Source organism: Antrihabitans cavernicola (assembly GCF_008297975.1).
GTDB lineage: Bacteria > Actinomycetota > Actinomycetes > Mycobacteriales > Mycobacteriaceae > Antrihabitans > Antrihabitans cavernicola.
Genome location: NZ_VLNY01000023.1, coordinates 1 through 50,031 on the forward strand (window position 1 = coordinate 1; position 50,031 = coordinate 50,031).

46 protein-coding genes, 1 pseudogene and 1 riboswitch are annotated in these 50,031 nt (G+C 65.0%); of the genes and pseudogenes, 32 read left to right on the forward strand and 15 right to left on the reverse strand.

Annotation, left to right across the window (positions count from 1 at the left end; translation table 11 throughout):
- On the forward strand, positions 1–227 hold a 227-nt coding region (locus tag FOY51_RS27340), incomplete at its 5' end, for a hypothetical protein (RefSeq protein ID WP_187776469.1).
- Positions 228–242: 15 nt separating this feature from the next.
- On the opposite strand, the gene FOY51_RS25290 is transcribed toward FOY51_RS27340, so the two are convergent.
- Positions 243–1,247: an Rv0361 family membrane protein gene (locus tag FOY51_RS25290; RefSeq protein ID WP_149433043.1), complete on the reverse strand. Its 1,005-nt coding sequence runs from the start codon at positions 1,245–1,247 to the stop codon at positions 243–245.
- 83 nt (positions 1,248–1,330) lie between these two features.
- Between FOY51_RS25290 and FOY51_RS25295 the strand changes: the two genes are divergently transcribed.
- Entirely contained in the window at positions 1,331–1,747 is a 417-nt protein-coding gene (locus FOY51_RS25295; RefSeq protein WP_149433044.1) for a DUF3151 domain-containing protein, read from the forward strand.
- The gene (locus FOY51_RS25300; RefSeq protein WP_371830488.1) at positions 1,734–2,879 is read left to right on the forward strand and encodes an FUSC family protein; all 1,146 of its coding nucleotides are present in this window, start codon (positions 1,734–1,736) and stop codon (positions 2,877–2,879) included. Before FOY51_RS25295 ends, FOY51_RS25300 begins: the two co-directional genes overlap by 14 nt.
- Here FOY51_RS25300 and FOY51_RS25305 read toward each other — a convergent pair.
- Positions 2,876–4,192, reverse strand: a complete 1,317-nt coding sequence (locus FOY51_RS25305) for a lipase family protein (protein WP_149433045.1) — start codon at positions 4,190–4,192, stop codon at positions 2,876–2,878. The two genes, FOY51_RS25300 and FOY51_RS25305, sit on opposite strands and share 4 nt — an antisense overlap.
- A gap of 93 nt (positions 4,193–4,285) precedes the next feature.
- Here FOY51_RS25305 and FOY51_RS25310 point away from each other — a divergent pair, with 93 nt between their 5' ends.
- The 7 genes from FOY51_RS25310 (at position 4,286) to FOY51_RS25340 (ending at position 12,205) form a co-directional block, all read left to right on the forward strand.
- A complete protein-coding gene (locus FOY51_RS25310) occupies positions 4,286–5,272 on the forward strand; it encodes a helix-turn-helix transcriptional regulator (protein ID WP_149433046.1) in 987 nt (328 codons plus the stop codon).
- A gap of 137 nt (positions 5,273–5,409) precedes the next feature.
- Positions 5,410–5,934 (forward strand): hypothetical protein, encoded by a 525-nt coding sequence (locus FOY51_RS25315; protein WP_149433047.1) that lies wholly within the window; start codon positions 5,410–5,412, stop codon positions 5,932–5,934.
- 44 nt (positions 5,935–5,978) lie between these two features.
- A complete protein-coding gene (locus FOY51_RS25320) occupies positions 5,979–8,582 on the forward strand; it encodes an ATP-binding protein (protein WP_149433048.1) in 2,604 nt (867 codons plus the stop codon).
- A 47-nt stretch (positions 8,583–8,629) separates the two neighbouring features.
- Entirely contained in the window at positions 8,630–9,703 is a 1,074-nt protein-coding gene (locus FOY51_RS25325; RefSeq protein WP_149433049.1) for an alpha/beta hydrolase family protein, read from the forward strand.
- 4 nt (positions 9,704–9,707) lie between these two features.
- The gene (locus FOY51_RS25330) at positions 9,708–10,271 is read left to right on the forward strand and encodes a hypothetical protein (protein ID WP_149433050.1); all 564 of its coding nucleotides are present in this window, start codon (positions 9,708–9,710) and stop codon (positions 10,269–10,271) included.
- A complete protein-coding gene (locus FOY51_RS25335) occupies positions 10,268–11,872 on the forward strand; it encodes an FAD-dependent oxidoreductase (protein WP_149433051.1) in 1,605 nt (534 codons plus the stop codon). Before FOY51_RS25330 ends, FOY51_RS25335 begins: the two co-directional genes overlap by 4 nt.
- Before the next feature lie 45 nt (positions 11,873–11,917).
- Positions 11,918–12,205, forward strand: coding sequence for a chorismate mutase (locus FOY51_RS25340; RefSeq protein WP_149433052.1), 288 nt, complete (start codon positions 11,918–11,920; stop codon positions 12,203–12,205).
- On the opposite strand, the gene FOY51_RS25345 is transcribed toward FOY51_RS25340, so the two are convergent.
- The gene (locus FOY51_RS25345; RefSeq protein WP_149433053.1) at positions 12,186–12,950 is read right to left on the reverse strand and encodes a site-2 protease family protein; all 765 of its coding nucleotides are present in this window, start codon (positions 12,948–12,950) and stop codon (positions 12,186–12,188) included. The genes FOY51_RS25340 and FOY51_RS25345 overlap by 20 nt on opposite strands.
- Entirely contained in the window at positions 12,932–13,600 is a 669-nt protein-coding gene (locus FOY51_RS25350) for a hypothetical protein (RefSeq protein WP_235916751.1), read from the reverse strand. Before FOY51_RS25350 ends, FOY51_RS25345 begins: the two co-directional genes overlap by 19 nt.
- 164 nt (positions 13,601–13,764) lie before the next feature.
- Here FOY51_RS25350 and FOY51_RS25355 point away from each other — a divergent pair, with 164 nt between their 5' ends.
- The 4 genes from FOY51_RS25355 (at position 13,765) to FOY51_RS25370 (ending at position 21,403) form a co-directional block, all read left to right on the forward strand.
- Complete coding sequence (locus FOY51_RS25355; RefSeq protein ID WP_149433054.1) at positions 13,765–15,054, forward strand: adenylosuccinate synthase; 1,290 nt, start codon at positions 13,765–13,767, stop codon at positions 15,052–15,054.
- Between the two features lie 118 nt (positions 15,055–15,172).
- Positions 15,173–16,039, forward strand: a complete 867-nt coding sequence (locus FOY51_RS25360) for an endonuclease domain-containing protein (protein ID WP_149433055.1) — start codon at positions 15,173–15,175, stop codon at positions 16,037–16,039.
- A gap of 41 nt (positions 16,040–16,080) precedes the next feature.
- Positions 16,081–18,675: a helix-turn-helix transcriptional regulator gene (locus FOY51_RS25365; RefSeq protein WP_187776470.1), complete on the forward strand. Its 2,595-nt coding sequence runs from the start codon at positions 16,081–16,083 to the stop codon at positions 18,673–18,675.
- A 127-nt stretch (positions 18,676–18,802) separates the two neighbouring features.
- Complete coding sequence (locus FOY51_RS25370) at positions 18,803–21,403, forward strand: helix-turn-helix transcriptional regulator (RefSeq protein WP_149433057.1); 2,601 nt, start codon at positions 18,803–18,805, stop codon at positions 21,401–21,403.
- Here the strand turns inward: FOY51_RS25370 and FOY51_RS25375 are convergent.
- Positions 21,400–21,930 (reverse strand): methylated-DNA--[protein]-cysteine S-methyltransferase, encoded by a 531-nt coding sequence (locus FOY51_RS25375; protein ID WP_235916753.1) that lies wholly within the window; start codon positions 21,928–21,930, stop codon positions 21,400–21,402. The genes FOY51_RS25370 and FOY51_RS25375 overlap by 4 nt on opposite strands.
- 69 nt (positions 21,931–21,999) lie before the next feature.
- Entirely contained in the window at positions 22,000–22,263 is a 264-nt protein-coding gene (locus tag FOY51_RS25380) for a hypothetical protein (RefSeq protein ID WP_149433058.1), read from the reverse strand.
- A gap of 61 nt (positions 22,264–22,324) precedes the next feature.
- Between FOY51_RS25380 and yczR the strand changes: the two genes are divergently transcribed.
- Positions 22,325–23,806: a MocR-like transcription factor YczR gene (yczR, locus tag FOY51_RS25385; RefSeq protein WP_149433059.1), complete on the forward strand. Its 1,482-nt coding sequence runs from the start codon at positions 22,325–22,327 to the stop codon at positions 23,804–23,806.
- 1 nt (position 23,807) lies between these two features.
- On the opposite strand, the gene FOY51_RS25390 is transcribed toward yczR, so the two are convergent.
- Positions 23,808–25,589 (reverse strand): putative bifunctional diguanylate cyclase/phosphodiesterase, encoded by a 1,782-nt coding sequence (locus tag FOY51_RS25390; RefSeq protein WP_235916755.1) that lies wholly within the window; start codon positions 25,587–25,589, stop codon positions 23,808–23,810.
- Between the two features lie 143 nt (positions 25,590–25,732).
- Between FOY51_RS25390 and FOY51_RS27345 the strand changes: the two genes are divergently transcribed.
- Complete coding sequence (locus tag FOY51_RS27345; RefSeq protein ID WP_187776471.1) at positions 25,733–26,776, forward strand: hypothetical protein; 1,044 nt, start codon at positions 25,733–25,735, stop codon at positions 26,774–26,776.
- Positions 26,773–28,575, forward strand: a complete 1,803-nt coding sequence (locus FOY51_RS25395) for a hydroxysqualene dehydroxylase (protein WP_187776472.1) — start codon at positions 26,773–26,775, stop codon at positions 28,573–28,575. Before FOY51_RS27345 ends, FOY51_RS25395 begins: the two co-directional genes overlap by 4 nt.
- A gap of 21 nt (positions 28,576–28,596) precedes the next feature.
- Here FOY51_RS25395 and FOY51_RS25400 read toward each other — a convergent pair whose 3' ends face one another.
- Positions 28,597–29,694, reverse strand: a complete 1,098-nt coding sequence (locus FOY51_RS25400) for a CaiB/BaiF CoA transferase family protein (RefSeq protein WP_149433061.1) — start codon at positions 29,692–29,694, stop codon at positions 28,597–28,599.
- 53 nt (positions 29,695–29,747) lie between these two features.
- On the opposite strand from FOY51_RS25400, the gene FOY51_RS25405 reads away from it, so the two are divergent.
- Positions 29,748–30,230: a DUF456 domain-containing protein gene (locus FOY51_RS25405; protein WP_149433062.1), complete on the forward strand. Its 483-nt coding sequence runs from the start codon at positions 29,748–29,750 to the stop codon at positions 30,228–30,230.
- A gap of 50 nt (positions 30,231–30,280) precedes the next feature.
- Here the strand turns inward: FOY51_RS25405 and FOY51_RS25410 are convergent, their stop codons facing one another.
- The 5 genes from FOY51_RS25410 to FOY51_RS25430 all read right to left on the reverse strand — a co-directional run bounded on the left by FOY51_RS25410 (position 30,281) and on the right by FOY51_RS25430 (position 34,892).
- Positions 30,281–30,961: a hypothetical protein gene (locus FOY51_RS25410; protein WP_149433063.1), complete on the reverse strand. Its 681-nt coding sequence runs from the start codon at positions 30,959–30,961 to the stop codon at positions 30,281–30,283.
- Between the two features lie 83 nt (positions 30,962–31,044).
- Entirely contained in the window at positions 31,045–31,815 is a 771-nt protein-coding gene (locus FOY51_RS25415; RefSeq protein WP_149433064.1) for an anti-sigma factor, read from the reverse strand.
- Positions 31,808–32,440: an ECF RNA polymerase sigma factor SigK gene (gene sigK / locus FOY51_RS25420; RefSeq protein ID WP_149433065.1), complete on the reverse strand. Its 633-nt coding sequence runs from the start codon at positions 32,438–32,440 to the stop codon at positions 31,808–31,810. The genes FOY51_RS25415 and sigK overlap by 8 nt, the downstream gene beginning before the upstream one ends.
- A gap of 99 nt (positions 32,441–32,539) precedes the next feature.
- On the reverse strand, positions 32,540–33,379 hold the full coding sequence (locus tag FOY51_RS25425) for an amidohydrolase family protein (protein WP_149433084.1): 840 nt from the start codon (positions 33,377–33,379) through the stop codon (positions 32,540–32,542).
- Between the two features lie 94 nt (positions 33,380–33,473).
- Positions 33,474–34,892 (reverse strand): FAD-dependent oxidoreductase, encoded by a 1,419-nt coding sequence (locus FOY51_RS25430; RefSeq protein ID WP_149433066.1) that lies wholly within the window; start codon positions 34,890–34,892, stop codon positions 33,474–33,476.
- Between the two features lie 139 nt (positions 34,893–35,031).
- On the opposite strand from FOY51_RS25430, the gene FOY51_RS25435 reads away from it, so the two are divergent.
- The 5 genes from FOY51_RS25435 to FOY51_RS25455 all read left to right on the forward strand — a co-directional run bounded on the left by FOY51_RS25435 (position 35,032) and on the right by FOY51_RS25455 (position 38,374).
- The gene (locus FOY51_RS25435) at positions 35,032–35,445 is read left to right on the forward strand and encodes an Rv0361 family membrane protein (protein WP_149433067.1); all 414 of its coding nucleotides are present in this window, start codon (positions 35,032–35,034) and stop codon (positions 35,443–35,445) included.
- A 77-nt stretch (positions 35,446–35,522) separates the two neighbouring features.
- Positions 35,523–35,638: riboswitch (SAM riboswitch) on the forward strand.
- Positions 35,639–35,652: 14 nt separating this feature from the next.
- Positions 35,653–36,060: a rhodanese-like domain-containing protein gene (locus tag FOY51_RS25440; RefSeq protein WP_149433068.1), complete on the forward strand. Its 408-nt coding sequence runs from the start codon at positions 35,653–35,655 to the stop codon at positions 36,058–36,060.
- The gene (locus tag FOY51_RS25445; RefSeq protein ID WP_149433069.1) at positions 36,057–37,277 is read left to right on the forward strand and encodes an O-succinylhomoserine sulfhydrylase; all 1,221 of its coding nucleotides are present in this window, start codon (positions 36,057–36,059) and stop codon (positions 37,275–37,277) included. Before FOY51_RS25440 ends, FOY51_RS25445 begins: the two co-directional genes overlap by 4 nt.
- A 45-nt stretch (positions 37,278–37,322) precedes the next feature.
- The gene (locus tag FOY51_RS25450) at positions 37,323–37,940 is read left to right on the forward strand and encodes a type 1 glutamine amidotransferase family protein (RefSeq protein ID WP_149433070.1); all 618 of its coding nucleotides are present in this window, start codon (positions 37,323–37,325) and stop codon (positions 37,938–37,940) included.
- Positions 37,937–38,374 (forward strand): MarR family winged helix-turn-helix transcriptional regulator, encoded by a 438-nt coding sequence (locus FOY51_RS25455; RefSeq protein ID WP_149433071.1) that lies wholly within the window; start codon positions 37,937–37,939, stop codon positions 38,372–38,374. The genes FOY51_RS25450 and FOY51_RS25455 overlap by 4 nt, the downstream gene beginning before the upstream one ends.
- Before the next feature lie 96 nt (positions 38,375–38,470).
- Here FOY51_RS25455 and FOY51_RS25460 read toward each other — a convergent pair whose 3' ends face one another.
- Positions 38,471–39,232, reverse strand: coding sequence for an HAD-IIA family hydrolase (locus FOY51_RS25460; protein ID WP_149433085.1), 762 nt, complete (start codon positions 39,230–39,232; stop codon positions 38,471–38,473).
- Between the two features lie 132 nt (positions 39,233–39,364).
- Here FOY51_RS25460 and FOY51_RS25465 point away from each other — a divergent pair, with 132 nt between their 5' ends.
- The 9 genes from FOY51_RS25465 to FOY51_RS25505 all read left to right on the forward strand — a co-directional run bounded on the left by FOY51_RS25465 (position 39,365) and on the right by FOY51_RS25505 (position 49,914).
- Positions 39,365–40,417: an LLM class flavin-dependent oxidoreductase gene (locus FOY51_RS25465; protein WP_149433072.1), complete on the forward strand. Its 1,053-nt coding sequence runs from the start codon at positions 39,365–39,367 to the stop codon at positions 40,415–40,417.
- Between the two features lie 76 nt (positions 40,418–40,493).
- Complete coding sequence (locus FOY51_RS25470; RefSeq protein ID WP_149433086.1) at positions 40,494–42,053, forward strand: ABC transporter substrate-binding protein; 1,560 nt, start codon at positions 40,494–40,496, stop codon at positions 42,051–42,053.
- On the forward strand, positions 42,053–43,024 hold the full coding sequence (locus FOY51_RS25475) for an ABC transporter permease (protein WP_149433073.1): 972 nt from the start codon (positions 42,053–42,055) through the stop codon (positions 43,022–43,024). The genes FOY51_RS25470 and FOY51_RS25475 overlap by 1 nt, the downstream gene beginning before the upstream one ends.
- Positions 43,017–43,895, forward strand: a complete 879-nt coding sequence (locus FOY51_RS25480; protein WP_149433074.1) for an ABC transporter permease — start codon at positions 43,017–43,019, stop codon at positions 43,893–43,895. Before FOY51_RS25475 ends, FOY51_RS25480 begins: the two co-directional genes overlap by 8 nt.
- On the forward strand, positions 43,895–45,517 hold the full coding sequence (locus tag FOY51_RS25485) for a dipeptide ABC transporter ATP-binding protein (protein WP_149433075.1): 1,623 nt from the start codon (positions 43,895–43,897) through the stop codon (positions 45,515–45,517). The genes FOY51_RS25480 and FOY51_RS25485 overlap by 1 nt, the downstream gene beginning before the upstream one ends.
- Positions 45,514–46,635, forward strand: coding sequence for an LLM class flavin-dependent oxidoreductase (locus FOY51_RS25490; protein ID WP_149433076.1), 1,122 nt, complete (start codon positions 45,514–45,516; stop codon positions 46,633–46,635). The genes FOY51_RS25485 and FOY51_RS25490 overlap by 4 nt, the downstream gene beginning before the upstream one ends.
- Before the next feature lie 11 nt (positions 46,636–46,646).
- The gene (locus tag FOY51_RS25495; protein ID WP_149433077.1) at positions 46,647–48,011 is read left to right on the forward strand and encodes an NtaA/DmoA family FMN-dependent monooxygenase; all 1,365 of its coding nucleotides are present in this window, start codon (positions 46,647–46,649) and stop codon (positions 48,009–48,011) included.
- Positions 48,008–48,781: a DUF1684 domain-containing protein gene (locus FOY51_RS25500; RefSeq protein WP_149433078.1), complete on the forward strand. Its 774-nt coding sequence runs from the start codon at positions 48,008–48,010 to the stop codon at positions 48,779–48,781. The genes FOY51_RS25495 and FOY51_RS25500 overlap by 4 nt, the downstream gene beginning before the upstream one ends.
- On the forward strand, positions 48,778–49,914 hold the full coding sequence (locus FOY51_RS25505; protein ID WP_149433079.1) for an LLM class flavin-dependent oxidoreductase: 1,137 nt from the start codon (positions 48,778–48,780) through the stop codon (positions 49,912–49,914). The genes FOY51_RS25500 and FOY51_RS25505 overlap by 4 nt, the downstream gene beginning before the upstream one ends.
- Here the strand turns inward: FOY51_RS25505 and FOY51_RS25510 are convergent.
- A pseudogene (locus FOY51_RS25510) lies at positions 49,911–50,031 on the reverse strand (IS5 family transposase); the annotation flags it as partial. The gene FOY51_RS25505 and the pseudogene FOY51_RS25510 sit on opposite strands and share 4 nt — an antisense overlap.

Below are 50,031 nucleotides of genomic sequence, written 5' to 3' on the forward strand. Positions count from 1 at the left end.
ATGCACCGATTCCGGTACCGACACCCGAGGTGTCCGGCGGTCTGATCTGCTGCGACGACCCGGAGTTCGCCGAGAAATTCTGGAGCGGACAACTCGACCTCACGTTGGCCGAGCAACAACAACACTTCTACGACGAAGTATTCGCAACACCGACACCGCCACGCCGACACAAACAACTAATTGCCGATGAGCCCGTCATCGATCTGGACGAACTCGCACCCTTCTGATCATGGTCGCCAGGATTACGCGGGCGGGTCGCAGACCTTCCAGCCCTGATCGCTGTTCTCCAGGTTCAGGGTTCGCGCGGTCTTCTTAGACGGATCGGCCTCGGTGTAGGCGGTGACCTGGGCGATGGCTTTGTTACCCGTGATCTGCACGGCATCGATGCTGTCGACCACCGGGACGTTGCGCTGCTGCTTGGAAACTTGGTAGACCTCGGCGAACTGGTCGTCGGGGATGGTGCGGTAGTAGTCGGCCAGCGGTCCGCAGGTGTGGGTGCGCAGTGTCTGGATGTCGCCATCGGCAAGAGCGTTGACGAATGTCCCGATCGACTGCTTGATCTGGCCTTCCGGCGACGTCGTGTCCTGTTTGTTCATCAAGTAGTAGGTCAGATACGCAACAGCTGCGACCGCGACCAGCGCCACTGCCACAGCCGCGAACCAACGGCCGTGCTTCTTTTTCGGGGCAGGTGCAGGTGCTGGTTCTACGCGCTGCGGTTCAACACGCCTGGGTTCGACGCGCTGGGGCTTCTGGATAGGCAGAGCCTGGGTTGGGCCGTCCGCTGGTGACGGTGCTTTTCCTACTACCGGTGTTTGCTTCTTCGCTGGTGCCGGCGCTGGCGCTGGCTTCGGTGCCGGCTTGGCGATTACTTCCGTCGGTGCCTCGGCTGCCTTCGGCGCCGAAGGTTCGGGCTTTGCCGGGGCTGCGGCCTTGGGTTCGGGTTTCTTGATGACCTCTGTGGTTGCTTCGGCCGGTTTCGGCGCTTCCTTCGCGATAACTTCGGTCGCCGCCTCGGCGGGCTTCGGGGCCTCGGCCGTCTTCGGCGCCGAGGGCTTTGCCGGCGCCGCTGCCTTGGGCTCCGGTTTGCGGATCACTTCCGTCGGCGCTTCGGCCACAGCCTGCCTCGCTACGTTGGCCTTCTTGTTCTTCTTCTTCGCCGAGCGTGGCTGACGCGGCGGTTTCGCGGGCGCCCGCTTCACCGGAATGGCCTCGGTCGGAGCCTCGGCGTCGTCCTTCGGATCGGCCACGCGTTCCCCCTGGCACAGTCGGCGAATCGAATCTGGTGTGGGCAGCCTATCGACCGTTCACCGAGGCGGGCACAATGTAGGCCATGACGTCCTTCGGTGATTTGCTCGGACCGCAACCGACTCTCTTGCCCGGAGACGATGACGCGGAGTCGGAACTGCTCAACCACGCTGACCCCGCGAAGGTGGCGGCCGACCACCCCACCGCATCGATCGCGTGGGCCTACCTGGCCGAAGCGGCGCTGAAGGACGGCGCCACCATCACTGCCTATGCGTACGCCCGCACCGGCTATCACCGCGGCCTCGACCAGCTCCGACGCAACGGATGGAAGGGCTTCGGCCCCGTCCCGTACAGCCACGAACCCAACCGCGGCTTCCTCCGCTGCGTCGCCGTGCTGGCTCGCGCAGCGCAGGCGATCGGTGAGACCGACGAGTACGCGCGTTGCCTCGACCTGCTCGAAGACTGCGACCCGCGGGCCGCCGAAGCACTTGGCGTCGATTAAGCGCTTCGTTCCTGCGGCGCTGCGAAGCTATCCGCGCGCCCGCGCCTCGTATCAGCGCCTTCGCGTTTCGGCGCTGCCCATCGTGCAGTGCGCTCTTGCCGCGGGATTCGCCTGGTGGGTCGCATCCGACCTGCTCGGTCACCCGCACCCGTTCTTCGCACCGATCGCGGCTGTGGTGTCCCTGGGCGTTTCGCTCGGTTCACGCCTGCGTCGTTCGGTGGAGTTGGTCGCAGGTGTCACCGTCGGAATCGGCGTCGGTGATCTGCTGATTTCCGCGATCGGCACCGGGCCGTGGCAAATCTGCTTGGTCGTCGCACTTGCCATGATCACCGCCGTCGTACTCGACGGCGGGCCGGTCATCGCGATGCAAGCCGCAAGCTCGGCGGTGTTGGTGGCAACGCTCATTCCGCCCGGAAACAGCGCCGGCTATCAGCGGATGATCGACGCGCTGGTCGGCGGATTGATGGGCGTTGCGGTCGTCGCGTTGGTGCCGACGCACCCGGTGCGGCGCGCCAGGCGTGAGGCCGCCGACATCCTCGGCGTGGTCAAAGACGTGCTGCGCAAGTGTGCCGACGGGCTGATCGAGCAGGATCCCGAACCCATCGTCGCCGCGCTGAAGACCGCGCGTCAGACGCAGGGCCAGATCGATGCGTTCCGCTCGAACCTCAAGGGCGGCAAAGAGATCAGCAAGATCTCTCCGCTGTACTGGAACTCGCAGAAACGGCTCGAGCGACTCTCCGCGACCGCCGACCCGCTCGACAACGCGGTCCGCAACATTCGAGTACTTGCGAGGCGCGCGCTGACGTTGGTGCGTGACGACGAGATCCTCGATCCTCGCCTCGTCGACGAGGTGGAGAAGCTCTCGCACGCCGTCGAGGTGCTACGAGCGATGATGCTCGCCGATCCCGGTGAACAACCGGACCAGGCCGAAGCCGCACGCGTCCTGCGATCGGTGGCCTCGGGTGCCCGGTTGGAGTTGGTCGACGGTGCCGGTCTGTCGGCGAACGTGATTCTGGCACAACTGCGTTCGACGATCGTAGACCTACTCCAGGTCGCCGGATTGCAACGCGTCTCCGCGTTGGCGATTCTGCCGGTGACAGTCGCGCATCCGGCCGTTCCCCCGGAAGACTAGAACGACCTACCCAGCGCCACTTTTGCTGCTACCCAACCCATTTCGAGCAAGCCGAGGACTGCTGACGGCGACAGCGTACTCGACAGGACCGTTGTGGTGGAATCCGCGGGCAGCGGTTTGCCTGCGAAGCGGTCGTCGAGCCATTTCAGGGTCACCGGGGTACTGATCGGGTGCATCGTGAGGTGCCCGCTGATGCGGTCGCGTATGTAGGTCACATGTGCGCCCGCTGCCTGATAGCGATTGACCTGGCCGTCGACGTCGTCGACGGAGATGATCTGGTCGTTGACCGACTGGACCACGAACAGCGGCGCCGCGGGTTTGATCAATCCGACCTGAATGTCGTCGATGACGTGCACTACTTCGGGCAGAGCGAGCAGGTCCGCGAACGGAATGTCGATGAAGTCGCCCATGTCGTATTTATCGAACTTACGAATGGCCTCGATGGTGGACATCGACTCGATCGCCTTCATCAGCGACTGCCCCGCCATGGAGCTGTGTTGGCGAATCACCCGATCGAGATCGGGATACACCCGGCGCAGGCCGGCGATGACGAGAGCAGGCAGACCGGCAAACGCGGTGCCGTTGAGCCGCAGGAACGTCGAGCCGGGGTCGCCGACCGGGGATCCGAGCGCCGCACCGACGATGTCGAGTTCAGGCGCATATTCGGGCGCCATTTCGGCCGCCCACGATGTCGCAAGCCCGCCGCCTGAGTAGCCCCAAATGCCGACCTTGGTATCGCGGGCGAGACCGAGCGGCTCGAAGTCGAGTGCGGCGCGAATGCCGTCGAGCACCCGATAGCCGGGCTCACGCGGTGCGCCCCAGTGGCCCTCGGTGCCTTCGTGATCGGGAATGGAGACGGCCCACCCGCGGGCCAGCGCCCCCGCGATCAACAGGAACTCGAGCTGCGGGGCCGCGCCGACGAACTTGGCACCTCGCTGCAACGAGTGCGACGGCATCGCACGGCTGGTCACGGCGTCGATGGCGCACTGGTAGGAGAGCAGGTGCAGGGGCTTTGCGGGATCGGCGCCCGCCGGAAGCATCACCGTGGTCACGGTGGCGTCCGGGGTGCCGTTGAGGTCGTTGGAGCGGTACAGCAGCTGCCACGCGGTGATCTTCTGCGGGACGAGGCCCATCGCGCCCAGCTTCACCTTGCGACTGCGCAACAGGGTGCCAGGGGCGGTGGCCGCGAAACCGGTAGGCGGCACGTAGAACGGATCGTTCTCGGGAAGGAGCGGGCGACCTGGACGATGGTGCTCGGTCCTGGTCGGCTCAGTCGCCCAACCGACGCCTTCGGCGGTTGCATCGAGGCTCATTGAAATCCGATCTAGTCATCTGACACACGGGCTAGTCAGATACCGTAACCCATGGCTGATTGAACAGTGAAACAGCTCACAAAGTCTGCAGAGATGCGGTCGAGTCGCTTGGTCGAAATCATGCTGCGATTGCAGGGCAGCAGGAGCGCCACAGCGGCCACGTTGGCCGATGAGCTGGGCGTATCGGTCCGAACGATATATCGGGACGTTTCCGCACTCTCTGCGGCGGGCGTGCCACTGTGGACCGACACCGGTCCCGGTGGTGGGATTCGACTGTTGGACGGATGGCAATCGAAGCTCAGCGGGCTGACCGGAACCGAGACGTCGGCGCTGATGCTGCTGGGGATTCCGTCGCTTGCCGAGGATCTTGGACTCGGCTCCGAGGCTGCGCGCGCCGAGTCGAAGCTGCTCGGCGCATTGCCGCTGCCGTTGCGTATCGGCGCGGAGGCATGGCGTCGGCGATTGCATGTGGATGCGCCGGGCTGGTTTGCGCGGCCCGTGGAAGTCGGTGAGCTGCCCACGATTGCCCAGGCGGTGCTCGGCGGGTGGCGGGTCCGTTTCGAGTATCGGCGTCGGCCGGATTCCGTCGAGCGCACCGTCGATCCGCTGGGGCTCGTCGCGAAAGCGTCCGTCTGGTACCTGGTCGCAAGGGTGGGCGGTCGAGTGCTGTCCTATCGCGTCGACCGGATCGAGTCGGCTGCGGTGCTCGACGAAACCTTCGATCGGCCAGACGATTTCGATCTAGCGGCCTGGTGGGAGCAATCGAATGCCGAGTTCGACAGATCGATTCGTCGATACGCCTGCACCGTGCGGCTGTCACCGTCCGCGCTGCGATTGTTGCCGCAGTACATCGGAGTCCAGGCCGCGCAGGTAGCGACTGGGGAGCCCGATTCGGCGGGATGGGTCACGGTCGACCTGATGCTCGAGGCCGAGGTGGTCGCTCTGGGGCAACTGTGCGCTCTGGCCGGGTTCTCGCGAACTGGTGAGGGTGCGGTCGGTGTCGAGGTGATGGCGCCGCCGGAGTTGCGAGAGGCGTTGCGGGCGTTGGGCGCTGGAATCGCTGGACGCAACGGAGCATAAGCCCAGGTAGATCGCGTGAGCGCAGACACAGGTAGTGAATTACTCGTGTCGGGTACTGGTCACCTGACCTAACGTCGCATCCGGGCTGCGGCTACGAGGGGTAGCCGCAGCCCAAGGACTTTCTGAGGGGTTGGCTGATGCATCTGCCGTCATGCACCGATATGTTCGACCGCCGCCGGTTGGAGTCGGCCTTCGTCGCGCTGACCGAACGCGCGAGACATGACGCGGATGCACTGGACACCGACGCATTGGACGCCGCGCAGCGCCTGCTCGATCTCGGCATCGGCCTCATGCCTGCCGCGCGCACGTCGGCAGGGCCGTTCCAGGTGCAACCGATGGCCTGTCGCGGCCACGACTTGCCAGCTCGCGCAACCCGATTGGCCGCCAGCCCCGATACGGTGCTCTTCAGTGTCGGCTATCCGCGAGAGTTGCCGACCGCGACCGAAACGCACGCACTCCACATCGTCTGGTTCAACCTCGACTCGCTCACCGGTGGCACCACGCTCATGACGAGCGGCGGCTGCGTACGCGGGCCGGGAGCAGCGATGCGCGTCGCGATGGTGATGGCCGGACGCGGTGGCGTGGTCGCGGCGATCAGCTACGGCTCACCGGGGGCCGCGCAGGTCCACGACGGTCGACCAGGATTCATCTATATGCATTGACGATCTGCCCGGATCGACCTGGTCGTCCCTAGTATCGTCCAGGCATGCCGACACAATGGCCGACCCTGGGGCGATCGGCACAACTCGGGGAGATCAGCCGCGCGCTCCAGACCCGCAACGGGTCGAACGGCGTTGTGGTGACCGGGCCTGCCGGCGTCGGCAAAACCACCCTGGCACGAGATGCCGTGCGCGCGAGCGGACTGACGTCTCGGTGGATCGTGGGAACCGAATCGGCGAAGAAGGTGCCGCTCGGCGCGTTCTCGCACCTGATCTCTATCGAGGGCCCGATCGAACCTGCGACGGTGTTGCGCGCTGCGCGAGCCGAATTGGTGGCTCCGGGTGGTCCGGCGATCATCGGTGTCGACGACGCCCATCACCTCGACAACTTCTCTGCCACGCTGGTCCATCAGCTTGCGATCTCCGGCGCGGTTCGCCTCGTCGTCACCATCCGTGACGGCGAGCAGGCACCGGATGCCATCACCGCGTTGTGGAAGGACGAGTGGCTCACCCGCGTCGAGTTGGGGGCGTTCACTCGTGAGCAAACCGTCGAACTTGCCGAAGCCGTCCTCGATGGACCGTTGGAGGGGCCGAGCGTCGATCGCATCTTCCGGGTCTCCGAGGGCAATCCGCTGTTCCTTCGTCATCTGATCGAAGCCGCGATCGCGGCGAACAGCCTACGGCAGACATCCGGTGTGTGGCAGCTGCGCGGCAAGGGTGCCGCGATCGGATCCAAGCTCGACGCGCTGGTCGAGACCCGGCTGGGTCGTCTCACCCAGGAAGAGCGACATGTTTTGGAGGTGCTGTCGTTCGCCGAGCCGATGGCACTCGATGCGCTGGCCGATCTGACGTCCGCCGCGGGAGTCGAAGGCGCAGAGCGCGAAGGCATGATCCGTGTGCTGGATCGGGACTCGGGAATCGTTGTGCGGCTGGGCCATCCACTCTACGGCGAGGTGTTGTCGCGCCGTATTCCGGAGGCGGATGCTCGGTGCATCCGCAGTGAGATCGTCCGCAGGCTGTCGGATCCCAAGCCCGTGCACGTGGTCGATCAGATCCGACTGGCGGCGCTGGCGCTCGACAGCGATACACCCCCCGACCCGAACATGTTGGTCGACGCATCGCGAGATGCCTTGCGGCTCGGCGATATCGAACTCTGCGAACGACTGGCCGGTGGCGCGAAATCGGGCGGCGGCGGCTTCTTCGCATCGGTCTACCTGTGCCACGCACTGTCCTGGCTCGGTCGCGGCGAAGAGGTGGAAGCGGAACTCGCACAATATGATCCGGACACACTGAACGAATTCGAGTTGCTGCACTGGGGGCTCTCGCGCGCGGCGAACATGTTCTGGATGCTGAGCCGACCGGTCGATGCTCGAGCGCTACTCGACCTGCTGAACTCCCGCGCCTCCGAGCGGATGGTCTTCGACCTGGTCGCCGCGCTGGAATCGATGTTCCTGGTCTATGCCGACAAGCCGAACAAAGCCGTCGAGGTTGCGACGCGTGTGATGGAGTCTCCTGCCAGCCCGCCGCTGGCCCGAGCTTGGGCGGCGTCCGCCGCTGTGCTGGGACTCGCGGTGGTCGGCAGTTTCGACGGCATGGACGCGCTGGCAGACGAAGGTCTGGAGGCGGCCTACGCGGCGGAGACCGGTCTGCTCCGGTACACGATCGGCCTGGGTCTCGTTCTGGCACGGGCGGTTTCGGGTGATCTGGCGTCCGCTCGCGAGTTGGGCGTCGAGTATGTCGATTTCGCCGAGCTGCAGCAACCTGCTCGCTCGCTCGGCGGAATTCTGCTGGGCCGCGCGATGTTCGGCCAAGGCGATCTGGTGCTTGCCAGTGCGGAACTTCGGCAGGCTGCTGCCGCACTCGAAGGCACCGGGCTGGCCTGGGAAATGCTGGCGCCCGCCTACCTCGCCCAGTCAGCGGCCGCACAGGGCTCGGTCAAGGACGCGCACAATGCGCTGGAGCGAGCCGAGCTCCTGTTCGGTGAGAAATGTGCCATGCACTATCCCGATCTGCTCCTGGCGCGAGCCTGGGTAGCGGCATCGGAAAAAGATGTCGACCGCGCCAGGAAATTCGCGAGAGACGCCGCGACGGCTGCGGAAGGTTCGGGTCAGCTGGCGTCGGCGGCACTGGCGTTGCTGACGGCCGTGCAGTTCGGTGACGACACGCTTGCGGCCGAGCTCGATCGGTTCGAGCGCGCTGTCCCTACCCCGGTCACCGCTGCCGCCGCGCGGATGGCGCATGGGCTGGCCGATCGCAACGGCGAAGCACTCGAGGCCGTCGCACGCGACTTCGAGCGCATCGGGATGCGACTGGTCGCCGCCGACGCGTTCGCCTACGCCGCCGTGCATCACGCGAGTGCTGACCACAAGACGGGCGAGGCCGCAGCGGGAGCGTCGGCACGGCGACTGGCGGCGGAATGCGGTGGCGCAGAGACACTTGCGCTGACAGCGACAGCCAAGGCGCTGCCGTTGACCACGCGCGAGCGCGAGGTCGCGACCATGGTGGCGAACGATATGTCCAACAAGGAGATCGCCGAGAAGTTGGTGGTGTCGATCCGCACCGTCGAGGGTCACATCTACCGCGCCTGCAGCAAGTTGCACGTTCCCGATCGCGCGGGGTTGGCCACCGTGATGCGCGCCGAACTCAGGTAGTCGAGTACTCGATACATGGCATCCGCAGCAGGAACACACTGGCAACCATGACCGAGACACAGGTGTGCGTTGCGCCTTCGCCGTACCAGGTCGAGCACGCGCAGTTCGAGACGATCTGGTTCACGGCTGCCGACGGTGTGCCGTTGAATTTCCGTCGACTTCGTCGGGCATCAGGGACCGAGGATCGTGGCCCGCTGCTGCTGTCCGCAGGCACCAGCGTGCGCGCCGACATCTTCTCGCCGCCCACCGCGGACACCCTCCCGCGCTATCTGTCCCGCGCAGGCTACGACGTGTGGGTGCTCAACTGGCGCGCCAGCATCGACCTCGCGCCAACCACGTGCACCGTGGAAGATGCTGCGGTACTTGATTTTCCGAGTGCGGTCGACACGATCGTCGAGTACACGGGTGCGGATTCGATCAAAGCGGTGGTGCATTGCCTCGGCTCGTGCGCCTTCATGCTGGCCATTTCCAACGGCATGCTGCCGAAGGTCTCCACGGTGGTGAGCAATGCGTCGGCGTTGCATCCGGAGGTTGCTCCGTTGATGTGGCTCAAGATGCCACCGGCGATCGGACTTCTTGCGAAAGTGCTACCCGACCTCAACCCGCAGTGGGGGGTGCATGCGCCAGGCTTCTGGCCGAAGCTGGCTCGCACGCTGATGCGAATCGGTCACCACGAGTGCGACAACGAAGTGTGCAAGATGTCGAGCTTCTTCTACGGCGTCGGCTTCCCGGCACTGTGGCGGCACGAGAATCTGAACGACGACACCCACGACTGGTTGTCGGGCGAGATGGCTCAGGTGTCGACCAAGCTGCTGACCCACGTGAGCAAGAGCATCCGCACCGGCCATCTGATCGCGACCGGCAAGTACGACGAGTTGCCCACCGACTATATTCGCCGCGCTCCGGCGACCGACGCCCGCTTCGCGTTCATGACCGGCGACCACAACTCCACCTTCGTTCCGGTGAGCATGGCTCGCACCTTCGACCATTTCGACAAATATTCGCCAGGCAGACATGTCTTTCAGAAGATGCACGGCTACGGGCACCTCGACGTGTTCATCGGCGATCGCGCCGCCGAGGACGTCTTTCCGTTCATCCTCGACGAATTGAACAGGGACTGACGTCGTGTCCGCGGGACTGCGGTTTCGGGAGGTGATGACCGGTCAGGTCACCATGGGCGAGAAGGATCCGTGGGTGGGCTATCGGAGTCCGGCGTCGGCCGCCGTCACGTTCACGGCGCGGATCACGATCGAGGACATCGGCACGTTTCTCGCCGACCCCGACCACGCCGCGGCGCTGTCGGCGGACCTGGACGTGCCGAGGCTCGGCGGCCGGATCGCTTCGCGAGGAGGCGTTTTCGGCGTGTTCACGCCAACCGATGATGCCCGAACGACACACATCCGCTACGAGTTGCCGATCACGATCGACGACCGCCCGCATTGGCTGCACGGCGTCAAGGTCGTGACGGTGGCCGCGCCGTGGCGACTGTGGCCGGCAACCACGACTCTGCTGACCTTCATCCACGAGGGCGTCGACGACTCCGGTGCCATAGTCGGTGCCGGCGTGCTGAAGATGGGTGCGGGCAAGCTGATCAGGTCGGTGACCACGCTGCGCGGTGCCGTCGCGCAGTACCTGAGTTTCTTTGCGGGCGGGCTGATCTCGACGTATCTGCTGCGGCGCCGCGCATGAGCGCCTACGACGTCGTAGTCATCGGAAGCGGATTCGGCGGTGCCGTCGCCGCCTGCCGACTTGCCGAGGCCGGGCGTCGAGTGTTGGTGCTCGAACGCGGGAGAGCGTGGGATCCCGAAAGCTATCCGCGCGGGCGGAACGGTGACTGGCTCTACAGCCCGCGGAATCCGCACCGCCACAACGGGTGGCTGGATGTGCGCATGGTCAGCACCAACATGGTGGTCGCCGCCGGTGCGGGCGTGGGCGGTGGTTCGCTGATCTACGCGAACGTGTCCATCGATGCCGGTCCCGACGTTTTTCGCTCCGGTTGGCCGTCCGCGATCGATGCGACCGCGTTGGCGCCGTACTACAGCCGGGTCGGTGCCATGCTTGCGGCGAAGCCGATACCGGACGAGCAGAGTCCGGTGCGGTTGGAGCTGATGCGTCAGGCCGCCGGAAAGATCGGTGCCGGCGATCGCTTCGAAAAGCTAGATCTGGCAGTCACTTTCGATCGTGACTGGCAGCCGACCGAAGGCAAGCGCACGCCGACCGAGTCGAAGCAGTGGACGAATCGGCACGGTATGAAACAGGGCACCTGTACGCATTGCGGGAACTGCGTGATCGGCTGCTCGTCACGGGCCAAGAACACGCTCGACCTCAATTATCTTGCGGTAGCGAAAAGTAACGGCGCGGTCATCAGACCGTTGTGTCAGGTGAGTCATCTGTCGCGGGTGGGGGCGCGGTGGCGGGTGCACTTCGACGATGTGTCGGGTGGAACGCGTGACGCCGAGACCGTCGAAGCCGAGCGGGTGATTCTGGCCGCCGGGTCGCTGGGCTCCACCGAGATACTAATGCGCTCGCAGTTCGAGTTCGCGACTCTGCCGAATCTGCCGCGGTCGTTGGGCAAGGGCTGGAGTTCCAACGGCGACTTCGTGACTCCGGAGTGGTTCACCCGTCGCGAGGAGCCGGCGTCGCCGACCAAGGGGCCCACCATCACGTCGGCCATCGACTTTCTCGACGGTTCGTCAGGCGGCCGATATTTCGTCGAAGACGGCGGTCTACCGAACATGATGGATGTGCTGTTCGACGCGGGGGAGAAGTCCAAGACGGGTGGAAAACTTCAGCGCCGCACGATGACTCGGCTGCACCGGATCGGCGCGATGGGGTCGGTGATGCCCTGGTTCGGCCAGGCGATCGACGGATCCGACGGCGACTTCTACCTGTCGCGATCGCCGATCGCGCCGTTGGCACGCGGGGCAGGGCGTCGCGCCCTCAAGCTGGACTGGAATCCGTTGCGCTCCAAGACCGCGATCGACTCGATGGCCGCGACCCATCGCGCACTGTCTCGAGCCACCGGCGGACACCCGTTTCCACGGCTGGCCTGGTCCTGGTTCCGCGGGCTCGTCACCCCGCATCCGCTCGGCGGTTGCAACATGGCCGCGTCGCCCGCGGCGGGTGTGGTCGACCACGCGGGACGCGTCTTCGGCCATCCGGGCCTGTACGTGATGGACGGGTCGATCATTCCCCGCGCTGTCGGCCGCAATCCCTCGAAAACCATTGCTGCGGTGGCCGAGCGGGCGGTGGAACTGTTGATCGCCGAACCCTCGACTCGAGTCGAGTAGTGAACTACTCGTGCGCAGGTAATTGTCTCGACTTAGCGTCTTTTCATGACGTCGGTATGCGAGATCACCCGATTCGACGACGTTGCGGACACCGATGCGCTCCGCAACGAGATCGACTACCTCGACCAGCAGATTCTTGCGGCGGTGAAACGCAGATCGGAGTTGTCGCAGTTGGCAGGCAGGCGTCAACTCTCGACGACGTCGGCTCGGGCACAGCAGCGCCACGAGCTCGCCGTTCTGCAGCGTTTCCGCGAACTGGGCCCGGAGGGTCGTTCGCTGGGGATGGCGTTGCTGCGGCTCGGCCGTGGGCGGACTACCTCCAGAATTGGGTGAGGAACCCGCCGTTGCCCGCCCACCAATCGGGTACGCCGGAGAGCTCGAACACCCAGTAGATCGCGCCGAAGAACGCGGTGTTCAGAGCAGGGACGAACAGCAATGCCATGACGGCCAGCAGCCCGTAGGGCGCATATTGCTGGAGCTGATGACGCGTTTGCGGCGACAACGACGGTTCCAGTGCGCCGAAGCCGTCCAGCCCGGGAACCGGTAGCAGATTCAGCACCGTCGCGGTGATCTGCAGAAATGCCAAGAAACTCAGGCCGTACCAGAAGGCTTCGTGCTGAGTGTCGGATCCGAAGTTGGCGATGACGGCGAGCAGGATCACGGCGCTCACCGCGTTGACCGCGGGGCCTGCCAGGCTGATCGTCCGCTGGGTGCGCGCATCGAACAGATGTGAATGGACGTAGACCGCACCGCCGGGCAAACCGATCCCGCCGATCGCGATGAACAGGATCGGTAGGCCGATCGACAGCATCGGGTGGCTGTACTTCAGCGGATTCAACGTCAGATAGCCGCGGATCTCCACCTCGCGGTCACCCGCCCGCCAGGCTGTGTAGGCGTGCGCGAACTCGTGCAGGCACAGCGTGACGATCCAGCCGAACACCACGAGGACGAACACCCCGACGTGGGCGAGCACCGAATGCAGGTCGGCGTTCCACGCGATCACCGACCCTGCGACCGCTAGTGCCACGACGGCGAGGAAGACCGGACTCGGTCGCCTGTTCACCCCACGACCAGCCATGGATCGCTGTGCCGATAGAACGTGGAGCGCTTCACTGCCCGTGCAGTGGCAACGCCGTCTCTGGTCACGACCGCGGCAGGCGAACCCAGCTGTACGGCGCGACCGGCGGCCCAGCGGCGACGCGGGCGCAGCACCCGACCACGATCGGCGTACCCGCGCACTCCAGGCATGTCGGCGGTGGGTTCCAGATGGACAGCGGCGGCGGCTCCGGTGAAGAGCTTGGTGTCGTCGACGTAGGCCTCGCCGTCCAGTTGTCCACCTGCCGGTCCGGTGATCGTGGCACTTCCCACCAGCGCAGTTCCGGTGTCGTCGCGAATCAGCGGTGTCGGCGTGGCAGTCCCGGACAGCGCTTTCGCCGCCGCCGCCGCGCCGACTCCGGTGCGGTAGATCCTGGATGCCGCGGATTTCTGGGCTGGGACGTAGGCCACCTCGACATGCAGGCGTTCCGATCGCATCAGCCGGGTCAGTACAGCAGCCAGCGCGGCGTCGTCGCCGAGGACGATCAGCCGTGGTTTCTCGTCGGCATCGAGCACCGCGAACAGTGCGTCGACGTCGACCGCATCAGGGCTGGCGCTGGTGTTGGTGACCGGCAGCGACGTCAGTGAGATCGGGCTCGGCGCCTCGCCACAGCGAAGTACGAAGATGCTCACTGCTGCCACGATAGCCAATGCAGGCCCCGACAACGACAAGCAACGGTGGGCTCGGTGGGACTGTCCGTCCTCTCGACTAGACTGTCCTCCCGGCCACTGCCCGCGAACTGGCAGGACGCCGCAGCTAGCCGTGCGCAGCTGCGTTTCGAGGGGTAGGAGACAACATGGCCGCAATCGTGCTGATCGGCGCGCAATGGGGCGACGAAGGCAAGGGCAAGGCGACAGATCTTCTCGGCGGTCGGGTCCAGTGGGTCGTTCGCTACCAGGGCGGTAACAACGCTGGTCACACTGTGGTTCTGCCGAACGGCGAGAACTTCGCACTGCACTTGATTCCGTCCGGCATCCTCACCCCCGGCGTCACCAACGTGATCGGCAACGGCGTCGTGGTGGATCCCGGCGTCCTGCTCTCCGAGCTCGCAGGCCTGGAAGATCGCGGCATCGACACGTCCGGCCTGAAGCTGTCCGCCGACGCGCATCTGATCATGCCGTACCACGTGGCCATCGATAAGGTCACCGAGCGATTCCTCGGCAACGCGAAGATCGGCACCACCGGCCGCGGCATCGGCCCCTGCTACATGGACAAGGTGGCTCGTGTCGGCGTCCGCGCGGCGGATGTCCTCGACGAGAAGATCCTGACCCAAAAGGTCGAGGCCGCATTGGAAATCAAGAACCAGCTGCTGGTCAAGGTCTACAACCGCAAGGCTCTGGACCCGCAGCAGGTTGTCGACGAGGTGCTCACCCAAGCCGAAGGCTTCACACACCGCATCTGCGACACCCGGCTCCAGCTGAACCAGGCGCTCGAGCGCGGCGAAACGCTGCTGCTGGAGGGATCGCAAGGCACCCTGCTCGACGTCGATCACGGCACCTACCCGTACGTGACCTCGTCGAACCCGACCGCGGGCGGGGCAGCAGTCGGATCCGGCATCGGCCCCAACAAGATCACCACGGTCCTCGGCATTCTCAAGGCGTACACGACGCGCGTCGGCTCCGGCCCCTTCCCCACCGAGCTGTTCGACGAGCACGGCGCCTACCTGGCGAAGCAGGGCGGCGAGGTGGGTGTCACCACCGGTCGCGCCCGTCGATGCGGGTGGTTCGACGCCGTCATCGCGCGCTACGCCACCCGCGTCAACGGCATCACCGACTACTTCCTCACCAAGCTGGACGTGCTCTCCAGCCTGGACACCGTTCCCATCTGCGTCGCTTACGACGTCGACGGTGAACGTGTCGACGAAATGCCGATGACGCAGACCGGTTTTCACCACGCCAAGCCGATCTACGAAGAAATGCCGGGATGGTGGGAAGACATCTCCGGTGCCCGCACCTTCGACGACCTTCCGATCAACGCGCAGAACTACGTGCTACGTCTGGAAGAGCTTTCCGGTGCGCATATTTCGTGCATCGGTGTGGGTCCGGGCCGCGATCAGACGATCGTGCGCCGCGACATTCTCGCGTAGCCCTACGAGTGTGCGCTGATGGAGAGGTCTTCTCGACCTTTGCCGCAGTCATCGCACACTCGCGGGCCTGTGGATAACGGATTTCGGCTTCGGGCGGACTCGAGGCACGCTCGCAGCCATGGGGGAGTTGGGCGACCCGTTTCCGGGCTCGTGGGCGGTAAAGGCTGGGACGGTCACGCAGTGGGAACTGCGCAAGGACTTTTGCCGGATTCATCCGGACGTGTACGTGCGCAAGGGGACCGAACTCGACGCGCGGATACGCGCTCTTGCCGCCGGACATTGGGCCAAGGGCGCCGGCGTGTTGGTCGGCCTGTCGGCGGCCGCGATGCTCGGCACGCGGTGGCTCGGCGACGAGCCCGCCGAACTGGTCAAGCCGGGCACTTCGCGTGCCCCCGCGGGAATCATCGTTCGCCGCGACGAGCTGCTCCGAGACGAAACCTGCTGTGTGGCAGGGTTCACCGTGACCACGCCTGCGCGGACCGCTTTCGACATAGGTAGGCGAGCACCCTTCGAGAAGGCTGTCGTAGTAGTCGACGCGCTGATGAATGCGACGCGCACTACGCCGTCGCATATCGCAGACCTCGCAGCGCGCCACCCGGGCGCACGGGGTATTCGTCACCTGCTCCGCGTGCTCGACGTCGCCGACGGTGGCGCCGAATCGCCGCGCGAAACGCTCACCCGATTGCTGCTGATCGAGGCCGGTCTCCCTCGTCCCGAGACCCAGCTCCGGATAGTCGGTCACGACGGGTTCGTTGTTGCTCGAGCAGATCTGGGTTGGCGAGAGTGGAACGTGATCGTCGAGTACGACGGTGCCCAGCATTGGAACGACCGCCGACAACGCTCGTGGGACATCGATCGAACCGCGATTCTCGAGTCGATGGGGTGGAAGGTGGTACGGGTGAGTGCCGAACTCCTCGACTCTCGACCGTGGGTGGTGATCGATCGGGTTCGCCGGGCGCTGGCCGCGGCAGGTGCGGACGTGTGATGCCTGCAGTGCACGATGCTTGCGGCACATACACTGCGAACATGCCGTCACGGTGGCCGACTGTTCTGCGACAACGTCATCTCGAGACGATGTCGTCGGCTCTGCGCGCCAGCGGTGGTACGCGCGGTGTCGTTCTCACCGGTGGAGCAGGCGTCGGGAAGACCACGTTGGCGCGGCACGCGATCAACGGCAACACCGGAACCACGCGCTGGCTGGCGGGTACCGAAACGGCGCGCGGCATTCCGCTCGGAGCCTTCGCGCACCTGGTCGACGTCGCGGATCCCCGTGAGCCGCACTCGATTCTGCGTGCCGCTCGGCAGCACCTGCTCTCCGGTAGCTCCGATGTTCTGATCGGTGTCGACGACGCGCACATGCTGGATCAGTTGTCCGCGACCGTCGTTCATCAGTTGGCGCTCGAGCATGCCGCCAACTTCGTGGTGACGGTGCGGACCGGGCAGGAAGCGCCGGACGCGATCACCGCGTTGTGGAAGGACGGGTTGCTCACCCGTGTCGATCTAGCACCGTTCAGCCGCCAGGAGCTGGTGGAACTGGTCGAGACGGTGTTGGAGGGCTCGCTGGAATCGGTGAGCGCCGACCGGTTGTATGCCATCTCCCAAGGCAATCCGCTGTTTCTGCGCCACCTGGTCGAGGGCGCGTTGGAGGCGGGCAACCTGCGACGCGTCGCCGGAGTCTGGCAGCTGCGCGGCGAGACCGTGATCAATCCGCACCTTTCGGCGCTGGTGGAATCACGGCTCGCGGATCTGTCGCAACCCACCCTTGCCGTTGTGGAGCACTTGGCATTCGGCGGCAGCCTGGAAGCCGAGGTGGTGACGTCGCTGCACGATCACGAGGCCGTCGAAGCCGCCGAGCGTGCGGGTCTGACGCAGGTGAGCACCGAGAAGGACCGGCTGACAGTCGCGTTGACGCACCCGATCTACGGCGAAGTGGTTCGTGCGCGCACCGGAGTGTTGAAGGCGCGCAGGATTCGTGGCGAACTTGTCGGCGCGCTCGCGACGGGTAGGCCACCGCACGTCAGCGATCGCATCAGGCTGGTGTCGCTGGCGTTGGACAGCGACCGACCGCCGGACCTCGGCGCGCTGATCGATACCGCCGGTGCTGCACTGACTCTCGGCGACGTGGTGCTGAGTGAGCGGTTCGCGCGGCGGGCAGGCGAGCTGGGCGGTGGGTTTCGGTCGTCGTTGGTGCTCGCGCAGGCGCTGGTGTGGCAAGGCCACAGCCAGGATTCCGAAAACGTCCTTGCCGCAATCGATCTGGACGCGCTGAACGAAATCGAGCTGCTCACCTGGGCAACCACGCGGGCCTCCACGCTGTTCTGGATGCTCAACGATCCAGTCAAGGCGACCGCGGTGATCGATACCGCGCGCGCCCGATTGACCCTGCCGATCGGCGCCGGTTTTCTGGAGATGCTGCGTGCCACGTTCACCGATCAGCTTCCGGAAGCAGTGGAAGCCGCACGGGCCGTGCAGAAATCGCCGTACGTGACGCCGATCGTGTTGGCGTGGGCGACCTTCACGGAAGCGACGGCGTCGGTGCAGGTCGGGCATCTCGACGGCGTGGATGCGCTGGTGCAACGAGGCTTGGCAGGCCTCTCGCAATCGCCGTCCGGTCTGCTGCGCTTCAACCTCGGGCTCGCCGAGGTGCTCGCGGCGGTCGCTGCGGGCGACCTGGACGGCGCCGAGGCGGCGGCGCGGCGATTCGTCGGATTCGCGGTGGGGCAGCAGCCCGCGCGCGCGAAAGCCGGTGTACTGCTCGGTTATGTGCTGCTCCAGCGCGGCAAGCTGGCCGGCGCTCGGACCGAATTCGTCCAAGCCGTCGCGGCATTGCAGAACGTCGGGTACTCGTGGGAGTTCTTCGCCGCCGCGTATCTGTGCCAAACCTGTGCGGCGCTGGGCCTCGCAAGCGAAGGAGCCGATGCGCTGCGCCGTGCCGAAGGACTGGTCGGCGGGAACGTGGCAGTGCTGGGGTCCGAACTCGACGTGTCGCGAGCCTGGCAGGCCGGCGTCGAAGGTAGAACGTCCGCCGCCGTCGAACACACGCAGAGCGCCGCTGCAATCGCCGCGAAATCCGGCCGAGTGGCGATGCAGGCATCGGCACTGTTCACCGCGGTTCGCTTCGGCGATCGGGCCGCTGCAACCGAATTGATTGAATTTGCAACGGGTCTCGAAGGCGATCTCGCCGCCATGCAGGTCGCGCATGCCGAGGCGTTCGCTGCCGACGATGCCGCGAAACTGGCCGCTGTCGCCACCCGCTGGGAGGATGCGGGCTTCTTGGTTGCGGCGGCCGACGCTGCTGCGCAGTCCGCAATCGCGTTCACCAGAGCGGGCGATCGACGAGGCGAACTCGCGTCGTCCGCGGTTGCGTTCCGGTTGTCGCAGGCGTGTGACGGCGCGAAAACGCCTGCGCTGGTTGTCGAGTCGAATCCGCTGCCGTTGACCGCACGCGAACGCGAAATCGCCTCACTCGTCGGAATGGGATTGTCCAACAAGGAGATTGCCGACCGCTTGACCGTTTCCGTGCGCACCGTCGAAGGTCACATCTATCGCTCGTGCATCAAACTGGACGTGGCGGATCGCGACGGCCTCGCCGAAGCGGTGAAGCATGTTTTCCGACAGTAAATAAATGCCGGCATAGACAGGTAGTCGACTACGCGGTCGCTGGGTTCCGTTCGCGCTCATGCTTTGTGTACAACCCCTTCGATAATTGGGCTGAAACATGAGGCAACCGACATTAACCTTGACAGATATGACTCGTAGCTGGCCGTTGGTCGAACGGCAGATCGAGTTCGACACCATTCGATCGGCTCTCACGGACGACAACGGCGGGTGCGGTGTCGTCCTTGTCGGCGATGCGGGCGTCGGCAAGACCACGCTGGCGCGGACAGCGACTAGCTCGCTGCCCGACGACGTGAAATGGGTTGCTGGAACGGAATCCGCACGCAGTATTCCCCTGGGCGTCTTCGCTCACCTCGTCGGCGCATCCACCTCCCGCGACCCGGTGACGTTCCTCTCGGCGGCGCGGGAATCGTTGCTTGCCGACGGCCACATCATCATCGGTGTCGACGACGCCCACCTGCTCGATCAGCTGTCCGCAACGCTGTTGCACCAGTTGGCGATCGATCGCGCGGTGCACATCGTCGCGACCGTCCGCAGCGGTGAAACAGTGCCCGATGCCGTGACCTCCCTCTGGAAGGACGGTCATCTGAAGCTGCTCGACCTGTCGCCGTTCACCAAGGTTCAAAGCGTCGAGCTGATCGAGTCGGTGCTCGGCGGTCACCTCGAGGGCCTGAGTTCCGATCTCATCTGGGAAGCATCCGGCGGCAACGCACTGTTCCTCCGTCACCTGGTCGAGGGTGCGGTCGAATCCGGCGCGATGCGGCAGGTCAGCGGCGTGTGGCAACTACGTGGGCGGACAGCGATCACGTCTGAGTTGGCGTCGCTGTTGGAGGGACGCATCGACCAACTTCCCGATCCGGTGCTGCACGCCTTGAAGCTGCTCACGTTCTGCGAGCCGCTCGATCTCGATGCGCTGGAGGAGTTGGCGGGCGAAGAGGCGGTGGAGGAAGCCGAAGCACGCGGAGTGGTGAAGATCGAACAGGACGGCCATCGGCTGACCGTTCGGTACACGCACCCCATGCTCGGTGATGTGATCCGTCGCAGGCTCGGATTGGCATCGGCCCGCCGGTTGCGTGGTCAGCTGGTCAAGGCGCTGCAGGTCCGCGACATCAGTTCGCCGTCGGAGAGGGTTCGGTTGGCCGAGCTGATCATGGACAGCGACCAGGAGGGCAACGAAGCACTGTTGTGCTCCGCGGCCAAGTACACAATCACTATGGGTAACCTCTCGCTCGGTGAGCGATTCGCCAGGGAGGCGCTCAACCGCGGTGGTGGGCTTGCCGCGGCGGATCTGCTCGCCCGATCGCTGCTGTGGCAGGGCAGGCCGCAGGAGGTGGAGCAGACGCTGCTGCCGTACGAACCCGCCGACCTCGACGAGGTTCAGCTGATCAACTGGGGCGGGACCAGAATCGCGAATTTCATCTTCTCGATGGGGAATTCGCGTTTGGTGGCCGAGACCTTCGACTTGCTGCGGAAGCGTTTGACGGCGCCGCCGCTGGTGTTGCTCGTGGATGGGATCGCGTCGGCGCATGCGCTGCACGAGAATCGGCTGACCGATGCGGTCGAGTTCGCCGAGCGGGTGTTGGCCGACCCGGACGCTTTGCCGTGGGCGGTGGAATGGGCGGTCTTCGGTGGCGAGCGCGCTCTCGCGCTGATGGGTCGAGGCGACCGTTGCGCGGCGCTGTCCGAGCGGGTCAACGCAATCGGTTCCAAGCTCGACGGACTGCTGCGGTATCCGGCGATGTTCGGTGAAATACATGCACTGGTGCTTGCTGGTGAACTGACGAAGGCTCGACAGTTGGCGGCGAAGTATTCCGAGTTCTCGTCGTCCGGCCAGTACATGGCGTGGGCGATGGCGAACACGCTGGTCGGCGTGGTGGAAGTCGGCCAGGGGCGCTTCCCGGCTGCGATCGAACGGTTGGAGCAAGCGGTGGCCGCGATGGCGTCGGATTCGGCAGCCGCGTGGAGCTTCCCGGCGAGAATTGCTGTTGCCCAGGCCTATTCGGCTCTCGGACGTAGCACCGACGCGCAACGCGAAATTGCTGCGGCGCAGTCACGCGGCGGCAAGCATGTGGCCGTGTTCGGGCCGCAGCTCGAACTGGCTCGGGCGTGGGCGGCGGCGTCGGAGGGCACCACCGGCCGCGCCGTGGATCTCGCGCGCGGATCGGCGGTGGCGGCCGCGGAATCCGGGCAGTTCGCGATCGAAGCAGAAGCACTCCACGCGGCAGCTCGCTTCGGCGACAAGACCGTCGCCGATCGGCTCGCCGAGGTTGCCGCACAGATCGACGGCCGCATGGTCGGCGTGCAAGCGCGGTACGCAGCGGCGTTCGCCACCGACGACGGGCTCGGATTGGACTCGGCCGCAGCGGAGTTCGAATCGCTGGGCGCTCTGCTCTACGCAGCCGATGCGGCGGCGCACGCGGCATCGGCACACGATCGGGCAGGCAACCGGAGGCAGACGGTGGAGTCGGCAGCAACGGCCAGTCGCCTTGCCGCGCTGTGCGGCGGGGCATCGACACCGGCGCTGAGCGCTGCGGCGCAACCGTTGCCCTTGACCTCGCGTGAACGCGAAATCGCGAATCTGGTGGCGGCGCGATTGTCCAACAAGGAGATTGCCGACCGGTTGTTCGTGTCCGTGCGGACCGTCGAAGGCCACCTCTATCGGGCGTGCATCAAGCTCGATGTATCCGACCGCGACGCCCTCGGCGCGCTCATGCGTGGCGAGGGCGGCTAGAACAACACCGGATCGTCGAAGCCTGGCGCGTGCTCGATCGCGAGCAGCCTGCGCTTGGTTCCGGTGCCGCCGGGGGCGGAGAAACCGCGAAGCTCGTTGCCCGCGGCGAGCACTCGGTGGCACGGGACGATCAACGGGATCGGATTGCGGCCGAGCGACTGACCGACTGCCTGCGCGGCACCGCGCAGCTCGAGTAGGTCGGCGACGTCGCCGTAGGTAAGCGTGCGGCCGGGGTCGATGTCGCGGGTGACGGCGTAGACGTTGCGGTCGAAATCGGTGACGCGGCGGAGGTCGAGCGGGATCCAGCGCAGGTCGTCGGCGGAGCCGTCGAGGTGGGCGACGATTGCCGAGATCGCGCGTTCGATCTCGGGCGTCGGCTGCTGCTGCGCGGCGCGGTGCACACGTCGTAGCCGGTCCTCGGTGTCCGCGGCCGTGGCTTCGGGAAGCTCGAAGGCGACAACTCCGACTCCCGACCACGCGATGCCGCACGTGCCGATCGCGGTATCGAAGAGCGTGTAGCCGTTCACGTGGTCGAGTATGCCGGTGGGGTCCGACAAGCCAGTGATCGAGCAGTCCAGTTCGACGCGACTGGACCGCTACGCCGCGAGCTGATCGGGAGTGTCGTCGACCTTGTGGACCGGCGCGGACGTTGGCTCCGGTGCATCCTGATGCGCGTACATCGCTGCGAGGTCGGCGTAGAGCCGCTCTTCTTCACGATTGCGCGGTAAGAAGCCTGCCAGCGGAGAAGTGGGTAGGAACTGGTGCAGATGGAAGAGTTCGCGACTGGTCCGGTTCGGCGTGTAGTGGTAGATGACGGCGGCGAAGGCGCCGATGGCGAGGAGAGTGAGGATTGAATACATGAAGGAACTGTGCTCGCATCTGGCCTTGCAATAAAGTGCCAAGAGTTAAATACTGGACTGCATGGCTATGAGAGTGATCGGCGTGAGCAGCTTGACCCGCGACCTCGGCAACTGGCGTCAGGACGATGATTCCACCAGGCGGAAGTCCGCGCGACCCGCCTACCTCGCCCTCGCCGAGGGCATTCGGCTGTTGATTCACGACGGTCGTATTCCGCTCGGTGTCGCGCTGCCCAGCGAGCGCGATCTTGCCGGCGCACTCTCATTGAGCAGAACCACCATCACGTCCACGTACTCGGTGCTGCGCGACGACGGATACCTGATCAGTCGCCAGGGCTCGCGAAGCACGGTGGCGCTCCCGACGGGTGCGACGCCCAACGGTCTGATGTTTCACGCCACCGTGCCGAAGCCGGACGCACCGACGATCGATATGAGCTACGCCGCCATGTCTGCGCCCCCGGAGGTGGAGAGCGCATACGTCGCGGCGGTGCAGGCATTGCCCGCGTACCTGCCGTCGCACGGCATGGAGCCGATCGGGATCGCCGTGCTGCGTGAGGCGATCGCCGCCCGCTTCCGCGCGCGCGGACTACCGACCGAGCCGGAGCAGATCATGGTGACTCTCGGCGCCCAGCATGCACTGCGATTGTTGCTCGGTGCGCTGACGTCGCCGGGGGAGCGGGTGCTGATCGAGCACCCCACCTACCCCAACGGCATCGAGGCGATTCGGAGCACCGGTGCTCGACCGGTTCCGGTTCCGCTGCGTCCCGACGCCGGCGGTGCGGGTTGGGATCTCGACGGAATCCGCAGCGCCGCTAGGCAAACCGCGGCTCGACTTGCGTACCTCATCCCCGACTTCCACAATCCGACCGGCTTGACCATGGACGAGGCCGGTCGCATCGAACTCTGCCGCATCGCGCGCGAAACCCGGATGACGGTCGTGGTGGACGAGTCGATGGTCGACCTGAGTCTCGACCTGACGCCGCCGCCTCCGGTTGCGTCGTTCGCGCGCGGCGGCGAGATCGTGACGATCGGATCGTCGTCCAAGTCGTTCTGGGGTGGATTGCGCGTGGGCTGGATCCGCGCCAACGCGAACCTGATCACCCGTCTCGCCGGTGCCCGCTCCGCCGTCGACCTCGGCACCCCGGTGATGGATCAATTGGCGACTGCGCATCTGCTGTCCACCGACGCCGACAAGATCCTGGAGGTCCGTCGACACACGCTCCGGAATCAGCGTGCCGCGTTGCTCGGGGCGCTCGCGGAACAGCTACCCGATTGGCAACCGCTGCACGGCGGCGGTGGCATGTCGATGTGGGTGCAGCTGCCTGCGCCGGTGTCGACGGCACTGGCGGCGACGGCGCCGAACTACGGCGTGCTGCTTGCCGCCGGTCCGCGCTTCGGAGTGGAGGGCGCATTCGAGCGCTTCATTCGACTGCCGTTCGCGCGCAACGAGTGCGACCTTCGAGTGGCCGTCAGTGGAATCGCCGCGGCGTACGAGGTTCTTGCGCCGCGTTCCGAAGAATCCGACGCGACGCTGGTGTGCGTTTAGGTCACGCGCTGGACGCCAGATTCGTGCGGAGTGAGAGTGCGATGTCGTCGGCGGATTGCGGCTTGCCGTAGTGAAATCCCTGCGCAAGGAGGTAGCCCAGCTCGGTAAGGACTTCCGCTTGATGAGGCGTCTCGACCCCTTCGGCGATGACGGGCAGTCCCAACGCGACGCTCAGGAGCGCGATCACCTCCAACAGTGGTGGCGCACTGGCGTCCGGGGTGATCGCGGTGACGAACGAGTGGTCGAGTTTCAAGAAGTCGGCGGGCACGGTCTTGAGCCGACTCAGCGATGAATAGCCGGTCCCGAAATCGTCGATCGCGATCCGAATTCCACGCGCGCGCAACGCACGCATGCTGTCGATGGCGGCCGGGGTATCGACGTCGAGCACGCTTTCGGTCACCTCGAGCACCAGCTGATGGGCTAGCCACCCGGTCGCCCGCAGGACCTCGTCGACGCGCGTGATGTAGTCGGCTTCGATCAGCTCGAGTCCGGAGACGTTGACGGAGAGGACGAGCTGCCGGTCCGGTGCGCCCGCCTGAAGCACAGCGGCGTCGTGGCAGGCACGGTGCAGAACCAGCTGGTCGAGCTTGGTGATCAGGTCGTGTTCCTCGGCGACTCTGATCACCTCTTCGGGGGTGACGCCGGGCTGCGTCTCCGACTGCCAGCGCACCAGGGCCTCGATGCCTACCGTGGTGCCACCGTCCTGCAGACTCACGATCGGCTGGTAATGCACATCCAAGGTTTCGCGCGCGATTGCCTCCAGCAGTTCCAGCGCCAACGGTGGGCGACGCGACGATTCCAGAACTGTCCGGTTGCGGCCCGCTTGCTTCGCACGATACAAGCCGACGTCGGCGCGGCTGACCAGGAACGATGCCGATTCGCCCGGTTGCCACGAGGTGACGCCGGCAGAGCAGCCGGTGGAGCTGACCTCGCGCAATTTTTCGGTCATCTCCATTGCTTCGAGCTCGGACAGCTCGGGCAGCAGCAGCGCGAACTCGTCGCCGCCGTAGCGAGCCAGTCGGTGGCGTGGGCCGATCAGGTTGCGCCACGTTTCCGCGGTGTTCTGCAGGACCACGTCGCCTGCGCGATAGCCGTGCTGCTCGTTGATGCTGCTGAATCGGTCGAGGTTGACCAGCACAAGGGCGGGTTGCAGGCCGGACCGCGATGCCTTTCCGATCTCGGCGTTGAGCGCACGATCGAAGCCGCGTCTGTTCAGCAGCCCGGTCAACACGTCGATGTCCGCATCCGATGCCAGCCGACCGAGGACGCTGACCGCGGCCCCCACCGCCACGGTCGCGCCGGCCGGCACCACGGCACACCACCACGGCAGGTCGCCCCGGATGACGATGACGACTATGCAACATACGACGGCGAAGCCGCTCTGAAGTATCGATCGCAGCCAGGTGAAGAAGAACGACGCGTCACATGCGATGAATACGTAGAAGCTCGCCAGCGACAATGCGGCAATCGCGCTCGTGGACTGATAGATCGCGATGGAGATGAGGATCGTCGCGATCCCGACCAGCCCCTGGTGATAGCGCGGCGGCAACAGCTCGCCCCATATCAGCAGCACGATGCCGAACAGTATGGACGCGACCGCGGCTCCGTAGACCACCATGAGATTGCCGGGGCCCGCGGGCATTTGCGTCGTCACGACGAAACCGAGCAGTCCGCCCAACAGGAACAGGCCGCCCGTGGTGCGAGCCATCACGATGGATGTGGCCAGCGCTGAGCCAGCCCGGTCTCGGGCAACGCGATTCGATCGATCTTTGGGCTGCCCCACCTGGATAGATTAGCGTGTCGTCACCGTGCGGCTCCCGGTTTATCTCCGGTAAACAGTCGTCAAGTTTGTAACGTATCGGGGCCGCCGGTTTCGGGTTAGGCTGCTGCATCACTTCGAGATCGTTTTCCGTCGTCGTAGCCGCGGTGTGTGCACTCGCGGCTCTTGTCGTTTCCCCGGCCCTCGCCGCGCCGATCCCGTCCGGTACGCCGGTGGTGAGCAGCGACTTGACGCCGAACGCGACAGGCAAGGTCGCCGAGCCGTCGGACGACGTCGTTCACCCCGGTGTGACCACCGAGTGGTGGTACGCGAGCTTCATGGATCCGCACTCCAAGCGCCAGCTGATCGTCACGATCTTCACGGCGCCGGTTCCGATGGTGAACGCGGTGATGATGTACGGCGACACCACGAATCCACTCTCGCCCGCTCCGGGGACACCTGTGCCCGGCGGCTTTGCGCCGCACGGTGGAGCGGTGCTGGACGGACTTCCCGGAGTTCGGACGAATCAGGGCGAAATGAGCTACGACGTTGCCCGCAACGCCTACCACGTCCGTATCCACTCCACCTTCGACGTCGACGTGTGGCTCGATCGCGGCCAGCTTCCCGGTGCCACCGGGTTCATCGATCTGCACAACCATGGCCAGTGGATGGGCTGGACGTCTCCGGTTGCGACCAGCACCGTCACCGGATCGGTTCGGTTCGTCGGCGGAGCTCCCATCGACATCACCGGTTGGCGTGGCTATCACGATCACAACTGGGGCAACTTCACGATGGTCGATCAGGCGGCGGACGGCTGGGAATGGGGTATTTCCCACGAACCGGACGGCGGCGCGTCGATCATCGGCGGTCTGGTGCGCCGGGGTGCACAGTGGACAGGGTCGGTGATCGACGTTCGACCGTCGGGCACCCGCGTCTGCACCAGTTCGCGCCTGCACCTCTCGGACTGGACGTCGGGTTCGACGCTGCTGAGCGGCGCGACCTACGCGCTGCCCGGCACCATCACCGCAACCTGCGGGCCGGACGAGAAGTATCGGTTCAGCAAGACCTTCCATCTGACCGAACCGGTGGTCGTCGACTTCGGCCCGTTGGCGGCCAGTCTGGAAGCGCCGTACACGACGGTGAGCGGATCTTTCGGAATGTTCGAACACATTCGCAGTTTGGTTGCGCGGATCGAGCAGAGTCAGCGGTGACGCTCTCGCGCCGCGCCTTCGTCGCCGGTGCCGCCGCCGTCGGCGCTGCCACGCTGCTGCCCGCCCGCGGGCGTGCGTCCGGTCGTAATCGGGTCGCGGTGTTCGGCGGCGGCATGTCGGGTCTGGTCGTCGCGCACGAGCTGATCGAGCGCGGCTTCGCGGTCGACATCTTCGACGCCCGGCCGGTCGCGGGCGGTAAGGCGCGCAGTTTCGGAGTGCCCGGTTCGGCGGTGGGCGGTCGTGCCGAACTGCCCGCCGAACACGGCTTCCGCTTCTTCCCAGGTTTCTATCGCAACGTCCCGGACTCGATGCGGCGAATTCCGTTTGCGGGCAACAGCAACGGCGTGCTGGACAATTTGCGCGACATCGCGAGTCTCAGTGACGACGACGGTTTCGGCGGGGCGGTCAGCCTCGGCCCCGGTGAATCGGTCGCGGGATTTCTGCCGCTGAATCTGTCGACTGGTCGCCCGGTCGAGCTAGGTCGGCTCGCGGACCTGGACTACCTGTCGGCCGTCGTCGGCGATGCCGCGACACAGCTGATGGGCATCCCTCGGGATCGTTTTCCTGGCGAGGTCGCCGATTTCGGGCGGTGCGTCGCCGCCTATCTGACGTCGAGTACGCAACGACGCCAGACGCAGTGGGACGGCGTCAGCTGGTGGAACTTTCTGCGCGCAGAAACCAAGAGCAAGTACTTTCAGGATGCTGTTGCGAAGATGACCACGCTGGGCCTCGTGGCTGTGAAACCGCAAGTGTGCAGCGTCAATTCGGCGGGCAACATCATCGAGGCCTTCCTCTGGAACGTGCTGGTGCCGCGGCCTGGGCCCGACGATTCCTTCGTCGCGCGGTTTCTCGACGGCCCGACGTCGCAGGTGTGGATCGAGCCCTGGGTTGCCGAATTGCGGCGCCGCGGCGCGGCGTTCCACTTCGGTCAGGCACTTCGGGAAATCGAGGTCGGCGCCGGAATAGTCAGCGGCGCAACGGTGGTCGACGGGTCGGGTGCGGTCAGGGCGGTCGACGCCGACTTCTACGTCTCCGCCATCCCCGTCGATCAGGCGGTCGACCGGCTGCGCACGCCCTCGCTGCTGCGACTCGATCCCAGCCTCGATGCGATCCGCGACCTGCACGTCGACTGGATGAACGGGTTGATGATCTACCTGCGTAAGCCGCTGGAGGCGGCGCGAGGATTGTTCGGCATCGTCGACCATCCCTGGACATTGAGTGCGATTTCGCAGCGTCAGACCTGGAGTCGGGACATAGCAAGGGAATTCGGCGACGGAAGTGCCGGCGATATCATCTCCGTCGACATTTCGAACTGGGACGGTGTCGGCATCACCGCGATCCGCAAGACGGCGAAGCAGTGCACCCGCGAGGAGATCTTCACCGAGGTGTGGGCGACGTTGAAGGAGCGCTTCGGCCGTTTCGACAGGTCGATCGTCGACGGCAACGTTCATTCCTGGTTCCTCGACCCCGCGATCACCTGGGCGGCCGACGGCACCGTTCACAATGCGGAGCCACTCACCGTGCAGACCGTGAACACCTGGGCCAAGCGGCCGAAGGGGCCGACGGCAATTCCGAACCTGTTCATCGCCGGCGACTGGATTCAGACCAACGCCAACGTGGTCAGCATGGAAGGGGCGAACCAGTCGGGTCGCGTTGTCGCGCAAGCCGTTCTGGACGCATCAGGCCGCAATGCCGAGCCGGTCGTCCGCTACGACTACTACGTTCCTCCAGAGTTGGAGCCGATCAAGGCGCTCGATGCACAACGATTTGCCGCCCACCAGCCCAACTTTTTCGAGTGAGGGGTGGGCGGAGCGGCGACGTCAGCGCCAGATGGTCTCGGCATCTGTTGCAGTGTTCGGCGGTGGGGTCGGGACACCGCCTGGCGTTCGGGAGAACCGCGGTGCCGGTGCGTGCTGGGTGACGCCGTCGACGTCGATCAGCCCGCCGCGCGCCGCGATGTGAGCGTTCTCCGGCGCCTCGGCGAAGGTGAGCACCGGAGTTGTACAGGCGTCGGTACCGTCGAAGATCGCCGCCCACTCGTCGCGGGTCTTCGACTTGAACTTCTCGGTGAAGATCGCCTTCAGCTCGTCCTGACCTGCGGGATCGATCTGCAGAGGCAAGTTCGCCGGATCGAGTTCCAGACCCTTCAGCAGCTCGGCATAGAACTGCGGCTCGATCGCGCCGACGGCCATGTACTTGCCGTCGGACGTTTCGTAGGTGTCGTAGAACGCGAAGCCGGTATCGAGCAGGTTGACGCCCTGCTCGTCGGACCACATGCCACGGCCGCGGAAACCCCAGATCATGTGCGAGAGAGCAAGAGTGCCGTCGACCATCGCGTTGTCGATGACCTGCCCCTTGCCGGACGTCCCGCGCTCGACCAGTGCGGCGAGGATGCCGAACACCAGGAACATCGAGCCACCACCGAAGTCGCCGACCATGTTCAACGGCGGAACCGGTCGTTCACCCTTGCGCCCGATCGCGTGCAGCACGCCGGTCAGCGAGATGTAGTTGATGTCGTGGCCCGCGCGATCGGCGAGCGGGCCATCCTGGCCCCAGCCGGTCATGCGGGCGTAGACCAGACGCGGGTTGCGCGCCAGCGCGTCGTCGGGCCCCAGGCCCATGCGCTCGGTGACGCCGGGACGGAAGCCCTCGATCAGCACATCCGCGCGTTCGATCAAGCCGAGAACCTTCTCGACGTCCGCGGGATCCTTCAGATTGGCCTCGACGATCGTCCGGCTACGCAACTGCTGATCGCCCGGGACGCCCACCGGCATCAATTGACCCGCACGTTGGACCCGGACGACGTCCGCGCCCAAGTCGGCAAGCAATAGTGCGGCGTGCGGTGCAGGTCCCAGACCGGCGAGTTCGACGACGCGGATTCCGGCGAGTGGACCCTGCTTGGCTGTGATCGTAGACACCCGCCGACAATACCTGTGGGCCGAATCGGTAAGTGTGACTGGGAGTGCATGCAATGAGTGGTGGAGCCGAAGTCCTGGTCGGCCTGGTGATCGTGATCGGCCTGATCGGCGTTGTGCTGCCGTTGCTGCCTGGCGTGCTGTTGATATTCGGCGCCATCCTCGTGTGGGCGATCGTCGAATCGACGACCACCGGATGGGTGGTCCTCGCGATCTGCACCGCGTTGCTGCTGGTGTCCGGCGTGGTCAAGTACACCTGGCCCGGTCGCCGCATGCGCGACGCAGGCGTGCCGACGCGGTCGTTGATCGTCGGCGGGCTGGTGGGCGTCGTCGGCTTCTTCGTCATCCCCGTGGTGGGGTTGGTCGTCGGATTCATCGTCGGCACTTACCTGTCGGAGGTGCAGCGCGTCCGACGCAACGACATGGCCTGGCGCTCGACCGTGCACGCCACCAAGGCTGTCGGCCTCTCGATTCTCGTGGAGTTGCTCGGCGCGTTGATCGCCAGCGGGGTGTGGTTGATCGCGGCGATCGTGTCCTGACGGCAAAGAGATGGTGGCAGACCCGATCGGGTCTGCCACCATGGCCGAAATTACTTGGTGTTGATGGTGATCGTTGCGACGCCGACCAACAGTCCGGCCTTCACAGCGTCGGTCTTGAAGGTCTGGTTCAGCAGACCCGCAGCATCGGCGGACATCTTCACCTGGGTGCCCTGCAGGATCGCAGTGTTGTTGGGGCCCATCGAGAGCGGCTTCAACGTGGAGCCATCGAGATCGAACAGCACAGCCTGCGGTGCGGCGACGGTGCCGTTGACCTTGACGTCACCCATCAGCTTCGACGTTCCCGGGTCGATGTTGAAGTTGACCAATTCGACGGTGGTGCCGCCCGCGGAGAGCGAGAGACCGGCGCCGTCGTGATGGATGATGCCCTCGACGTAGGGGTGCTGGACAGTGCCCGGCGTCCAGTACTTCACGTTGCCACCGGTGATGGGGAAGGTGATCGATCCATCGGCCAGCGTGGCCGGTCCGACGACGCCCGGCGTCAGGCCGAGCGTGGTCAGCGCTCCGGTGAATCCCGGATCCAGCGCCACCGCGGTGCTGACGCCGGTGAGGCTGTCGACCTCCGCGGCCGGTGCGGGCTCCGAAGAACTTGCAGCGGCCGAGGTGGTGCCTGACGAACTACTCGACGAATCGTCGCTCGAGCATGCTGCCAGCGGTACGAGTGCCATTGCGCCGATTGCCGCAACAACAATTGATTTGCGAATTGTATTCATATCGATCGAGTCCATTCTGTCTCGGTGTTTTCGAGTCATATGGACTTCGTATCCCTCGGCGATGCGGTTTGGTTTTGTAGAAATCAGGTCAAAGAAACAGTGGCGATGGGATTTCCGGTGGGCACGTTCGATCCGCCGGCCTGTTCGATCGTTACCGCGAATGCCGTTGCATTACCGATGTTTTCGACGACCCGGCGATTGTCGGCGGCAAGATCGGCCGCAGAGACGATGCCAGCAGAATGAGCGGGCCCATCGAACAACCACATTTGATATGTCGTGCCGACTGCAGGGGCGGAAATCCCGTCGAACCGGACAACCGCCGCGTTCTGTTCGTGCGAATACGTCACCGTCGCGGTGCCGCCGCCGATGAAATCCGAGGTAACGGTGTGGCTGTCTCTGGCAACCAACACCTGCTCGGTCTCACCGCCGCTGTCGGCGATCTTGGGGATCGCACCGGCAACGCCGACGGCAACCGCCGCCACCGCTGCGGCCGCGGCAAAACGCCAGCGCAGCTTCTTGGCGGTTCGATGCTCAGCGAGTCGGGGCAGTTGGATGCCGTCGGCCGCCTCTTCGGTGCGGAAGTCGTGACATTCACGATCGACGGCATCGAGAATGCGCGGCCGCAGCGCGGCGGGCGGCGTCGTGGTCGCGGCCGATGCAGCGCGTGCCATGGTCTCGCGGACCTCGGCAACCGCTCGCTCGAATTCTTGCCGGGTCCGAGGGGGCGCTGCCTGCAATCGGGCCTCGATGTCGGTTCGCTCGACGTCACCGATCGCGTCCAACGCATAGGCGTACGCCAAGCTGAGCAATCCGCGGTCGGCGAGATCGATCGCCTTGTCCCTCTTGTCATTCACGTGACGTCACCTCCAAACATGTTCTGAGCCTGGACAATCCATCTCGTATGCGGGTCTTCACCGTGGAGAGCGGAGTCGAAAGCAATTCCGCCACTTCGCGATAGGTGAGGCCATCGTAGTAGGCGAGTCGAACGGTCGAACGCTGCGTTTCGGTCAGGGTGTCGAGGCAGTGAACCACCGCATCGGACTCGAGCTGCTGGATCACCGATTCGACGACTTGGTCGTGATCGGTTTCTCTGTTGCGCGATCCGTAGAGCGCCTCGCGATCGGCTCCCGATTGCTCGGACCGCACCCGATCGATTGCTCTGCGGTGTGCCAGCGTCATGATCCAGGCAAGCGCCGAACCTCGTTGCGGATCGAAGCTGTCGGCCGACCGCCAAATCTGTAGGTAGACCTCTTGTGTTGCTTCCTCGCTGATTGCGGGATTGCGAAGAACGCGAATCACCATGCCGTAGACGCGAGTGGACGTCGCGTCGTACAACTCGGCGAAAGCAGCCTTGTCACCTGCGGCGACGCGTTGCAGAAGATCCTGCAATCGGGCGGCTTCCCTCGCCTGTTCGGCGACCACCCGCTTGTCCGGCACAGGACAGGCAGGTGCCGACGAACCTCTCTCCAGCTCGATCATCGCAACAATGCCTCCAGCGATTTTCCGATGGTGGGATCACTGTGAAGCCGTTGTGACCTGTACAAGGCATTCGTCGCCGACGGCGTCTTGGACGAGTCGTCAGTCGACAGCGGGCATCGGCGTGGTTTCGCCGGACGGGACGGGCTTGGGTGCTAATCGGGGAAACGGCTTGGTCGGCGCGGTTCGGTCGACAGTCGTGGCGGTCGCGGGCAGGCGGTAGAAAGCACGAGCGTTGCGGGTCAGCACGTCTTCGAGGTCGGTACCGACGGCGCCGCCGATCAACTCGAGATCGCTGCGTTGGAACGTCCGGTCGGCGCGGGTGCCTGGCAGATCCGAGCCGAACATCAAGGCCTGGGGGTTGACCACATGGATGCGGCGCAACGCGTCTGCGATGTCCAGATCGATGCGGCCGAACCCGGTGGCCTTCACCCGCGCTCCGCGTTCGACCAGATTCAGCAGATACGGCAGGGCATCGCCGGACATGCCGAGATGGTCGATGCTGACGGCGGGGAGCTTGGACAGCACCGGCTCCAACGATGCCAGCATCTTGCCGTCGACGTACAGCTCGGCATGCCAGTTGACCAGGTCGTAGGCGCGCAGGGCTTGCGAGGTCAGTCGCTGGATGTCGATGGCGCCGCGCTTGAGGTTGAACCGGATGCCGCGGATGCCTGCCTTGTCCAGTTCGACGATGTCGTCGTCGGTCACGTCTGGATCGAGTTGGGTGACACCCACCCAGTCGTTGCCCAACTCGGCGAGCGCCGCGACCAGGTAACTCTGATCTGTGCCCTGGAACGACGCCGTCACGACTGCGCCACCGTGGACGTCGAATCCCGCCATGCGCTCGTGGTAATCGGCGACGGTGAAGGGGTCAGGCAGGTAGCCCTCGTTTTCGATCAGCGGAAACCGCGGATCGATGATGTGGAGATGGGCGTCGAACACACCTATCAGCATGCCTGACGACACCCAACTGGTCGCGTGTTCAGGTGCCGATTGCGGCGAACGACACGTTTCGCTCCCGCGAAAGAGGGCCCGATCAGGCTTTGTGCGGCTCGCTGGCGCGGAGCATGTCCTCGCGCTCGACCACCTTGATGCGCTCGCGACCCTCGGGCTCGCCCAGTGAGCGCTCGTGCGCGTCCAGGCGGTACCAGCCGTCCCAGGTGGTGAAGGGGATGGATTTGCTTTCGAGGAACGCCACGATCGCGTCTTCGCTCGGATCGGCCGCGCCTTCGAAGTTGACGCTGTCGTCGAGCAGGCAGGCGACCGTCTCGTTGGCGTCGCCCTTGGTGTGGCCGATGAGGCCGACGGGGCCGCGCTTGATCCAGCCGGTGACGTACGTCGACGGGATGTGCTTGCCTGCGTCGTCCAGCACGCGACCGGCCTCGTTCGGCACGGTGCCGGCCTGATCGTCGAACGGCAGGGCAGAGATGTTCTGGCTGAGGTAGCCGACGGCGCGGTAGACGGCCTGGACGTCCCAATCGTTGTACTTGCCGGTGCCCTTGACGTTGCCGGTGCCGTCCAGCTCGGTGCGCTCGGTGCGCAGACCGACCACCTTGCCGTTCTCGCCGACGATCTCGGTGGGGGATTCGAAGAAGTGCAGGAACAGCTTGTGCGGGCGGTTGCCTGCGTCGCGGATCGCCCAGTCCTGCAAGGTGTTCGCGACCATGTCGACCTGCTTGGAGTTGCGTCGTGCCTGCTCCGAGCCCTCGTCGTAGTCGATGTCCTCGGGAGCGACGATCACTTCGATGGTCGGCGAATGGTCGAGCTCGCGCAGTTCCAGCGGGGTGAACTTGGCCTGCGCCGGGCCGCGGCGACCGAAGACGTGCACCTCGACGGCCTTGTTGGCCTTGAGACCGTCGTAGACGTTTGCCGGGATCTCGGTCGGCAGCAGCTCGTCGCCGGTCTTGGCCAGCACGCGTGCCACGTCGAGCGCCACGTTGCCGACGCCGAGGACGGCGACCTTCTCGGCGTCGAGCGGCCATTCGCGTGGCACGTCGGGGTGTCCGTCGTACCAGGACACGAAGTCGGCGGCGCCGTAGCTGCCGTCCAGTTCGACGCCGGGGATCTCGAGTGCGCGGTCTGCGTTGGCGCCGGTGGAGAAGATGACGGCGTCGTAGAAACGACGCAGGTCGTCGAGGGTGATGTCGTTGCCGTAGTCGATGTTGCCGAGGAGCCGCACGTGCTCCTTGTCGAGCACCTTGTGCAGCGCGGTGATGATGCCCTTGATGCGCGGGTGGTCGGGTGCGACGCCGTACCTGATCAGGCCGAACGGTGCAGGCATTCGTTCGAAGAGGTCGATGCTCACGTCGGCATCGGATTTCATCAGCGCGTCGGCGGCATAAATGCCTGCCGGGCCTGCGCCGATGATTGCCACGCGAATCGGGCGGGATTGGGCGGGCGATGTTTCAGCGCGATCCTGGGCGGGCGTCGAAACGGCCTGGGCCTGATCAGTCATCTTCGGACGTACACCTTTTCGATGAGTGGCCTCGCTGAGCACCACGGTTTGCCGTTCACGGCGTGGGAACGCCGAGTCTATCGCGTAGCTCCTGGCCCACCGTTCGCTGTGGGTCCGGGTTCGGGAATGATCGACGCTCATGACCGCAGAACCACAGCCCGACGACGATCCGAGAACAGTATGGCCGTTCGTGATGGCTGTGGTGGTGATCGGTTTGCTGGTGCTGGGGATCGTGATCGTGGGTCTCGTATCGCCTGCCGACAAGAACGTCACCGATGCCGATCGAATTCAGGTGGCGGTCAACAACTTTGTCGCCGCCTACAACAACAACGACGACGCTCAGAAGCGCGCGGCCGCCTGCTCGACTTTCAAGAAGGAGAAGTCGCCGCTGGTCGAGAAGACCGGGAAGGTGTCGGTCGACCGTGTCGAAGAGGCCGTGGTCGACGGCGATCGCGCGAAGGCAGCTGTGACGACCAAGCATGACGACGCGAAGGATCCCGTGGTCACCTGGAACTTCACCAGGACCGACGGCGAGTGGCTGGTCTGCGACTGAGTCGATGCCGGTCGAGGCCGGGGTGTCCGGTTCGCCCGGTTTGACAACGCCGTGGTGGAACGGGAATTCTCAGATCAGGTCATGAGTACCAGCGTTCAGCCCCGGCTTGCTGGTCGGCAACCCTCCTCCGCGGTGGGGTGCTCCGGGTGACGACCTGGCCGTACTCCAATACCGGACTCGGCAAGCGCGTGAAAGGCTGACAAAAACATGACTTATGCAGGCGATATCTCTCCGCAGGCAGCCTGGGATCTGCTCCGCGACGACCCGAAGGCCGTCCTCGTCGATGTGCGTACCCAGGGCGAATGGAACGCGATCGGTATCCCCGACATCGCCGAGCTGGACCGCCCGGCCCACTACATCGAATGGGTGGATTCGACAGGCACGCGGAACACGAAGTTCGTCGACGACCTGCGGGAAGCCGGCGTTTCGGGCGGCCCCGTCGTGTTCCTGTGCCGATCGGGTCAACGCTCCGTGCACGCCGCGAATGCCGCGACGGCCGCCGGAATCGAACCGTCGTACAACGTGCTCGAGGGCTTCGAGGGTCCGGTCGGTCCGTCTGGGCAGCGCGACGTGAGCGGCTGGAAAGTCCTCGGCTTGCCCTGGCAGCAGTCATGAGCATTCCGAAGGGTGGGGCGTTCGAGAAGAAGCTGCCCGACGGCGTCGGTCCTGCGACGATCGGTGTGCGCGGCGGCATCCTGCGGTCCGGCTTCGAGGAGAACGCCGAAGCGCTGTATCTGACGTCGGGCTTCGTCTACGAGAGCGCCGGTGCCGCAGAGGCCGCGTTCACCGGTGAGGTGGACCACTTCGTCTACTCCCGCTACGGCAATCCGACGGTCGCCATGTTCGAGGAGCGGATGCGCCTGATCGACGGTGCCGAAGCCTGCTTCGCGACCGCGAGCGGCATGGCGGCGGTGTTCACCGCACTGGGTGCTCTGTTGAAGGCGGGCGATCGGCTGGTCGCGGCGCGCAGCCTCTTCGGATCCTGTTTCGTGGTCTGTAACGAGATTCTGCCGCGCTGGGGTATCGAAACTGTCTTCGTCGACGGCGAAGACAACGATCAGTGGGAGCAGGCGCTGTCGGTACCCACCACAGCCGTCTTCTTCGAGACACCGTCGAATCCGATGCAGTCGCTGGTGGATGTGCCGAGAGTCGTCGAGCTGGCCCATTCCGCAGGCGCGAAAGTGGTGCTGGACAACGTCTTCGCGACGCCGCTGCTGCAACGTAGCTTCGAGCTCGGCGCCGACGTCGTCGTCTATTCCGGTACCAAGCACATCGACGGCCAGGGCCGAGTGCTCGGCGGCGCCATTCTGGGCGAGCGGGACTACATCGACGGTCCGGTCAAGAATCTGATGCGCCATACCGGACCGGCGCTGAGTCCGTTCAATGCGTGGACCTTGCTCAAGGGGCTCGAGACGATGCCGCTGCGGGTCCAGCATTCGAATGCGTCCGCGTTGGCCATCGCGAAGTTCCTCGAGGGGCACCGGGCTATCAGTGCGGTGAAGTATCCGTACCTGGAATCGCACCCGCAGTACGAGCTCGCGCGCACCCAGATGAGCGGCGGCGGCACCGTCGTGACGTTCGAGCTGGATGCGCCCGCAGATCAGGCGAAGAAGCGGGCGTTCGAGGTGCTCGATGCCCTGCGCATCGTCGATATCTCCAACAACCTAGGCGATGCCAAGTCGTTGATCACTCACCCTGCCACCACGACCCACCGGGCGATGGGGCCGGAAGGTCGTGCGGCCATTGGCATTTCGGATGGCATCGTGCGCATCTCGATTGGCCTCGAAGACGTGGAAGATCTGCTGGGCGATTTGGAGCAGGCGCTCGGCTGACCTGTATGCGTTGACAACATGCTGTCAAAGTGACAGCATACTGTCATGACTACGTTCGAAAAGGTTCACGTCGGTATCTACGACACCCTCGCGGATTGGGAAGTCGGTGCGGCCATCGCGCACATCAACAAGGACCAGTGGCAGAAGCAGCCGGGTCGGTATCGGGTGGTGACGGTCGGTTTGACCCCCGATCCGATCGTCACGATGGGTGGCATGCGAATCGTGCCGGATACGACGCTCGATCAGATCGATCCGGCCGACAGCGCGATGCTGATTCTGCCGGGCTCCGACACCTGGGACGCGGGCGACCAGGCTCCGTTCGCGAAGAAGGCGCGAGAGTTCCTCGACGCCGGTGTTCCGGTCGCTGCAATCTGTGGTGCCACAGGCGGATTGGCGAAGGAAGGCTTGCTGGACAACCGCGATCACACCAGTGGCGCTGCGATGTATCTGGACGCGATCGGGTATGGCGGCGCTGCTCGGTACCAGGATGTTCCAGCAGTCACGGATCAGAATGTGATCACGGCCGGACCGCCGAGCCAGTTCGAGTTCGCTCGCGAGATCTTCGCTCGGCTCGATCTGTACACGCCCGAGGTGCTCGCAGCGTGGTACCAGCTGTTCGGGCAGAACGATCCAGCCGGCTACTACGTGCTGGCGCAGGCATGACCGAAGGCGAGCTGTTCAGCGCCGCCGCGATCACGTCGTTTCGGTTGAACGGGCAGTTCCTGGCTGTCGCCGAAGGTATGGCGAAACCGGTCGGATTGACGGCGTCGTGGTGGCAGGTACTGGGAGCTGTTCTGCACGAACCGCTTCCGGTATCCGGTATCGCGCGGGAGATGGGCATCACCCGTCAGAGCGTGCAGCGGATCGCGGATCTGTTGGTGGACAAGGGGCTTGCCGAGTATCGGGACAATCCGGCGCATCGTCGGGCGAAGTTGGTTGCCGTGACGGCGGAGGGTCTTGCCGCGGTTCGACGCATTTCGCCGCAGCATGCGGTGCTGGCAAAGCAGCTTGCAGATAAGTTGGGCATCGATGAGCTGCAGCACGCAGTCGAAGCGCTGCAAGCACTTTCGGCAGTTCTCGAGGGTTGGCCTAGCTGACTCCGTGGCCACTGGAGTGGGTGTCGAAAGCGCACTTATCGTCGCAAACGTCGAGAAGACGCGACGATATGTGCGCACTCGACCGGCGAAGTCGCCTCAGCCGAATGGATTTGCCGTCTTTCCGACCAAATCGGCCACTGAATCGATGACCAGCGTCGGACGGTACGGGAATTCCTCGACCGACTGCCGCGTCGAAATTCCCGTCAACACGAGGATGGTCCGCAGGCCGGCTTCCAGCCCGGCAACCACGTCGGTGTCCATCCGGTCGCCGATCATCAATGTGTTGGCGGAATGCGCATCGATCGAGCGCAACGCCGACCGCATCATCAGCGCATTCGGTTTTCCCACGTAGTACGGCTCGCGGCCGGTCGCCCTGGTGATCAGCGCCGCCACCGAGCCGGTCGCAGGCAGCGACCCATCGCGCGAGGGGCCTGTCGCATCCGGATTCGTTGCTATGAATCGCGAACCACGTTCCACCAGACGGATCGCGGTGGTGATCGCTTCGAACGAGTAGGTGCGGGTTTCGCCGAGCACTACGTAGTCGGGATCGTTGTCGGTGAGGACGTACCCGATGTCGTGCAACGCCGTCGTCAGGCCCGACTCGCCGACCACGTAGGCGCTGCCGTTCGGTCGCTGATTCCCGAGGAAAGTTGCGGTCGCCAAGGCCGACGTCCAGATCGACTTCTCGGGTATGTCCAAGCCCGTGCGGCGCAGTCGCGCCTGCAGGTCACGGGGGGTTCGGATCGAGTTGTTGGTCAGCACCATGAACGGCGTGTCCTTGTTCTGCAGCTCCGTCAGGAACTCGTCGGCACCGGGAATCAGGTGCTCCTCGTGAACCAGTACGCCGTCCATGTCCATCAGGTACGAAAGCTCAGTGTTGTTCGTTTGCGTGGTCACCGGTTCAGTATGCGACTACCGCCCGAATATTCCCTTGCGTTCCCACTGATCCAAAGCATGCCTAACGATGCGCTGAGCAGCGAGAGTCGTACCGTGAAGTTCCTTTTGATCAGCTTGATCACGCACCACCCGGATCCGGTCACCGGTGAAAAGCTGAGCCCGGCGGCGCGATTGACCCAGGTCGTCGAGTCGGCCGTTCAAGCCGAGGAGTTGGGATTCGACGGATTCGCCGTGGGGGAGCGGCACGAGCGCCCTTTTCTGTCGTCCGCACCGCCGGTGGTGCTGAGCAATATCGCCGCACGTACGTCCACCATCGAGCTGTGGACCGGTGTCACCACGCTGAGCCTCCTCGATCCGGTGCGTGCGTTCGAGGACTACTCGACGCTGGACAACCTCTCCGGTGGCAGGTTGCAACTGATCATCGGAAAAGGCAACGGGACTGCTCAGGCGGAGCTCTTCCACGTCACACCGGACGACCAGTGGGAACGCAACCGCGAAGGCTACGAGCTGTTTCGTGAGCTATGGGAGAGCGAAAGCGTCACGTGGACAGGCAAATTCCGCCCGCCACTGACCGATGCCGTCGCATTGCCGCGGCCGCTGCAACCGAAACTTCGGATCTGGCACGGCAGCGCGACAAGCAAGGAGTCCGTGGAATTCGCTGCACAACATGGTGATCCGATCTTCTCCGCGAACGTCACCAATGCCATCGAGCCGTACGCGGAGCTGATCCGGCACTATCGCGAGCAATGGGCACACCACGGCCACGATCCCGCCGACGCTCGAGTCGGTGCGGGCACAGCCGGATTCCACGTCACCGAGAATTCGCAGGATGCGCTCGACGCATGGCGGCCGAACTTCGAGTACCGACTCGAATTCGCTCGAAAGACCGGCCTGCCAGTCGTATTCGAAACCTATGACGACTTCGTGCAGCGCAGTTCCGCGTTGATCGGTAGCCCGGAACAGGTGATCGACAAGGTGCTGCGCTATCACGAGCAGTTCGGCCACCAGGTCATCCACCTCAGTGCCGATCCCGACGGGGTGGGGTACAAGGCGCATCGCGACAGTCTCGAACTGTTCCAGTCGGAGGTCGCTCCTGTTCTCCGGGAGAAGATTCCGAATCTGTCCGCCCGCAACCATTCACTCTGAGGAGCTCTCGGTGTCGTCCTCCACACCCAGCCGACCACGCGTCGGCGTAGTCGCCGTACTTGCCGCGGTCAGCTCGATGCTTGTCGCATGCGGAGGCGCCGACGGCGACGCAGCGGCGGCAGGCCCGGCTCAGCCCGGCGGAACTCTTCGTTACGGACTCTCGGTCGCACCGACCTGCGCAGATCCAGCCCAGTCGGGGACCAACCAAACCATCTATGTGACACGGCAGATCGTCGACTCACTCACCGATCAGGATCCGAAGACCGGCGAGATCAAGCCGTGGCTCGCGCAGAGTTGGCAAGTTGCACCGGATGCGAGCAGTTTCACGTTCACCTTGAAAGACGGGGTGACCTTCAGCGACGGCACGCCCGTCACCGCGGACTCGGTCAAGAAGAACTTCGACGCCGTGAAAGATCTCGGTCCCGACGGTGCTTTGGCGAAGAGCTATCTGAGCGGCTACACCGGGACAGACGTGATCGACGCTCACACCGCGCGAGTGAACTTTTCCGGTCCCAACGTTGCGTTCCTGCAAGCGTCGTCGACGCCGCAACTCGGTGTGCTGTCCGACGCAACCGTCGCGCAACCTTGGGAGCAGCGCTGCCAGGGCAATGCGATCGGCTCCGGGCCGTTCGTCTACACCGACTGGCAGCAGGGTCGATCGGCGACTCTGAAGAAGCGTGCCGGATACGACTGGGGTTCAGCGGTTTTCGCACATCGTGGCGATGCGTACCTCGACGGCATCGACTTCACGGTAGTCCCGGAATCCGGTGTTCGTGCAGGCAGCGTGTCATCCGGCCAACTCGATGCCACCAGTGATGCCCTGCCCCAGGATGCTTCGCAGATTCAAGGTGCGGGTGGCCAGGTGCTGACGCGGCCGAACCCCGGCATCGTGTTCTTCTTCCAGCCGAACGTCACCAGAGGCGTCCTCGCGGATCAGGCTGTGCGCCAAGCGTTGATCCCGGCGATCGACCGCAAGGAGCTGATCGATACGGTCCTCGACCCGACCTTCTTCGCGGCCACCGGGCCGCTCGCACATACCACTCCGCTGTACAAAGATCTGTCCAGCACAGTGAAGTACGACCCGGCCAAGGCGGGCAAGGACCTCGACGCCGCAGGATGGCGCACAGGCACGGACGGCATTCGCGAGAAGAACGGCCAACGGCTCAGTTTCGCCGTCAGCTTCACCGCGGTGTTCGCGGGCAATCAGGCGGTGCTGGAACTCGTGCAGCAGCAACTGAAGAAGGTGGGCGTCGACCTGCAGCTGCAACTGTTGTCCAACGGCGACTACAACGCCCGGACCGCCAGTGGCGACTACGACGCGTTGTACTACAACAGCACTCGCGCCGACCCCGACATTCTGCGTGCCACGTTCGCGACCGACGGCCGCAACTTCAACCGACGCGGACCTGATCCCGAGCTGGATCAAGCGCTGACGGGCCAACTTGCGAGTGCGGACGTGAATCAGCGCGGCGCACAGGTGAGCAAGGCACAGGAATTGATCATCGACCGTGGTCTGTCGATCCCCACGATCGAACTGTCGCAGGCGATCGGCGTGGCATCGACCGTGCAGGACTTGAAGTTCGAAGCGTCGTCGCGCCTGCAGTTCTACGATGCCTGGCTTTCGGGTAGATCGTAATGGCTGGCTACCTGGGTCGACGCGTGTTGCAGGCGGCCGTCGTGTTGTGGGCGGCCTACACCATCTCGTTCGTGATCCTGTTCCTGCTACCGAGTGACCCGGTGAGCATGGCCGCAGACAACGCCGCCGCCGGAACGACCGTGGACAAGGCTGCGCTGGAACAACTCAGAGAACGGTACGGACTGGATCAGCCGCTGTTGCAGCAGTACTGGACATCGCTGAGCCATGCGGTGCGAGGAGATTTCGGTACCTCGATAGCGACTGGCCGGACGGTGACCGACTCGATCGCCTCCGCCGCACCCAGCACTCTCGCGTTGGCATCGACGGCGCTGCTTCTCGCGCTCGTCTTCGGCACCGCACTGGCGTTCGCGGCGAACTACACACGACGAGACTGGCTCCGCAACCTCTTGTCCTCGCTGCCTCCGCTCGGCGTTGCGGTGCCGACGTTCTGGGTGGGATTGATTCTGCTACAGATATTTTCGTTCGGCGTACACGCGCTGCCCGCTTTCGGAGACAAAGGGTGGCAGACGGTGATACTGCCTGCGGTGACGCTGGCCGTGCCGACAGGTGCTGTCATTGCACAGGTACTCGCGACCAGTCTCCGATCTACCTGGCGACAGCCCCATGTCGAGACTGCGTTGGCCAAGGGCGCGAGCCGGTGGCGAGTGCAGTGGCGACACGTCGTGCGCCTCGGCAGCATTCCCGCGTTCACCATCGCCGGTGTTCTGGTCGGCAATATGCTCGCGGGTTCGGTAGTGGTGGAGACCGTGTTCTCCCGCGCCGGAATCGGCAGGCTTACCCAGACATCCGTTCTTGCGCAGGACATTCCGGTGGTTCAGGGAATTGTGGTGTTCTCGGCCGCGATCTTCGTCCTTGTGAACCTTGCCGTAGATGTCGCGTATCCCTTCATCGATCCGCGCATCGCGCGATCGGTGAAAGCTGACGTCGAGCGTGAGGTGGCGCATGTCTGACACTGTGATCGACGCGGGTCTTCGTCGACCCGTTGCTGCAGGAGCTGGTGTCTCCGGTTCGGCTCTGCTCCGATTTGTCCGACGCTCACCTGGACTTGTTGCGGCAGCGGTTGTGCTGCTCATGGCGGTTGGATTTGCCTCGGCCCCCGGACTGTTCGCCCCCGGTGACCCATTGAGCGGCGTTCCGCGCGAGAAATTGCGGGGACCAAGCGTGACGCACTGGTTCGGTACCGACAATCTGGGCCGCGATGTCTTCACCCGCTTTGTACACGGCACCGCATTGTCGCTGAGCGCTACTCTGCTCGCGGTCGGGATCGCGTTGGTGGTCGGGACGGTTCTCGGCCTGACAGCGGGATTCATCGGCGGTCTCGTCGATGCGGTGTCGATGCGGGTGGTCGACGTGTTGCTGTCCATTCCGGCGTTGTTGCTGTCGTTGGCTTTGGTCACCGCTCTGGGATTCGGCACTGTCAACGTCGCGATCGCGGTCGGCGTCGCGATGGTGGCGAACTTTGCCCGGGTGATGCGCTCCGAGGTGCTTCGGGTCCGGTCGGCGTTGTATGTCGAGGCCGCGTTCGGATCCGGTGTCGGCAGGTTCCACGTGGTCGCTCGACATGTCCTGCCCAACGCCTACGCGCCGGTGATCGCCTTGGCTGCAGTGGAGTTCGGTCAGGCGGTCTTGGCGGTCTCGGCGCTCAGCTTCCTCGGCTTCGGTGCGATTCCACCGACACCGGAGTGGGGATCGCTCGTCTCCGAAGGCCGCGGTTTCCTGGCGAACGCATGGTGGATGACGACGCTGCCAGGCCTCTGCATCGTCGCGGTCGTGCTTGCCGCGCACCGCGTGGGTCACGGCATCGAGGGCCGGAACCACTGATGACGAAGTCGCTCCTGGAGATCACCGACCTGCGGGTACGGTACGAGACCGAGTCGCACTCCGTCGAAGCTCTGCGCGGCGTCGACCTCTCGGTCGGTGCGGGCGAAGTGGTCGCCGTGGTCGGTGAATCCGGCTCGGGGAAGTCGACACTGGCCCACGCGGTTCTTGGCCTGCTCCACGGTAACGGGCGCATCGTCGACGGGACCGTGGAGTTCGACGGTTCTCGGATCGATGGGCTGTCCGATCGAGCGTGGCAGCGCGTGCGCGGCGCAAAGATCGGGTTGGTACCGCAAGATCCGTCGACCTCGTTGAATCCCGTTATGCGGGTTGGTGATCAGGTGGCGGAGGTGCTCCGTATCCACGGTCGTGCCGATCGCCGCAGCGCGGGCATCGCCGCTGTCGATCTGCTGGAACGGGCAGGTATCGACAGGCCCGCGATTCGAGCACGGCAGTACCCACACGAGCTGTCCGGCGGCATGCGGCAGCGCGTATCGATAGGCATTGCCTTGGCGGCCGGCCCGGCTTTGCTGATTGCCGACGAACCGACAAGCGCTCTCGACGTGACCGTGCAGCGACGGATCCTCGACCATCTTGCCGAACGCATCGCGGAGTCCGACACCGCAGTTCTGTTGATCACGCACGATCTGGGCGTGGCGGCAGATCGTGCCGATCGAATCGTGGTGATGCGCAGCGGTGGCGTCGTCGAATCCGGTTCGACACGAGAGATTCTCGACAATTCGACGCAGCCTTACACCCGCACGCTGTTGGCTGCAGCGCCCAGCCTGACCGCCACCCGAGAGAGGCGGCCTGCCGGCAATACCGATGCCGCTCCAATTCTGTTCCTACGTAACGTCGTCAAGAACTTCCGTATCGATCGGCGCAATTCGGTGCCCGCCGTCGACGACGTATCGTTCGATGTGCCGCGGGGTTCGACGGTGTCCATCGTGGGCGAATCAGGTTCCGGGAAATCGACGACGGCGCGGATCGCGTTGGGCCTCGAGAAGCCGACAGCTGGCAGCGTCGTTTTCGACGGACAGCCGATCGATACCTTGCGCGGCAAGGAGTTGCGCGCATTTCGGCGACGCGCGCAGCTGGTCTACCAGAACCCCTATTCCTCGCTCGATCCGAAGTTTCGGGTCGGTGCCATCGTCGCGGAACCGCTGCGCGCCTACGGTATTGCCGATACGCAGGGGCGCAGGGAACACGCGATCGAGCTGCTGGATCGGGTGGCGCTCCCCGCCGAGTTTGCCCACCGTCGTCCTGCCGAGCTCTCGGGTGGGCAACGCCAGCGGGTGGCAATCGCTCGCGCCTTGGCATTGCAGCCCGACCTGGTGGTACTGGACGAGCCGGTGTCGGCCTTGGACGCGTCGGTGCAGGCACAGATCCTCGACTTGCTGGACGAGCTGCAGCGCGACCTCGGGCTGAGCTACCTGTTCATCTCACACGACCTCGCGGTCGTACGCAGGATCAGCGATCACGTTGCCGTGATGCGATGCGGTCGGATTATCGAATTCGGTTCCGCAGAAGAAGTATTCGACAGCCCGCGGCACGACTACACGCGCGAGCTGCTCTCGGCGATTCCAGGGCGGGGCGCCGAACACGAAAGGACAGAGGTGCGATGACGGAGGACCATTCGCTGCTGCTCGGCATCGAGGTGCGCGGTACCGGCCTGCATCCGGCGGCGTGGCGACGCCCGGACTCACGTGCCGAGGAGGTGTTCGACGCCGCGTACTGGGTGGACGCGGCGGTGGCTGCCGATGCCGCGGGGATCGACCTGCTGTTCCTCCCGGATTCGTTCGACGTCGCCGCGAGCACCGGCCGCGAGCGCGGGCAACTCGACGCCGTCGCGACCGCGGCGAGGGTGGTCACTGCCACCGACAGCATCGGCATCTTGCCCGAGGTGACGGTCACTCACACCGAGCCGTTTCATACCTCCAAGGCCATCGCGAGCCTGGACTTCGCTTCGCAGGGCCGCGCGGGATGGACCGTGGGCCTGACCCGAGATCGGGCGCAGGCCAGGCTGTTCGGGCGAAAGGACGTTCAGGACGATCGGTCGCTGTGGGACGAAGCGGCGGAATCGGTCGAGGTTGTTCGCGCATTGTGGGACAGCTGGGAAGACGATGCGGAAATTCGCGACGCCGCGACCGGCCGGTTCATCGACCGCGACAAGCTGCACTACATCGACTTCGCCGGTGAGCACTTCTCGGTCAAGGGACCGTCGATCACGCCACGGCCCCCGCAAGGCCAGCCGCTGGTCACAGTGCGTGCCGACGGATCGGACGGGATCGAGGTCGCGGCACGGCACGGCGATCTGATTCGCATTCAGGCCCCGGTGCTGGCGTCGGCGCGCGAGATCCGATCCGACATCCGTGCGCGCGTCGGCGAATTGGGCCGCGATCCGGATCGGATACGGGTGCTGCTGGACCTGGACGTCCATATCGATCGCACAGTTGCGGCCGCCGACCAGGCTGTGGCCGAACTGAATCGGTGGTCGGGCGAAGACCGCACAGCGTCGACCGAGCAGTACATCGGCGATCCGAACGGACTCACCGAGCTGCTGTCCTGGGTCGCCGAATCCGACATCGCTGACGGCGTCGTTCTGCGTCCGCTCGCGGTGCCCGCCGCACTCCCATGGCTCGACGACGTCGTTTCGCCGCTACGACGGCCCCGGACCGTGGCCAACCAGACGTTGCGTGGTCGGCTCGGGTTGCCCCGCCCGACAAATCGATTCGCTGCCTGAGGAGGACCGACATGACAGATGGCAAGCTACGCAAACAGATTCACCTGGGTGCTCATTTTCCGGGTGTCAACAACACCACAGTCTGGAGCGACCCGGCATCGAAGAGTCAGGTCGATTTCGAGTCGTTCCTCCACCTCGCGCGCAGTGCCGAGCGCGGACTGTTCGACTTCTTCTTCCTTGCCGAGGGCCTGCGGCTTCGTGAGCATCGGGGCCGCATCCACGACCTCGACGTGGTCGGTCGACCGGACACCCTCACCGTGCTCAATGCTCTCGCAGGTGCCACCACGCATCTGGGCCTTGCGGGCACGATCAACACCACATTCAACGAACCGTACGAGCTGGCAAAGCAATTCGCATCCCTGGATCGCCTGTCGAACGGTCGGGCGGCCTGGAACATGGTGACCTCGTCCGACGCGTTCACCGGCGAGAACTTCCGGCGTGGCGGCTATCTCGAGCACAGCGATCGCTATCAGCGCGCCAGCGAGGTGGTCGATGTGGTGCGGGCACTGTGGGACAGCTGGCCCGACGACTCGCTGGTGGTCGACCGGGAGAACGGCGTGTTCGCGCGCGATGTTCCGACGGTTCGGCACAAGGGCAAGCAGTTCGACATCGAGGGCCGTTTCGCGCTGCCGCGCTCGCCGCAGGGACATCCAGTCCTGTTGCAGGCGGGCGACTCCGACGAGGGGCGCGAGTTCGGTGCAGCCAAGGCCGACGCCATCTTCACCGTGCACGGCACCCTGGAGGCAGGACAGAAGTTCTATTCGGACATCAAGGGCCGGTTGGCGAAATACGGCCGCACGCACGACGATCTGAAAGTGCTCCCCGCCGCGACGTTCGTGTTGGGAACATCTGCCGCCGATGCCGAAGAGCGCGCACGGGCGATTCGCTACCAGCAGGTGAGCCCGCAGACGGCCATTGCGTTTCTGGAGCAGGTGTGGGGGCGCGAGCTGTCCGACTACGACCCGGACGGTCCATTGCCCGATGTCGAACCGACCGATGACGCCAGCATCACCCGCGGTCGTGTTCGGCACCTGAAGGATCCGCGGGAAGTCGCCGCGAACTGGCGAGCAAAGGCAGAGGCGGAGAAGCTGAGCATTCGCGAGCTGATCATCGATGTGACCGCACGTCAGCAGTTCGTGGGCACGCCCGCACAGGTGGCCGAAGGCATCGATCGCTACGTGCAGTCGAACGCGTGCGACGGGTTCATCCTCGTTCCGCACATCACGCCCGCCGGCCTCGACGAATTCATCGACAAGGTCGTTCCCGAATTGCAGGAGCGCGGCAGCTTCCGTACCGAGTACGCGGGTTCTACGCTGCGCAGCCATCTCGGGCTACGGCATCCACACCACGGCAACGAAGGAGTTCGAGCATCATGACCGCATCTGTCACAACCGAATTCGAACAGGCTTGGCAGCAGTGGCGGGCCGAGCGCGAGGAAGGTCTGCGGGCGCAGCACGGCTGGCTCAGTCTGACGGCGCTGCATTGGCTGACCGACGAGGCTGCGTCGTACCCGGAACTTCCGGGCACCTGGCGCGCCGATGGCGACGACGTGGTTGCCGACGGGGTCGACGGAATCTCCCGTCTGACACCGGTCGAAGGTGCACCGGGCATCGAGGTCCGTGACGGTGCGCGCATCGTCGAAGTCATCCGTCGCACCGGCAATTTCGCACTACGCGTGCACGATCCGGCAGCGAGTGAGCTCGCCGACTTCGACGGCGTGCCGACCTACGCCCCCGATCGGCGCTGGCAGATCGAAGGACAGTTCACCGCGTTTGCGCAGCCGCGCACGATCACGACGGGAGCGGTGGTCGAAGGGCTGGAGCACCACCACAACGCCGTCGGCACAATCACATTCGAGATCGACGGTGTCGCAGAGCGGCTCGTCGCCTTCGGCGGTACGACCGGTGATCTGAAGGTGTTGTTCACCGACGCGACGAGCGGCAAAACTACGTATCCCGCGGCGAGGAACCTCGCCATCGAAGCACCCGCCGCAGGCGGACGTGTCGTGCTCGACTTCAACCGAGCCGCCAACCTGCCCTGCGCGTTCAGCGACTATGCGACGTGCCCCGTTGCACCGAAAGAGAATCGGTTGAGTGTTGCTATCGCGGCCGGCGAGCAGTCGCCACGTCGGAGTGGGCAGGCATGAGTGTGCCGCTGTCGGTCCTCGACCTGTCTCCGATCAGCGAAGGGTCGACGGCTCGAGACGCATTGCGCAACACCTTGGATCTTGCGCAGCACACGGAAAGCTGGGGCTACAAACGCTTCTGGATAGCCGAGCACCATTTCGTGGCTACCGCGAGTTCGGCACCGGCAGTGTTGATCGGCCTGATCGCCGCCGCCACCAGCAGCATCCGCGTCGGGTCGGCGGCGGTGCAGGTCGGGCATCACACACCGGCCTCGATCGTCGAGTCGTTCGGAACCGTCGACGCGCTCTATCCGGGCCGGATCGATCTCGGCCTCGGCCGATCGGGACAACGCCGAGCGGAAGCTCTCGCCGCCAAGAAATCGGCACCGCCACCGGAGACGACGCGTCCAACCGAGACGCGCGAGGGCGTCGTCATCCCGCCCGCGTTCTCGCCTGCGGGACTGCTGAGCTCGTCCCGGGTCGCGGCCGCGTACTCGGTCTTGCAGCAGCCGGGTGCCACCGCGCCCGACTTCGCCGTCGTCGTCGACGAGATCCGTTCCCTGCTCGCGGGAACCTACGAAACGGCGGACGGCGTTCCCCTCACCGCCGCCCCGGGCACGGGCGCCGACGTCGACCTGTGGCTGTTCGGTAGTAGCGGCGGGCAGAGCGCGCAGTTGGCGGGGGCGCTCGGCCTGCCGTTCGTGGCCAATTATCACGTGAGTCCCGGAACCACGATCGAGGCAGTGGAAAGCTATCGCAAGGCATTTCGGCCGTCGGCCGCCTACCCGCAGCCGTATCTGGTGGTCTCGGCAGATGTCGTGGTTGCCGACACCGACACCGAGGCTCGACGTCGCGCATCGACCTTCGGCCAGTGGGTCCACAGCATCCGTAGCGGCCACGGCGCGGTTGCCTACCCGAATCCCGACACGGCAACGCCGTTGACCGCCGAGCAGAAGCACCTCGTCGCGGATCGGCTGGACACTCAGTTCGTCGGCGCTCCGGACACCGTCGTCGAACGGCTCTCCGCGTTACAGCGACTGACGGCCGCCGACGAACTGGTGATCACCAGCGTCACGCATCGGCACGAGGACAGGCTGGAATCGCACCGGCTACTGGCACGGGCCTGGGGGTTGGACGGTCTGCGGGCCGACTAGGGCGTGTCTCTCAATTGGTTGGCTCCGACGCGGGCGTGGATGACGGCGCAGGCCAGCAGGACACCACCGAGGTAGGTCAGGGCGTATTTGTCGTAGCGGGTCGCGATACCGCGCCAC

Bases quoted from the DNA above. Each gene is read 5' to 3' on its own strand.
- FOY51_RS25480 (WP_149433074.1), top strand. From the start codon at position 43,017: ATGTCTGACACTGTGATCGACGCGGGTCTTCGTCGACCCGTTGCTGCA.
- FOY51_RS25505 (WP_149433079.1), top strand. From the start codon at position 48,778: ATGAGTGTGCCGCTGTCGGTCCTCGACCTGTCTCCGATCAGCGAAGGG.
- FOY51_RS25500 (WP_149433078.1), top strand. From the start codon at position 48,008: ATGACCGCATCTGTCACAACCGAATTCGAACAGGCTTGGCAGCAGTGG.
- FOY51_RS25295 (WP_149433044.1), top strand. From the start codon at position 1,331: ATGACGTCCTTCGGTGATTTGCTCGGACCGCAACCGACTCTCTTGCCC.
- FOY51_RS25450 (WP_149433070.1), top strand. From the start codon at position 37,323: ATGACTACGTTCGAAAAGGTTCACGTCGGTATCTACGACACCCTCGCG.
- FOY51_RS25430 (WP_149433066.1), bottom strand. From the start codon at position 34,892: ATGACTGATCAGGCCCAGGCCGTTTCGACGCCCGCCCAGGATCGCGCT.
- yczR (WP_149433059.1), top strand. From the start codon at position 22,325: ATGGCTATGAGAGTGATCGGCGTGAGCAGCTTGACCCGCGACCTCGGC.
- FOY51_RS25355 (WP_149433054.1), top strand. From the start codon at position 13,765: ATGGCCGCAATCGTGCTGATCGGCGCGCAATGGGGCGACGAAGGCAAG.
- sigK (WP_149433065.1), bottom strand. From the start codon at position 32,440: ATGATCGAGCTGGAGAGAGGTTCGTCGGCACCTGCCTGTCCTGTGCCG.
- FOY51_RS25405 (WP_149433062.1), top strand. From the start codon at position 29,748: ATGAGTGGTGGAGCCGAAGTCCTGGTCGGCCTGGTGATCGTGATCGGC.
- FOY51_RS25485 (WP_149433075.1), top strand. From the start codon at position 43,895: ATGACGAAGTCGCTCCTGGAGATCACCGACCTGCGGGTACGGTACGAG.
- FOY51_RS25470 (WP_149433086.1), top strand. From the start codon at position 40,494: ATGCTTGTCGCATGCGGAGGCGCCGACGGCGACGCAGCGGCGGCAGGC.
- FOY51_RS25340 (WP_149433052.1), top strand. From the start codon at position 11,918: ATGACGTCGGTATGCGAGATCACCCGATTCGACGACGTTGCGGACACC.
- FOY51_RS25495 (WP_149433077.1), top strand. From the start codon at position 46,647: ATGACAGATGGCAAGCTACGCAAACAGATTCACCTGGGTGCTCATTTT.
- FOY51_RS25490 (WP_149433076.1), top strand. From the start codon at position 45,514: ATGACGGAGGACCATTCGCTGCTGCTCGGCATCGAGGTGCGCGGTACC.
- FOY51_RS25440 (WP_149433068.1), top strand. From the start codon at position 35,653: ATGACTTATGCAGGCGATATCTCTCCGCAGGCAGCCTGGGATCTGCTC.
- FOY51_RS25370 (WP_149433057.1), top strand. From the start codon at position 18,803: ATGACTCGTAGCTGGCCGTTGGTCGAACGGCAGATCGAGTTCGACACC.
- FOY51_RS25320 (WP_149433048.1), top strand. From the start codon at position 5,979: ATGCCGACACAATGGCCGACCCTGGGGCGATCGGCACAACTCGGGGAG.
- FOY51_RS25380 (WP_149433058.1), bottom strand. From the start codon at position 22,263: ATGTATTCAATCCTCACTCTCCTCGCCATCGGCGCCTTCGCCGCCGTC.
- FOY51_RS25335 (WP_149433051.1), top strand. From the start codon at position 10,268: ATGAGCGCCTACGACGTCGTAGTCATCGGAAGCGGATTCGGCGGTGCC.
- FOY51_RS25475 (WP_149433073.1), top strand. From the start codon at position 42,053: ATGGCTGGCTACCTGGGTCGACGCGTGTTGCAGGCGGCCGTCGTGTTG.
- FOY51_RS25445 (WP_149433069.1), top strand. From the start codon at position 36,057: ATGAGCATTCCGAAGGGTGGGGCGTTCGAGAAGAAGCTGCCCGACGGC.
- FOY51_RS25455 (WP_149433071.1), top strand. From the start codon at position 37,937: ATGACCGAAGGCGAGCTGTTCAGCGCCGCCGCGATCACGTCGTTTCGG.
- FOY51_RS25460 (WP_149433085.1), bottom strand. From the start codon at position 39,232: ATGGACATGGACGGCGTACTGGTTCACGAGGAGCACCTGATTCCCGGT.
- FOY51_RS25310 (WP_149433046.1), top strand. From the start codon at position 4,286: ATGCGGTCGAGTCGCTTGGTCGAAATCATGCTGCGATTGCAGGGCAGC.
- FOY51_RS25305 (WP_149433045.1), bottom strand. From the start codon at position 4,192: ATGAGCCTCGATGCAACCGCCGAAGGCGTCGGTTGGGCGACTGAGCCG.
- FOY51_RS25365 (WP_187776470.1), top strand. From the start codon at position 16,081: ATGCCGTCACGGTGGCCGACTGTTCTGCGACAACGTCATCTCGAGACG.
- FOY51_RS25410 (WP_149433063.1), bottom strand. From the start codon at position 30,961: ATGAATACAATTCGCAAATCAATTGTTGTTGCGGCAATCGGCGCAATG.
- FOY51_RS25360 (WP_149433055.1), top strand. From the start codon at position 15,173: ATGGGGGAGTTGGGCGACCCGTTTCCGGGCTCGTGGGCGGTAAAGGCT.
- FOY51_RS25435 (WP_149433067.1), top strand. From the start codon at position 35,032: ATGACCGCAGAACCACAGCCCGACGACGATCCGAGAACAGTATGGCCG.
- FOY51_RS25345 (WP_149433053.1), bottom strand. From the start codon at position 12,950: ATGGCTGGTCGTGGGGTGAACAGGCGACCGAGTCCGGTCTTCCTCGCC.
- FOY51_RS25315 (WP_149433047.1), top strand. From the start codon at position 5,410: ATGCATCTGCCGTCATGCACCGATATGTTCGACCGCCGCCGGTTGGAG.
- FOY51_RS25325 (WP_149433049.1), top strand. From the start codon at position 8,630: ATGACCGAGACACAGGTGTGCGTTGCGCCTTCGCCGTACCAGGTCGAG.